Here is a 57,671-nt window from a genome sequence, read left to right on the forward strand (position 1 = left end):
TCCTTAAATGGGATATTATGATCTTTCAACCAAGCACGTGCTTTTCGACTTGATGCGCTGCTTGGTGCAACATATAAATTCAACATATAATAACCTCCTCATGTCTAACATTGAACATGATGCGTTTAAATAGGTACACGTGTACTTATTAAACAACTAAATTGTATCATATATCCCGACTTCGTCAACGGTCTTTTGAACTTAAATAAAGCCCGATTTCTAGGTTTTATTTACACTTTCGTTAATAAATATTATAATTTTATTATATAAAAGGGAGAGGCCAAACTATGAAACTCAAAATACTATGTACGAGCGATATTCACGGTTATTTAGCGCCAACAAATTACGTTAAACCAAATGAAAACATGCCCTTTGGTTTAGAAAAGGCAGCAACTACAATTAAGCAGGAACAAAAAGATTCCGACCACACTTTAATTTTAGATGATGGTGATTTTTTGGAGGGCTCGCCTCTTGCCTACTATTCGGCTGAAGTCGTTAAACATCCGAGTGCCAAACCCATTAATGCGGCATACGACACGATTAACTATGATTTTGGTTCCCTTGGAAATCACGAATTTAACTATGGTCAAGCCTACCTTAAAGACACCATTCAAAACACCAAGCGCCAGTTTGTGTGTGCCAATATTCTAAACGAAAATGGCGAGCCAGCGTTTGGCAAACCATATGCCATAAAGGACTTTGGTGATCTAAAAGTCGGCGTACTAGGACTGACCACCCAGGCCATTAATCAGTGGGAAAATAAGGCTAACGTCAAGGGACTTCAGTTCAAATCAGGACTTGGGACAGCACAAAAATACGTTCCCATTATGAAAAAAGAGGCTGACATTATTGTCGTTCTGTATCATGGCGGCTTTGAACGCGATAAAGCGGGCAAACTCAGTGAAAAGTTTACCGGTGAAAATGAAAGTTACCAAATCTTAGAACAAGTTCCTGGAATCGATGCGTTAGTAACTGGTCATCAACATCGCAAGTTAGCCAATCATCTCTTCGGCGTCCCATACGTTCAACCAGGTCATCGCGGAAATTACGTAGGTAAGATCACTCTTGATATTGATGACGATAAAAAAGTTACCAACAGTGACGCTAAACTCATCTCAACAGCGCAAAACAAACCCTATCAACCAACTAAGAGCATTGTCGATCCCATTGATCAACAAGTTGAACGGTGGCTCTCAAAGCCACTTTCCAAAATTAACGGCAGTCTTCGTTACAAGGACCCATTTAAAGTTCGGACCCAAGGTTCATCGTTCATCAACTTCATTCAAAGGGTGCAAATGGAAACCATGGGAGTCGACATTTCGGCCACTGCCCTTTTCACCGATGAGGCCCATGGATTCGAAAATCCCATCACCATGCGTAACATCATTACCAATTATGTTTACCCGAATACCCTCGCTGTGTTAAACATTAACGGTAAGGATCTAAAAGCCGCCCTTGAAAAGACGGCCGAATACTTCGCTTTAAAAGACAAACAGATCATTGTTAATCCAGCCTACAGTTATCCCAAACACAGAGATTACAACTATGACATGTACGCTGGCATTGACTACACCATCGACGTCTCCAAACCAGTTGGATCACGAATCACGAATCTGACCTATCACGGTCGTCCCGTAAAAGATCAGCAACCACTTAAAATCGTACTAAACGCGTATCGCGCTGTCGGTGGCGGCCACTACTCCATGTACGATGAAAGTAAGATTGTCTCTTACAACACCATTACCATGAGTAATCTCATTGCCAAGTACCTTCAAAGTCATCCAATCATCGATGCCAACAACCGCCAAAACTTTAAAGTTATTTCATAAAAAAATTCCTTATCACTTTAATTTACGTGATAAGGAATTTTTTTATCCAGCTTTTTTCTTTTTATTATTTTTAGGCTTACCGCCAACGTACTGAACCGCCTGAAGTTGTCTAATCGTCGTCACTTTAATCTTACCAGGATACGTTAACTCATCCTCGATTTGATCTTTAACCTCATTGGTTAATTCGTCGCTGCCAGCGTCGTCAACCTTTTTCGGATCGACCATGATTCGGATCTCTCGGCCAGCTTGAATGGCATAACTATCTTTAACTCCAGGATGTTCGTTCGCAATCTTTTCCAGACTCTTCAAACGATTAATGTACTCTTCCACGGATTCACTTCGGGCGCCCGGTCGAGCACCTGACATCCCATCAGCCACCGCAACTAAGACGGCGTACGGATTATCAGGTTCAACATCACCATGATGAGAAGCAATCGAATTAATCACAATGGGGTCTTCATCATAGGCTTCGGTCAACTTCACACCAAGCTCAACGTGGGTTCCAGCAACCTCGCGATCAATCGCTTTTCCAATATCATGAAACAATCCGGCCCGCTTGGCCATTCGGACGTCTAATCCTAGTTCCGCAGCCATGACAGCAGATAGTTCCGCTACTTCAATGGAATGTTCAAGAACATTTTGGCCATACGAGGTCCGAAATTTAAGGCGTCCGACCGTCTTCATCAGATCAGGATGGACCCAACCCAGGTGTAAGTGACTTACAGTCATCTCACCGGTCTTTCGAAGTTCATCTAAAACGTCCTGTTGCGTCTGATTAACTTCGTTTTCAATCACACCATTGTTCACCTGCTTGATAGCCAGTAAATCATTAATCGAATTCCTCGTAATTTCCCTTCGAACGGGATCATTAGTACTAATGATTAGGGTTTCTGGATTTTCAGGATCAAAGATTAAATCAACTCCAGTCAGAGTTTCAATCAAGCGTAATCGCTGATCATCTTTTCCAGCAATCTTGGCACGCATCCCCGCGTCTGGAATGATAACCGAGCGTTCAATATGATCTCTTGGAACATCGATAGGGCCACTTTGAACGGCCTCAATCATTAAATTCTGAGCCTGCTTGGCTGCATTTAACGTCACTAGGTCGTTATTTTCTTTCACAGTGGTATCAAAGTCTCGTTTTAAATCAGCTTCAAGGCTCGCCAAAACGAGTTGCTTAGCTTGATCCTCCGTCAGCTCACCACGTTCGTGGATAACCTGTCTTCGTTGTTCCTCAAGTTTAACAACATCATTGCGCGCTTTTTTTAAGTTTTCCACCAGCAAACCGTTATTATTCTTCTTGGTTGCTAACGCAGCTTCTGATTTATCTAATCGAGCGATGGAAGTTTCTAAGCTCTTTTCTCTGTGGTCAACTCGCACCGTCCGGCTCTGATTCTCTTTTACCTGAGCGTTGAGCTCGCCCTCTTCTTCTTTTCGATACTGTTCAGCAGATGCTTTACTCTTACTTTCGAGCTTTCTTTTGGTATCATCGATCTTAACTTGGTTATCATCTTTGATCTTATCAGCAGCATTTCTAGCCGTTGCAAGCCCCTTGTAAACGTGGTTTCTGCGGATATAATAACCGACTCCCGCACCGCCAAGGACTGCGATAATAACCACAATGGAAGTTATCAATTGGACACTTCCTTTCTTTTCAATTCATTTTCATCTAATTAAATAATAACATTTAAATCTTTATTTTAAAATAAGTCACTCGTGCTTTTTGATGATATCATGAAGTATAATGGTATTAAGGAGTGATTCTATGTTTCCTGAAAGACTCAGAGCTTTACGAACCGGTCAGAAAATCACGCTAACTGACCTTGCAACCGGATTAAACACCATGTTTCCCACTGACAAAGAGCACGAGAATACGGCTTCCCAGATTGGGAACTGGGAACGTGGGATTCGTAATCCTTCTTATATTGAAGTGAAAAAGTTAGCCGAATTTTTTGGTGTGTCAATGGACTATCTAAGTGGTCGCGTTGATCATGAGGAGTCGGATCTTTCCAAGTTATTTATCTCAGGAAAGCAACTCTTCTTTAACGGTGAAGCCATCAATAATAACGATCGCTACGAGATCTTTCAGTTGATTAACGGGTATCTTCACGGGAAACAAAACCGCGGCGATGATCATGAAAATCAACAGGAATCACTTGATTTACATTACTAAGGAAATTATATGGATAAACGCAAACTCATAAAAAAACTAAAAAAGAATCATCAATTAAAACGAGCCACACCGACTTACATCACTAACATGGAACACTATCGGGATGAATATCGGGAATATCCTGAGATTAAGTACCTGATTAACAACGTTCTGGCAGCTGACAAACTGCTCACCGCCGGTCGCTTGCCCCAGGATCTTCCCAAAATGATCCTACCGGATAACATTCAAGACCAGATTTACCAAAAGATTAACTCGAAGTATGAGATGGATGACCCCAAAGGCGATCAGGAATGGAATCAGCTATCGGCTGACCTTCCGGCACTTGACAAACAGCTTCGTGACTTCCGGGACTATCTTGAAAATCAGTTTGGCATGTGGGCCTACATTTCTTCATCGTTTACGTATCACTTGGCCCAATACCTGAACGGACACCCTACTTTAGAAGTAATGGCTGGCAACGGCTACATCTCGAAGGGACTCCGTGATAATCATGCTGATGTGATCGCAACAGATAGCTTGGAATGGAAAAATGAGAACGAGACTGGTCGCCATCCGGTTACTAACGTTGAGCAATTATCAGCACTTGATGCCTTTCATAAGTATCAGGATCAGATTGACTACGTTATTATGTCATGGTCTCCTGATGGGGTTCCCATTGATGATGAACTCTTACAGGCCATTCGTAAGGCTCCACGTGACATTAAACTAATCGTGATTGGCGAAAAAGACGGAGCAACGGATTCGAAAGCGTTCTGGCAAGATGTTCATCTCTATGATGACGAGGGAATTAAGAATCTCAATCAGCATTATTCAAACTTTGATTTAATTCAGGACCACGTTTATTTAGCAAAATAAAAGAGCCTCCAACAAAAGTTGGAAGCTCTTTTTGGCATCTGAACTAGTCAGACGGACTAGCGAAGTGTTCACATCACTTGCTAATCAAACCATCTGCAATCCGGCAGGTAAACATGGTTCCCACAAATCAGACTAAAAAGTCTGTTCGGCTCGTCGCACGAAGTTAGTGTGGCATACTTTGAAATTAATTACTAATCAGAACGCTTGCCATCCTGCTCATTTGCAGCAATCTGATCCAGTTTATCCTGGGTCCAGTCAACAAACTGGGCAAGGTAGGTTCCGTCGGGGTCTTTCACAAAGCTCGTTGAATCAGCTAACTCATCAATTCGCATTTTAGAACGGTTAACGTCTGGTGAAACGATAATCATGTAGACGTTAATGGGTTTCATCCCATCCCCAACCGTGATCTTAGCGATGTTTTTAGCGTAGTCTAACGGCAAGTTAATGACCGAAGTCTGCAGTTCCAACTGGATATCATGATCAGAAACCTTAATACTGGCACTGGCAATGCTGTCCTCTTTCAGATTTGTCGCGATAAAATCCGTCATTTTTTTCAAGTTACCCTTTAAATCAGCTTCGAGCGCCTTTAACGTCATTTCCGTTGCTTGCTTTTGAAAATCATCGTTTCCAGCTGCTTCCACAAACTCTTTTTCGTCAATTTCCATTTTGTTCACCTAACTTTATTTTCTAAATTTCATATAATGGGCCACCCGCTCCTTGGTCGTGGCCTTTCTAACCTGGTACGCAATCGTAAACCAGTAAACGTTCACCATAATCGCTACGATCACTAGCACGATCACCGCAATTTTTAGTGGCCAGCCCGTGTGACTGATTGTAATCATGGCGATGATTGCCGCAATCAGCCCAATGGTGTAGATCACCTGCACGGCTGCCAACAAATAGTATCCCAGTCGACTTCGAAACGCAACCAGAATCATAGGAATCAGGTACATAATCGCCGCAATGGCCGAAGTTCTGATCAGACCATTGACACTTACCCTGACCGTCAATCGCATTACTGGCAGGGTCATGATTACGTTTACTATCCAAAACAGGACCAATGAAATTAATGCCCACGTCAGCGTCTTTTTTCTTTTCATTTTTACCCATCCTTTTAGGTTAAGTATAACGAACTTCGCAATTTGATACCAACAATTTTTGATTTGGCTAAATCCGTTACGTAAAACCCTAAAACATGGTATAGTTAGTGTATAAGAAAACAAATGAGGTGAGCTAAATGGCCAAGAATTACAAGAGAATTTTAGCACCGGTCGATGGTGCTGAAGACACAATGCCTGTTATGAGTCGTGCGATTACAATGGCTAAACAAAATGACAGTCACTTAGATATTTTAAACGTAATTGAAGTTAACCAATTCAACCGTAGTTACGGGGATGCAATTACCGCCGACGCTGTTTACCAGTTAACTGACAAGACAAAGAAGATTCTTGAAACTTTGAAACAACAAGCAACTGATGCGGGTGTTTCCGACGTATCAATTCATATGCGTTTTGGAAATCCTAAAAAAGTCATTGCCAAGGAATTTCCAAGCGATCACCACGATGATTTAATTATCATTGGTGCTACTGGTCTCTCAGCCGTTGAACGATTGATGGTTGGCTCGGTCACTAGCTACGTTACACGTGCCGCAAAGCAAGACGTGTTAGTCGTTAAATAGTCATCATTAGTTTTGTCCACTTTTTTAGTGGGCTTTTTTATTTTGAGGAATTTTATGAAGAACTGGAAATATCAATTAATTGTACCTAACATAGCCGAAACCACCGTTCGTGAATATTTACACGAATATCTCCTTATTCCTAAGCATCTAATCTTTTCCCTTAGAAAAGCTCAGCGGGTTCTGGTCAACGGCAGTTATCGTCCCATGAACTTTCCGATCCACACTGGTGATCGGGTCATGCTCGATTTTATCCCTGCGGATTTCCAAACTCCCTTTCCGCATGTTATTCCCGATGCGACGAAGCCACTAAAAGTGGCGTACGAAAATGAGGATCTGCTGATCGTCAACAAAAATCGGGGTGACAAGACCCACGCTAACCAGCCTGGCGAAGTTGGCACCACGTTAAATCAGGCAGAAAATTACCTGCAACCAGCGGCCGATGCCCACATGGTTCATCGGCTGGATCAGCAAACCAGCGGAGCTCTCATCATTGGGAAGAATCCGGCGGTGGTTCCGATCCTCGTGCGCATGATTAAGGATAAAACCGTTAAACGGACCTATCTTGCTTGGGTTCATGGCAGGTTAAACCAGCCAACTGGAGTGATTAATGACCCGATTGGACGCGATCCTAATGATCGGCGTAAACGGAAAATTAATGGAGTTCACGCCCAGTCTGCCCTTACCAACTATCGTGTAGTTCAAAGTGGAACGACCTCTACCCTAGTTTCCCTCCAACTACAGACCGGACGAACGCACCAGATTCGGGTGCACCTGGCATCCATTGGACATCCAATCATTAACGATCCCCTGTACGATCCAAACGCTCAGCCTGGTCATCCAATGCTTCTTCATTCTTGGAAAATCAAAATGCTAACACCATTTTATTATCAGCCTTTAGCGGTTTCTGCCCCACTGCCACCTAAATTTAATATGTAAACAAAAAGAGCGAACTCATAAGAGTTCGCTCTTTCTAATTAATTAGTTCAATTAATTATTTTTTAGCTGGTTTTCTAAGTGGTTCCCATTTCCAGTTTTCAACTTCTGGCAAGTCAGTACCATACTCTCTGATGTAGTGGTCGTGCTTGTCCAGCATGTTGTTCATGTCTTGGATAAATCCAGTACCCTTAAGGGCATATTCTGGAATATCAGAAACAACTTCCTTAGACAGGTTGAATCTATCTAATTGGTTCAAGACACGCATGTCAAATGGTGTAGTAATGTCACCATTTTCACGGTATCCATGAACGTGAACGTTCTTGTTGTGACGATCGAAGAAGATAGTTCTGATAATGTCTTCGAAACCGTGGAATGCGAATACAACTGGTTTGTCTTTAGTAAAGAGTTGATCGAATTCCTTGTCGCTAATACCACGAGGGTCTAGTTCAGGGTTACGTAACTTAAGCAAATCAACAACGTTGATGTAACGAATCTTCATTTCAGGGAAACGCTTGTGCAAGATTGAAATTGCGGCAAGAGTTTCAAGAGTTGATTCAACACCAGCAGATGCCATAACAACATCAGGTTCTTCACCATTGTCAGTTGAAGCCCAGTCAATGTAACCGAGACCATTCTTAGCAAGGTTTGAAGCTTCGTCAATGTTAAACCATTGTGGACGTGGGTGCTTTGAAGTAGTGATCAAGTTAATTCTTTCATAACTATCAAATGCTTCGTTACCTACAGCCAATAATGTGTTTGCATCAGCTGGGAAGTATTCACGGATGAACTCAGGTTTCTTCTCAGACAAGTGGGTAATCATACCTGGATCTTGGTGAGTGTAACCATTGTGATCTTGTTGGAATACAGTTGAGGAATCGATGAAGTTCAATGCAGGGTACTTGTTTCTCCATTCGAGTTCAGAAGCTTTTCTCAACCACTTGAAGTATTGAGTAAGCATTGAATCTACAACTCGACCGAAGGCTTCGTAAGTTGCGAAGAATCCATGACGACCAGTAAGGGTGTATCCTTCAAGCCAACCTTCATCTTGGTGTTCTGATAATTGTGAATCAATCAAACGGCCATAGTGAGCCATGTACTCATCATATGGTGGGTTGATGTTTGGCATCCATTGACGACGAGTAACATCGAAGAGGTGCCATAATCTGTTAGACCATGTTTCATCAGGACCGAATCCACGGAAGTTATTAGGATTTCTCTTAGTAACATCACGTAGCCATTCTGACCAAACAACCATGTCTTCGTTTTCAGTAGCACCTGGAGTCTTGATGTCAAGAGCGTAATCACGGTAGTCAGGTAAGTCTAATGGCTTAGGGTCGATACCACCGTTAGTGATTGGGTTGGTTGACATCCGTTTGTCACCCTTAGGAGCTAACTCTCTAAGGTATGGCTTTAAAGTACCATTTTCATCAAATGATTCTTCAGGTTTGTAACTCTTCATCCATTCTACGAATTCATCAGCAGTACCCATGTCGTTTGCTGATAGTGGAATTGGAACTTGGTGAGCTCTGAATGATCCTTCAATTGGAAGGCCTTCAGCGTTCTTCTTAGGACCAGTCCAGCCCTTAGGTGAACGGAAGATGATCATTGGCCATTTTGGTTCTGTAGCAGTTTCTGCAGTTTGGTTCTCACGAGCGTTCTTTTGAATTGCTTTAATTTCTTCAATTGAAGCATCCATAACTTTAGCAAGCTTTTCGTGAGTTTCCATTTGGTCAGTACCGTAAGGCATGTTGGTTTCAACGAAACGAGGCTTCCAGCCCATACCTTCAAAGTACTTAGTAATGTCTTCGTCAGTCATACGAGCTAAGACAGTTGGGTTAGCAATTTTGTATCCGTTTAAGTTAATGATTGGTAAAACAGCACCATCAGTAACAGGGTTGATGAACTTACTTGACATCCATGAACCAGCCAAAGGACCAGTTTCTGATTCACCGTCACCGATTTCAACGGCAGCGATAACATCAGGATTATCAAAGATTGCACCAACACCATGTGAAAGTGAGTAACCTAATTCTCCACCTTCATGAATGGAACCTGGAGTTTCAGGTGCAGCATGTGATGCAATTCCACCAGGGAATGAGAATTGCTTGAATAGTCGAGCCATTCCGGCTTCATCTTGAGAAATTTTTGGATAGATTTCTGAGTAGCTTCCATCCATGTATGAATTAGAAACCATAACTTGGCCACCGTGACCGGAACCTTCAATATAGAACATATTGAGGTCGTACTTGTTAATGACACGGTTCAAATGGGTGTAAACAAAGTTTTGTGAGGCAATTGTTCCCCAATGTCCAATTGGCTTAACCTTTACATCTTTAGAAGTCAAAGGCTTCTTAAGCAAAGGATTAGCACGTAAAAATAGCTGACCTACTGACAAGTAATTTGCAGTATTCCAGTATTGTTGCATTTTTTCAAAATATGATTTGGAATCATAATCTACTGCCATGCTATAACACTCCTTTTAAATAATCGTCAGCTCGAAAACGAACTGAATCTAATCTGTTTTTGAAAGCGCCAAACTTATTGGCTTACCTACAACAACTATGATAAAGACTTTTGGTGAAATGTCAACCAATTCGACAATTGATACGAACCAATTTTGAGGCCCCTAAAACCCCCAATTTCAAGCCTTTTTTTGCAAGAAAAAAGCCCTCATTTTTGCAATTGAAGGCTGAAAATATTTTATTCAATTCCACGAAGTGCTTTATTAATTAATGCACTAATAACTGATGGTGAAAACAGCCCCATAATTTGGGCAACTTGAGGAGCTGAAGTATCACCTGTAAAGATGACATTTAATGGGAAGTAAAGTTTCTTACCCTTCATCCCAGTTTCTTTGCCAACTTCGTTTACAATCGGACCATAATCCAGTCCCTTATTTTGACCATTTTCACTGGCTTCATGAATCTTGTCTTCCAAAGCGTTAAATAATTTTTCCAAATCTTCGTGAGAAAAATCATTTAGTTTTGAGTAGTCAATGTCCTGGCCCAGGATGTTGTAATAGAAGTCTACGTATTCCATGATCTCAGTCAACTTGAACACACTGTGCTTATAAATATCAATGACATGTTCAGCGTAGTCATGGAGGTTCGGAATATCATCTTCCTGAATCTTTTTGGCAATTGGGGTCTGACCCTCTTCAACTAGTTCAACCACGCGATCAGCAATCTCACTTGACGACATGCTCTTAATGTATTGTGAGTTAATCCAGTCGAGCTTGTGCTGGTCAAAGAATGCTGGTGACTTTGACATCCGTTTAGGGTCATAGGCTTTGATCAGTTCATCCTTGGTGAAGATTTCTTTTTCACCAACTGGAGACCAACCCAAGAAGGCAATAAAGTTAAAGATGGCTTCGCGTAGATATCCTTCGCGCTTATATTCGCTAATAAACTGAAGGGTATCCTTATCTCGCTTACTTAGTTTCTTACCAGTCTTGGGATTGTAAATCAACGAGATGTGACCAAAGTTAGGGTGTTTCCAACCTAAAGCATCATAAACGGCCATTTGTTTTGGCGTGTTAGCAATGTGGTCGTCACCCCTTAAAACATCGGTAATGTCCATCAAATGATCATCGACAACTACGGCAAAGTTATAAGTTGGAAGTCCATCACTCTTTTGAATGATGAAATCGCCACCTAAATTATCAGAGTTAAATTCAACTTTGCCTCTTACAATGTCATCCCATTCGTAGGTGTGATCCTTTGGAAGGTGCAAACGAATTGTGTATGGTAACCCCTTGTCTTCAGCAGCCTTGATATCTGCTTCCGAAGCACCATACCAACGACCATCATAATGAGGAGCTTCCTTATTAGCGCGCTGCTTATCACGCATTTCTTTTAGTTCATCTTCGGTAGCAAAATCTTTGTATGCGAGGCCCTTATCCATGAGTTCAGTAATGTACTTATCATACAGGTCTCTTCGTTCGGTCTGATGATATGGGGCATACTTAGGGTTGGGCTTATCAGGACCTTCATCCCAATCAATTCCTAACCACCGTAAGTTGTCCATCTGACTCTTTTCACCACTGGCAACGTTTCGCTTTAAATCAGTATCTTCAATTCGAAGAACCATCGTTCCACCGAAGTGTTTTGCAAACAAATAATTAAATAAAGCCGATTGTGCATTTCCAATGTGTAAAAAACCAGTTGGGCTTGGTGCATATCTAACTCTAACGTCCTTTTTTGCCATCATAATACTTCCTTTTTTGCCAACATTGGCACTCTTTTAAATCTTTATGTACATTAAAATTCAACTAATGTACGTGACTACAACAACTTTATTATATCACTTTTGCGAATTTCAAAAAAATTAGGAATGACCATCATTTAATTGTTTAAATCCACAAACGTATTGTAATTAAAGTACTTGTAATGAATCCGCATGTTCGAAATCTCAAACGGTGTTCCATCATCAAGAAAGAAGATTCCACCCATGATCACCACTGGCTCAGTTGGTTTTAACCCTAAGAGTCTCTGGTCTTCTGTGGTCGAGGGTTGGGCCTCAATTGACATGTATGATTTCGTTCCCGTTTTGTTAAGTTTCTCCTCTAAATAGTTAAAAATCGAACCACTCACTACCCGCTCATTCATCTTCGGAGCTACCTTTACCGGGATGTAGCCAGACTCAATAATGATTGGTGTGGAGTCAACCGACCGCAGGCGCTTAATCTCATACACCTGATCTCCGGGATTTAAGAATAGGTCCTCCGCAATTTCAGCAGTTGGTGAAACGACTTTAAACTCTAAGAGATCAATCTTAGGGTCATAGCCCTCCGTCTTCAGGTTGTTGGTAATCCCCAGGTTCGAACCCTCATAACTAAAAATGGATTTATTCTTCAAATACAGAGGATTGATGAAAGTTCCCGACCCCCGTTTTTTAAAAATAATTCCCTGCTCGGCTAGAATGCTCAGAGCCTGTTTCACGGAACTCCGACTAACATGATACTTAGCACTTAAAGTTCGCTCGTCTGGCAAGCGGTTCTGATTGAAGTAATTGGATTCAATCTTCTTTTTTAAATCATCCATTACACGTTTATAAACTAGATCAGTAATTCAAATACTCCTTACCGGACGTTTCCTACTTAACATTCTACCATACTAAGATACTAGTTCATTTTGACAAAAAAATAGAGCCTCGACAACATCGAAGTTCTATTATTGAAATTAATTATTCGTACTGATCAATTTCCTTTTCGGCGTTTTCATGTTCTCTCATGAAACGCTTATTACTCTTGTAAAGATCCCACATTACCCAGGCAAGCAAGGCCAAAACAAGAACAATCAGAATGTATGCGATTCCGTTCCCCATATCAGTCTGAGCTGGAGTTGGATTATCGCCGAAGAAGCTGACAATCTGACTTGGTAAACCATAGAGGTTCAAGAAAGTCAGTGCGATAACGGATGCCCAACCAGCAACCTTAACCCAAAGTGAGTTTACGAATCGTTTCCCACGCATCTCAAACTTGCTGTCAGTGAAGATTAGAAGTGGCAGCATTGAGAATGGTAGGGCAAAGGCCAGAAAGACCTGCGAGTTATTCATCAGCGTATTGAGCGCCTCATGTTCCTGAACCGCTGGCTTTCCACTACTCAAAAGCACACAGATAACAACTGGGATAATTGAAATGACACGGGTTACCAAACGACGGGCCCATAAAGGCATTCTCATGTGAATAAAGCCTTCCATAACAACCTGACCAGTTAAGGTACCAGTAATGGTAGAGTTTTGACCAGAAGCAAGCAATGCAACGGCAAACAGAATTGATAGAACCCCAGTCTTAGCAACACTTGCTAACAACGGGTTCGTCATGAATTGAGGATTCTTTAAAGCATCGAACAAACCGAAGAATGATGGATCTTTAACGGCACCTGACTTGAAGACTGCAACCCCCATGATCAATAGCAAAGCGTTAACGAAGAATGCCATTGATAACTGGATGTTTGAATCCCAAGCCGAAAACTTAACTGAACGTGCAACTGAATCTTCATCATTATTGTCGGTGTCACGAGTCTGTGAAATTGCTGAATGCAAGTACAGATTATGTGGCATAACGGTCGCACCAATGATACCTAAGGCACCACTCAATGGCGTCTGACCTCCAACGTATGGATGAGTTTCAACCGTTTTAATGTTTGGTACCAAGTTCAAGAAGACCTGTGACCATCTTGGGTTTGATAGAGCAACTTCGTAGGCAAATACCAAGAAGATAACACAAATCAAACAGACAACAATGGCCTCAATCTTTCTAAAACCGATACTAGTTAGAAGTAATAGTACCAAAACATCCAACACGGTGATCAAAACGGCAATCAACAATGGAATATGGAACAACAGGTACAACGCAATCGCCGCACCAATAACTTCCGCAATATCGGTCGCCATGATCGCCAACTCAGTGGTGATCCAAAGGACGATTCCTAACGTCTTACTCGTTCTTGCTCGAATGGCTTGCGCTAAATCCATTTGTGTCACGATACCAAGTTTAGCCGCCATGTATTGAAGTAACATCGCGATCAAACTTGAAATCAAGATAATTGACATCAGCAAGTATCCGAAATTCTGACCACCAGTAATTGAAGTGGACCAATTTCCGGGATCCATGTACCCCACTGCAACTAACGCTCCGGGGCCTGAATACATGAATAATGTTTTCCAAAATCCCATTCCTTCTGGAACTTTAACGGTTCCGTTAATCTCTTGAAGGGATTTACCGTTCGCATACTCGATTAGAGCATGCTTTTTCTTTGGTTCTTGTTTCTCGTCTTTTTCACTCATTTTCCTTTGCATCTCCCTTCACGTTGATTATACATAAATAAGAATTAAAAGTAAATAAAATTTTTACTTAGATTTTAGTAATATGATAAAATATCTCCGAGAGGTGAGCAGTTTGGCAAAGAAAAAGAAGAACCAAGTTCATAAAACACTAGTCGAACAAATCCTAGAAAAGCACAACATTCCGTTTCAACAGATGATTTTTGCCACCCACGCAGAAGGTGACGTCCAGCAAATTACCACCGATGAGGCCGATGTGGACCAACACTTAATTTACAAAACCCTCGCCCTAACCGGCAAAACGACGGGTCCTGTGATCGGGGTCGTTCCACTCGATGAACGCTTAAGCTACAAAAAGTTGGCGAAAGCTTCAGGAAATAAAAAAGTCGGCATGGTTCCGTTAAAAAACCTCGTTAACACAACTGGATACGAACATGGAGCTAACACCCCAATTGGAATCTATGAACAAAAGGGTTATCCCATTTACATCGATCAAGAAGCCCAAAAACAGGGTGAGATCATTGTCTCTTCTGGTCAAATTGGTCGGTCAGTAAAGGTTAATGCAGAGGCCATGGCCCAATTAGTGCACGGTCACTTTGCCGATATAACTGAATAAACTAAAACGTCGATACGATCGTATCGACGTTTTTTTATTGATCCCATTCCTGCTTGAATTCCGTTACGAAATCCCGCATGTACTGGGTTCTTTTCTTTCCAATTTGTTTAGCGGCATCAGTATTCAGATCGGATGCAATCTTGAACAGTTTTTCGTAAAAATGATTGATGGTGGTGTCATCAACTGCGTTGCGATAGGCTGCTTTAGTGGTTAAATCACGGGGCTTGATGTTGGGATCGTAAATGGTCCGTCGATGAGCACCACCATACTGAAATGCCCGCGCAATCCCAATGGCACCGATGGCATCTAGTCGATCGGCGTCCTGAACAATTTGCCCTTCCTTTGATAAGGACTGCTTGTGTTCAATGTTGTCACTAAATGACATGTGATTGATGATATCCATCACCTGGTTAATTTCATCCTGATCAAAGCCAAACTCCGTCAGCTTCGCCTTCACCTCGTCACGCTTAGCATTCGGATCAGATACAATTTTATCGTCAAAAACATCGTGCAAGTACGCCGCCGTCAGTGCAATCTCACCGTTAGCAGATTCAGTTCCCATCAGTTGAAGCACCATATTAGCCACCCGCTGAATATGGTCAAAACCGTGGCCACTCCGATCCTTGCTCATGTTTTCTTTCGCATATGCTTTGACTTTCGCAATTTTATCGTTCAATTATCTCACTCCCACAAAATAACTTACCATATTACTTTCAAACAAAAAAGAAGCCATTTAAGCTTCTAACCAATTATACGATAAAATTAATGACTTCCATTAAGATTGGAACTACTACCACAAACAACACGGTACTGGTTACCACCAGATTGGTGGCGTAATCCACGTCGCCATGCGCCTGACTAACCAGAATTGGTAGAACAGCCAATTCAGGAGTAGCGGACTGAATAACCAAGGTTCCAAACTCTGGATACGTTACCGAAATTCCTGAATGCATAAAGACCAGTAACGTTCCGATCATAATGGCCGGCGCAATCACAAATCTTCCTACTAATCCAGCAATTGTATCTTTATCAAAATGAATTGAGGAAAGGCCCGCATCAGCTAGAATGATTCCAATGTAAATTAATGCCAAGGGCGTCACAAGTCCACCGATCATGTTACAGGTCTTATCGATCCACATCGGTAGTTTCACGTTAATAATTACGATCCAAGCCAATCCGAGGATAAATCCGATCAGTGGTGGTGGAAGAATTTGTTTCAAACTAAGTTTCTTCTTACTGTCACCCTTTTGTTTAGTTGGGTCATCTCCAGAAATGAAGAAGATCCCAATCGCCCAGGTTGAGACGGTATTCATCACATAGTAAACCAGAAAATAGGTCATCCCAGAATTACCAAACAAGGCAATGTTCAGTGGTAATCCCATGAAGATCGTGTTGGCGTTCACCGACATGTTAATAAAAGCTCCTCGACGACCCTTTTTGATTCTCAAAACAAACACTAACAAAATGGCGATAAGGTATCCCAAAGTAAAACTAATTAACGTGTACAGAAGTCCACCGGCTAATCCGACCAATTTTCCCCGGTTTAAATTATCTAAGACCGAGATAAAAATCGAGACTGGCAACGCGATGTTCATAATTAGAAACGAAACGTTCCCCTTAAAACCATCCGTCATCTTTCCAGAACGACGAATGAAATACCCTAAAGCAATAATAATAACAATCTCAGCGACACTCTCTAGTGAGGCAATAAATGCGGTCACTGTTTAACCCCTCCAATTAATTAATAAATTAAGTTGTACATAGTTCTACGTTAACACTTTCAAAACCAAGCCGCGTTTTTCCCTAAATAAAAAGAAGCCATAACTCATATGGCTTCTTAATTATAATCTATACAATGAAGTTGATGATTGCCATCAAGATTGGTACCACAATCACGAACAAGATCGTACTGGTTACAACCAAGTTGGTTGCGTAATCCACGTCGCCGTGGGACTGGCTAACCAAGATTGGAAGAACAGCAAGACCTGGAGTTGCGGATTGAATTACCAAGGTTCCAAATTCGATGTTAGGAATTCCAGCACCAGTGTGCATGAAGACCAACAAGGTTCCGATCATAATGGCCGGAGCAATTACGAAACGGGCAATCAAAGCGGCGATGGAGTCCTTATCAAAGTGAATTGATGAAAGACCAGCATCGGCTAAAATAATTCCAATGTAAATCAGTGACAATGGGGTTACTAGCCCACCAATCATGTTACAGGTCTTATCGATCCACATTGGTAACTTAACGTTCACAATTAGGATCCAAGCTAATGCGATCAAGAAACCAATGAGGGGTGCTGGAAGTAATTTCTTCCAGTTAAAGCTGCCCTTACTTGAACCCTTTTCCTTAGTTGGATCGTCTCCAGAAATGAAGAAGATTCCAATGGCCCAAGTTGAGATGGTGTTCATCACATAGTAAATCAGGAAGTAAGTCATTCCAGAAGTCCCAAACAGTGCCATGTTCAATGGTAAACCAATGAAGATGGTGTTGGCGTTTACCGCCATGTTAATGAAGGTCCCACGACGACCTTTTCTGATCTTTAAGATGTACACAAGGGCGATGGCGACAATATAACCTAAAGCAAAACTGATTAGGGTATAAAGCAATCCACCTGCCAGACCCACCAACTTTCCGCGGGTCAAATTATCTAATACTGATACGAAAATTGAAATTGGCAAAGCCACATTCATGATTAAGAATGAGATATTACCCTTGAAACTATCGGCAAACTTACCCGACTTTCTCAGGAAATAACCAAGCGCAATGACAATGACAATCTCAGCGACACTTTCTAGTGAAGTAATAAACGCTGCCAATGTAACATTCCTCCAATTATTTGTTTAAATTAGTTAAATCTGGGTATACTGGATACCATTTTTCGTCTTCAACCGCCGACTTAACGTCAGAAATCTTTTCTCTAGTAATGCCTTGATCAACCGCACTTTGAGCAACGGCAATGGCCACTGTCTCAGAGAATTCAGTTAATTGATCCACTGGAGGCAAGATTGCAGCACCGGGAACCCTTGAGTCCACAATGCCACCAAGTGAATGAGCAGCGGCACTAATCATGTCGTCATTCAACTTAGTTGCGGTAGCGGCGATGGCACCTAATCCAATTCCTGGATATACCAGAGCGTTATTGGCCTGTCCGATTTCGTACTTCACACCGTTGTATTCAACGGGAGCACTTGGGACACCAGTAGCAACTAAAGCACGACCATCGGTCCACTTGATTAGATCTGGGGCAGTTGCTTCAGCTAATTTAGTTGGGTTAGAGATTGGCATGATAATTGGACGTTCCGTGTGAGCGGCCATTTCTTTAATGACGTCTTCAGTGAAGGCCCCGTGTTGAGTAGAAGTTCCTACCATAATTGATGGATGAACGGCCCTTACGATTGAAAGTAAGTCAGTAAGGTCTTCTGAGTTATCAAATTCAGAACGACTCCGTGCAAATTCCTTTTGGCCAGGGGTTAAGTCGCTCATGTCATCAAACAAGAGACCCTGCTTATCAACCATGTAGAAATGTTTCTTAGCGTCTTCTTCGGATAAACCAGCTTGAACCATTTCTTCACAGACTCTTTGAGCAATTCCAACTCCAGCGGTTCCAGCTCCGAAGCACAGGTACTTCTGATCGGTCATCTTTTCACCGGAGATCTTGAGTCCACCAAGAACACCAGCAAGCACGATGATTCCAGTTCCCTGAATGTCATCATTAAAGACTAAGTAGTCATCCTTGTACTTATCCAGAATGTTAGAAGCGTTAGCTCGACCAAAGTCCTCAAAGTGGAGATACAAGTTTGGGAACAAGTCTTCTGCTTCCTTAACAAATTTGTCAACGAAGTCGTAGTACTTTTGACCGTAGTCACGGTCTTGGTGATTACCAAGGTAGAGTGGATTGTCTAACAAACTCTTGTTAGTAGTTCCAACGTCCATAACAACTGGGAGAACTTCTGATGGGTCAATACCAGCAGCGGCACTGTAAACCATTAACTTTCCAACGGGGATGTCAATTCCTTGAGTACCCCAATCACCGATTCCGAGGATCCCCTCACCATCGGTTACAACAATCAACTTGATGTTGCGTCCGGCAGCGGTGTTCTTCAAGCTTTCACGGATGGTCTCTGGATCATCGTGATCGATTGATAAGAAGGCTGCGTTTTGTGGATTAACATACAATCGTGAGTAGTTTTCGATTGAATCCGCAATCGTTGGATCATAGACAACGGGCATGAATTCCGTTACGTGTTTAGCAAACGTAGCGTAGAATAAAACCCGATTTTCATTAAAAATACTCATTAAGTAGACTCGTTTGTCGAGATTACTACTTTTGTGTTGGTATTCGTCATAAACATTTTCAACCTGTTCGTCTAGGGTTTGAACGTTTGGGGGAAGCATCCCCACTAGTCCTAATGTTTTTCGTTCGTCTTCAGTAAATGCGGTTCCCTTATTGATAAAGGGATTATTCAATATTTCTTCACCTTTAACCATATTTTAAGACTCCTTTTTGTAGTAAAATGATTCTTAATTGATTCTTTTAAATATTAAGTCATGCTTAAAAATATAGTCAAACGCCAATTATTCATAAATTTAATTTATATGAGGATAATATATGAAGCTAAAAGATTTAATGTACTTTAACAAGTTAGCAGAGCTCAAAAACTACACCGACGTTTCGCAATACTATGACGTGAAGCAGCCAACCGTTACCATGGCAATCAAGCGGCTCGAAAATAACTTTAACGTCGAACTGGTTAACCGTAACCAGTCCCACCACAACGTCAAGTTAACCAATGCCGGGCTAAGACTAGAGGAACACGTCAAGATCATTTCCGACCAGGTCAACGAAATCGAGCAGGAGATGGGCAGTGCCAACGACCATGTGATTCGCTTCGGATTACCACCAATCATTGGCAACTACTATTTCCCCAAATCGGCCAGCGAATTACTTTCCCTCGGCATCCTAAATGACATGGACAATTCTGAAAGTGGTTCTCAGAAACTATTAAGTGAGCTAAAAGACGGCCACATTGATTTGGCCCTGCTTGGTTCAAGTGCGCCCCTTGAAAGTAGTGAGATCAGCTCCAGAATCCTGACATCTGATACCTTTAAAATTGTAGTTAATCCCAAATCACACCTGGCCGGAATGAAGTCAGTTCGTTTTGCAGATTTAAAGAATGAAGAATTCGTCGGTTTATCCGACGATTTTGTTCATACCAAGGTTTTTTCTGACATGTGTGAACTTCACTCCATTCATCCCAACATCAAGTACCACACCTCGGATATTGAGTTGGCTAAGCAGTTAGTCTCCGAAAACGTGGGAATCACCTTTCTGGTCAGTAATGCCATTAAGTCAACCGATCCCCTCATCTCAATCCCGATTAACGATGACAGTTTACCCCCATTTTACGTTTCCATGGCGTATCGAAAGAGCCACGTCCTATCACCGAAAGAAAAAGAACTCATTAACGTCTTAACGAAATCGATCACACAAAAAAAGTAGGAATTCCATTTGGAATTCCTACTTTTTCTTTCTTTAATGTAACTTGAATGTAACTTGTTAGTTAAACTTCTTTGTCAGTTTGTGTCTCAACTCCAACCCCTTCGTATTCATCAAGAATCATCTTCTTGAGGTCTGCGATTAGTGGTTCCTTCGGGTTAGCAGTTGTACATTGATCAGAGTATGCCAGTTCAGCAAGGTGGTCAGCAGCGGCTTCAAGCTCTGCCTTACTTACCCCTTGGGACTTCAGATCTAACTCAACCCCAACGGAGTGAGCTAATTCGATGAAGCGATGAACCAAGGCTTCCTTTAATTCTTCATTGGAGTTACCTGGGAGACCCAAATATCTTGCGATGGTAGCGTAGTCGTCATCAGCTCTAAATGATTCGTACTTAGGCCATGTAGCGATCTTCTTAGGCTTCTTGAAGTTGTATCTGATAACATGTGGCAAAGTAATGGCGATGGCAAGTCCGTGGGTGATCCCGAATTGACCCCCAATTTTATGAGCAATTGAGTGGGTAATTCCCAGGAAGGCGTTCGCAAATGCCATTCCGGCAATAGTAGAAGCCGTGTGCATCTTGTCTCTGGCTTCCATGTTGCCATTGTATGAGTCAGTCAGGTTATCAAAAATCATCTTGATTGCTTGTAGTGACAATGGACGAGTGTAGTCAGAGGCCATGGTTGATACGTATGACTCAATGGCATGAGTCAAGGCATCAAGACCTGAAGCGGCAATGGTACCCTTTGGAACCGTCGTAACAAATTGTGGATCAACAATGGCAACATCTGGTGTCAAAGCGTAATCAGCAAGTGGGTATTTCACGTGCAACTTCGAATCAGTAATAACTGAGAATGGAGTTACTTCTGAACCAGTTCCAGAGGTACTTGGAATGGCAACCATTTGTGATTTTTCGGGTTTGTTGTAACGGTAAGCCCGCTTTCTGATATCCAAGAACTTCTGCTTTGCGCCGAAGAAATCAGTTTCAGGGTTTTCGTAAATCAACCACATCATCTTAGCGGCATCAAGTGGTGATCCCCCACCTAAGGCAATGATGGTATCAGGTTTGAAAGCGTTCATTTGAGTAACACCCGCATTTACCATGTCGGTCGTTGGTTCACCATGGATATCATCAAAGATGTAGTATTGAACGTCATCTTGTCTACGGTTCAATTCATCTAAGACCTTATCAACGTAATGATATTTAACCATGGAAGGACTGGTAACGATGAAGGCCTTCTTGATACCTGGCATATCGTGTAAGTAACGAACTGAGTTCTTTTCGAAGTAAATTCGAGGTAATTTAATCCATTGCATATTATTTCTTCTCTTTGCGATAGTTTTAATGTTCAACAAGTCATAATCAGTAACGTTATGGGAAATTGAGTTTTTACCCCATGATCCAGTTCCAAGAGTAAGCGATGGAGTCATGTTGTTGTACAAGTTACCAACTCCAGCAAGTCCAGCTGGGGAGTTAACGATGACACGAGAAGCCTTAACGGCTACCCCAAAGTCAACTGCCAGTTGGTCATCTGAAGTCTGAATGGCTGCAGTATGGCCTAAACCACCGTAGTTCAATAATTCAGCACAAATTCTGAAGGCATCTTTGTGGTCCTTTGATTTGTAAACTGAGAGCACTGGTGACAACTTTTCACCAGACATTGGGTACTTGGGACCAATCCCGGTCATTTCAACGGCTAAAACCTGAGTGTCCTTTGGAATCTTAATCTTGGCCATGTCAGCGATTTGTTGCGCGGTGGCACCAGCAATTGGACCCTTTACACTAAGACGTTTGCTATCAAACATGGCGTCTGTTAACTTTTGTTTTTCGTTTTCGGGAACAAAGTAAACACGGTTTAATTCAAGTTGTTCCTTTACATCCTTGTAGATGTCAGCGTCAATAACAGCACTGTTCTCAGTGGCACAGATCATCCCGTTATCAAAGGTTTTTGATAACACAATGTCATTAACGGCTCGGGGAATGTTAGCGGTCTTTTCAACGTAGACAGGACCATTACCAGGACCAACACCTAAAGCTGGCTTTCCGGCTGAGTAAGCGGCCTTAACAAGTCCAGGACCACCAGTAGCAAGGGTAATATCAACTCCAGGATTTTGGATTAAAGCGTTCGTAGCTTCACGACTTGGCTTTTCGATCCATTGAATGGCATCCTTAGGAGCACCAGCCTTAACGGCAGCATCTCTTACAATCCGTGCGGCTTCAATTGAGGATTGAAGGGCTTGGGGATGCAAACTAAAGATGATGGCGTTTCTAGTCTTCATTGAAATGATTGCTTTAAATAAAGTCGTTGAGGTTGGGTTGGTAACTGGTGTAATTCCAGCGATCACACCAAGGGGCTCAGCAACTTTAATCAAGTCATTTTCAGAATCTTCTGAGATGATTCCAACGGTCTTATCATTACGAATGTCGTGCCAAATTTCTTCAGTTGCGAACAAGTTCTTGATGGCCTTGTCTTCTTCAACTCCACGTCCAGTTTCTTCGTACGCCATTTTGGCAAGCTTTTGGTGGGCGTTTACACCTGCAAGAACCATAGCGTGAGTAATCTTATCAACCTTATCTTGGTCGAAGTTACTCATCTCGTCTACGGCAATGCGAGCTTTTTGAACTTTTGCATCAATATTCTTTTCGATCTCGTCAACATTGGGTTGTTGCTTTGCATCTGTCATATTTCCAGCCTCCAACATTTTCTTGTTATTTCTTTCACATTTAATATGTTATCATCATCTTTTTTAAAAAGCAATGGTTCGTTGTTATTTTTTTCACTTATTATTCTGGCGGTGGTCTAACTCTTAAAAAGTAAGTAATTGAGTTTAAAGATGCCATTGTTACGAAATACACTAGCAGGCGTTAAAAAACAGGTAATCCTCAGTAAGGATTACCTGTTTTAATAATTATTTATTGAAAAATTGGTGCCGAATGAGATTGACACATTTCTGAATTCCTACAAACGAAAAGTCCGTTGTAAGTGCCAAAAGGAGTCCAATTCCTCCCACTGACCAGGTAAAGATCGTGACCAGTGAAAAGATTTTACCCAAGAAGATGAAGACCGACAAGAACAACGTCATACTTAAAATCACGATGAGCAGTTTGTAACGGTTAAATGGCCGACAAACCATTATGAGTGCTAGCCAACAAATGACTCCCGTGATCAAAACACTTAAGGATGACGTAATCGAAGTATAGAGTCCGAGGATGTCGCCAATCACCCCGATCACCAGGATGTAAAACACAACACTCAATGCAGCTGGCAAAGAAATCTCATAAATGTTAGAAACAAATTTGTCCTTGAGAGCCCGATAGTTTGGTTCGAGCGCTAGTAAGAACGATGGAATTCCTACCATTAAATCGTTAATTGGTGTCAGTTGAATTGGCTGAAACGGATAGTTCCTGGCAAAAAACAGGAAAATCACGCTTAACATAACCGAGAACATGGTTTTGATCAGGTACAGGCAGGCAATGCTGTCAATGTTGTTGATGACCCTACGTCCCTCGTTTAGGACCTTAATGAGGGCATCAAAGTTGGAATCGATAATGACAAAGTCGGCAATACTTTTAACACTCTCAGAGCCAGAGGCCATCGCAATGCCACAGTCAGACTGTTTTAAGGCCAACAGATCGTTGACCCCATCACCAGTCATGGCAACCGTCCGTCCATTTTCCTGCAACGCCTTAATAAGACGCTGTTTTTGATCGGGCTTAACCCGACCAAAGACCACGTACTTCTTAACCAGATCCTGATAGTTGGCATCGTCACCAATGGTGGTCATGTCTACGTAGTCAGAATAGTTTCGAATTCCAACCCGTTTGGCAATACTTGAGACCGTCACCGGATCATCTCCGGAAATAACCTTCAAGTCCACCCCCTGATTGTAAAAGTACTGAAGCGTATCAGAAGCGTTGGGACGAATCACGTCCGTAATCAGAATCAGGGCAATTAGCTCACTTCCTGAGATCCTGTCTTCATCTAATTGATCAACCTTGGCCAAAGCAATCACCCGGAAGCCTTGTTCCGCGTAGTGTTGGACTTCTTTTTGTTGCTGATCGTTTAAATTAAGAATAAATTGAGGGGCACCAAAGACGTATTGACCCTTGTCATCTAACTCGGCCCCACTCCACTTTCGTGCGGAGGAGAACGGCACAATCTTGGTTGCTGAGTATGGATGATCCGGAAAGTGATCCTTTAAGGCGGACGCCGTTTCGTTATTATCATCAATCTCGTTTACAAGGGATCCCATAATGGCCGCGATCTGTTGATCATCATAATGAGGAGCTTCCTTAATTAACTTGTTGAACTTTAATTCACCACTGGTAATTGTCCCGGTCTTGTCCAAACAAATGGTGTTGACCCGGGCAAGCGTCTCAATGGAAGATAAATCCTGAACGAGCACCCGCTTCTTAGCTAGATGATAAGCGGAAATGGCCAGCGTCACTGAGGTTAAAAGAACGAGTCCCTCTGGGATCATCCCGATCATCGCAGCTACGGTTCCAAGAATGGCGTTATTAACGCTAACCCCGTGCATCAAACGAGAGACAAAGAGGGCAATTCCCAATGGAATAATAATAATCGTCAAAATTTTAATGATTTTTTTGATTAATGAAATCAGGACGCTGTTCTTACTTTTATCGGTTTTAGCCTGATTGGTAATCGTGTTGACGAAGGTCTCATCACCAACCTTGGTGGCCAGCATAAAGGCTTTCCCACTGACCAAAAAACTCCCGGAGGTGACCTGATTCCCGTCATTTTTCTCAATCGGACTGGATTCACCAGTAATCTGGGACTCGTCGACTTCGATTCCTTTGGTTTCTTTGATTACGCCATCGACGGGAACCTGGTCGCCGCGATCTAATTCAATGATGTCACCCAACACGATCTGATCGGGTTGAATTAATTCATTTTCACCATTTCGTCTAACTTTCACTTTGCTTTGAGACAGTAAAGCCATTTTGTCAACTTGACGCTTCGACCGAATCTCCTGAAAGATTCCGATGGCGGTGTTAGCTATGGCAATCACCAGGAACAGCATGTTGATATAGCTACCGGTGTAAAAGACCAGGATGCCTAGCACCACGTTAATTACGTTAAATAACGTAAACACGTTTTCAACTAAAATCTGTTTCACTGATTTGGTCAATGGCTTGGGTTCCGTGTTTTTATAACCGTCGTCAACCTGCTTTTTTACTTCAGCGGTCGTCAGTCCCTCACTGGGATTGACGTCATCGATATTAATCTGATCATCTGCCATAGTTCCACCTCCAATATTAATTAATTCATTTCTAATCTAATTAATATTGTATAAGAAGGCATTCGATTTTGCACCATTAATGAAAGAGTTTTAAAAAGAGTTAAAAAAGAGACGATCCAAATGGGTCGTCTCCTAAAATTCGATTTAAATTTGATTATTCAATTTCAACGTGATGATTTTGAGTCTCTTCATCTTGTGACTTTGGAAGTGTAATTGTTAATACACCGCCATCATAGTCAGCTGAGATTTTCTTTTCATCAACGCCAGGAATATAGAATGAACGATTAACGTCACTTGATGAACGTTCTCTGCTTAAGATACGTCCGTAGTCACCTTTGTTTTCTTTATCAATGTCATGAATTGCATGAACAGTTAAAGTGTCATTGTCGTAACTAATGTCGATATCGCTCTTCTTGAATCCGGGTAGTTCTGCTTTTACAATATAATCATTATCTTGGTCTAAAACATCGGTTTTCATTTTATTGTTTCCGGCAACTGAATTTAATAAACTTTTACCAAAGTCGCCAAAAAAGTCATCCATTGGATCGTAATTTGTTTTTCTTACATCGTTTGCCATAACTAAAACCTCTTTTATTTTTTATTTGCTAATCTCTTAGCACCTTCTATACTACGGATGAGACCCCGTTTATACAAGAAATTAGCTCATGTTTGGGTGAAAAAAGTGCGATTAAGAAACGTTTGGACCATTTATTTAAAAATCTTCATTAATGGCGGCAAGAAGGGACCCAAACTAATTAATCAGAATAATTTTTCCATTTGTCCCTCTTTGTGATAAAATCAATTGATTATGCTATTCATCTTAAATACTTAAAAAAATGAATAAATACGTTATAATATAATTACTGTTTAAAATTTTGAAATGAGGAATGAACTTTGGATACCGGTCAGATAATACTTGATCTAATAATAATTTTAATAACGTTCTTCTTTGCCGCGTTCTTTGTCGCGTGTGAGTTTTCATTGGTTCAATCAAGGCCAAGTGCATTACAAGAACGACTCGATGACGAGGACATCAGTGCTAGCAAGAAGAAGAAAATCAACCGTGAAATGAAGATGGTTACCAATCTGAACGAATACCTTTCTACCACTCAGGTAGGGGTATCGCTTGCTGGAATCATCCTTGGTTGGATTGGTGAATCATTTGTCGTTGGAATCTTAGTTTCCGTTATGGAATTAAAAGATTTCAACGTTAACCCCGCTACTGCCCACAGTGTTGGTGCGATTATCGGGGTCTTACTACTTACCTACTTAGAAGTGGTCTTCACTGAGATTGTGCCAAAGAACATTAGTATTGACATGCCCTTGAAAGTGTTGAACGTGATTTCTGGTCCACTCCACTTCTTTCACATCTTGTTCTACCCGTTCGTTTGGTTACTGAACGTCTCAGCTACGGGTGTGGTTAAGTTACTTGGAATTCCAGTGGCAAACGAAAACGATGAGGCATTCTCGCAGTCAGAAATTCTGAGCCTTTCCAAGGATGCCGTGAAAAACGGAGACTTGGAACGAAATGACTACCTCTACATGCAACGTTCGTTTGAACTAAACGATAAGGTTGCTCGAGACATCATGATTGACCGAACGCAACTAGTTACCATTGACATCAACGATACCGTTCAAGATGCCATTAACGTCTACATCCAGAAGAAATTCAGTCGAATTCCGGTAGTTAAGGATAACGACAAAGATAATATTCTGGGTTACGTATATAGTTACGATCTGGTTCGTCAGTCACAGGTCGATTCCAACGTTAAGGTTGGAAAACTGCTGCGAAAGATCAGCACGACCCCCGAAACCACACCCATTACGATGGTGCTTCAACAAATGATCAAAATGCATCAACCAATCGTAGTGGTAATTGATGAATATGGTGGAACTTCCGGCTTGATTACCGACAAGGATATCTACGAAGAGTTATTTGGCACCGTCCGTGATGAGATTGATCCACAGGTCAATGAATACATCTTCAAACAGCCTAATGGAACTTTCCAAGTCAACGGGAAATTAAACACGTACGACTTCGAAAAGTACTTTGACGTTGAAATGCCCGCCTTTGACGACTCTGATATTGTCACCATCGCTGGCTTTATCATCGAACAAAATCCCCACATTAAGGTGGGCGACGTGGTAACGATCGATGGCTTTAAGTTTAAGGTGCTTGATTACAAGAACTCCTTCATTAACTGGCTTGAAGTCAACAAGATCGAACCCAGCGAAGAAGACGATGATTCGGACGCTGAGGACGATTCAAAAGATAAATAACTAATCTATCACCAATAAAGCCGAGGTAACCCCTCGGCTTTAATAATACATAGGGGAAATTTGCATCATGAACAAAGTAATAAAGAAATGCCCAGCATGGCTCTTTTATAGTCTTATCTTTTTTGTAATTACCATGGCATACGTTTGGACTTTTTACCTGACTGGCAATTCATTGATCTGGGGAATGGACGGAATTGCCCAACATTATCCCATCCTCATCAACTTCAAGCACATGCTGAGCGAATTCTTAGCTCATCCCAGCCATGGCTTTACGAACTGGTCGTTTAACATTGGACTGGGGGCCGATCAGCTAACCAGCTTCTCATACTACGTAGTTGGAGACTTTTTTAACTATCTCATTGTCCTCTTTCCCGATCACTTACTGGAGCTGGGATATGGACTACTGGTGATCTTGCGTCTCTACGTAGCCGGGCTAGCCTTTTTACTATTTGCTCACCAATTTAACTTTAAAAAGATTAGTCTGGTTTTGGGCACCCTCACCTATACGTTTGCTGGCTATTCGTTATATGCAGGGATGCACCATCCTTTTTTTATTCTCCCGATGATTTTCTTTCCATTGATCTGTTACGGCGTGGAACGGATCATTCGCAATCACTCAATGCTTCCCTTAATGTTGGCGGTAGCCCTTACCTTTCTCAGTAACTTCTACTTTGCCTACATCATTGGACTCGGCAGCATTATTTACGTCATTATCAGGTATTTAAGCATCCGGAAAGATCCTGACTTTCACTTTGTCAAATCAGTCGTCAAGATGGGAGCTGCCATTCTGTCTGGAATCTTGATCAGTGCGGTCATCTTTGTTCCAACCCTACTCTTTGCCATGAAATCGACCAGAATCACCTCAAACTTCGCGAACGGCTATCTCTTTTATCCCCTCTACTACTATCTCTCGATCCCAAGTAAAATTCTCGGCAACGGATATTTAACCATTAGTTTCTGGCTCATCATCAGCATTAGCGGTCTCAGCTTTTTGGGAATTGTTTACACGCTCTCTCATTTCAAAAAGTATCGCTATCTAAACTATGGCCTCATTGTCGTATTCATTGGAGCGTTAATTCCCGCTTTTGGAGCGGTTTTTAATGCCATTTCCACCCCATCAAATCGATGGGTCTGCCTTGGACTATTGCCAATCGGACTGGCGGCTACCATTTTTGCCGAGCACATTTCTACCCTCTCAAAACGGGACCTTGAAATTATGATTGGTGCTACCATCGGATTGATCATAATCATCTGGGCTTCTCGTGGATTTATTATGAAATTAAGTGCGCATGACTACGGCGAAATTATTTTACTGTTAGTACTAGTCGGCATAATTCTGTGCAGTCAGCTCTTTCACTGGAATCAACGCTTGACCATGGGAAGTGTAACCGGGCTTTTAGTCGTCAATTTGATCTCCCTTGGCGTTGGGTACTACAGTCCCAACGTCTCCGGCTTTTCAAAGGGGATGCTTAACAAGCAGGTTGCCACTAATTTCGTTAACAACTTCTACAATGGTGCCAACAAGTACGTCGAACCCCGCCTCAAGGGTGAGCGAACCGCACTTGGCAATCGCTACCACTATGCTGGTCGGAACGACGTTAATTTATCAAACTACTCCAACATCAACACCAACATCCCCATGTTATTTGGAACACATGACATTTCATCATACTTAACGGTGGAAAATGGGGCTATCGGTCAACTAGAAAGTTCCGTTCAAAACAACCAAAGGACCTTCAACGCACCGGTTGCCCAAAACGACTATCGGACAACGTTAGATAACCTCATGGGCGTTAAGTACCTCTTCATTCGAAACGGTCAGCAAGATAAGTCGCAACCATTTGGTTTCAAGACGGTTAAGGGTAAAGACCGTAAACCACTGTTGTTTACGGCCAATAATCCTCTCGTTGACGACAAAGAACCAGATGGAACGCTTGTCCTCCAAAATAAGAACGCCCTTCCCCTGGTTTACACGCAGGAACAAACGGTATCAGACAAGCAGTATCAAGCTCTCTCACCAACGGAACGCGAACAGTCAATGATTAGTGGAGCTCACGTTACTAAGCCCGTAAGGGGGATTCCTGCAGCTAAACTGAACGATAAGCAAAAGCAGCTTGATTACGAAGTAAAACCCGATTACGAAAAAACGTTAGATAATTTTGATAAATTAACCACCTTTACCAACAATTCCAAACGGGTCGAGTACAGCGAACCAAGTATTAACCACACGTCACCGGATACGGCACAAAAAATTCTTGATGAAAACGTCGAACTAGAAACTGAGACTCAGAAGCAAAACGCAGACGGACTACACGTCATGACCAAGGATGTGCTTGGTAAACCCATTCCATACTTCCTTAAGCTTAAACAGCCTAATCGCACTAAGAACGCGGAACTTTATTTACAGCTAGATGGGATCAAAAGCCATGATTACACCACCGACGCCAAAAACGCGATGGTCGAAAGGCAACACGCCATTAAGAACGAACCCTACACCCGGATGATGAAACTAAACCAGATGAGGAAAAATCTTCATACTCCATTTATCAATCAATACTCGTTTAACGCCGCTACCAAGGGAATGAAGAATGGATATTCTCAATATGGACGGGATAATCTTTCTAACTATGCTCAGAAAAAGAACGTTCTCATTAACTTGGGTTATTCTCCAAAACGACGGGGTCAGATCAAACTGACCTTTGACGGTGTCTCACGACTAAACTTCAAACACGCCCGCTTGATCGCCGTTCCGTTCGGCAATTCATACGAGCAGCGGATCCACAAGTTACAACGCAATCGCCTTCAGAAGCTACGGGTTAAAAGGGATGAAGTCAAGGGAATCAGTACCAATCCGAAAAAATCCGTTCTGACTACATCCATCCCCTATTCACCAGGATGGAAACTCACTGTGGACGGAAAACCAGCCCCAACTCAAAGGGTCAATACCGGTTTTGTCGGTGCGATCCTACCAGCTGGCAAACATCAGATTCGGCTAAGGTATCAGACTCCGGGATTAATCCTGGGCTCAGTTGCTAGTATCATTGGAATCCTCATTCTCATAATTAGTTCAATCGTAATTTGGATCTTCAAAAAAAGAAAATAAATTAAAAGCGTCCGGATGATCAATTCCAGACGCTTTTTGATTCCAATCAACTCCGAAAATTTTGTGCATTTAAACCTGTTAAAGGTTACACTAATAGTGATTATTTTTCGTATTTAGGAGGTTATTATCATTAAAACAATTCGCATTTTATACATCTCAATTGCTGGAAACACCCGAAACTTTGTCGAAAATCTAGAAGACTACGCTGAAGACCAGCACCAAAAAAATTCTGATCAACCACTCATTGAACTCACCGAAATCTCAGATCAAAGTGACTTTGCCGACGAAAAGTCACCTTATTTCGTTTTTGTCCCAACTTATCTAGACGGAGGAAACGGGATTGACAATGGAGTCAAAGAACTCATGACCAATACCATGGGCGAGTACGTAGCATACGATCACAACGCTGATTACTGCATGGGAATTGTCGGCAGTGGCAACCGGAATTTTAACATTCAATTTTGCCTCACCGCCAGAAGATACGCCGAACGTTTTGACGTTCCCGAAATCGCCGAGTACGAACTGCGGGGAACCGACCGGGATGTATCGCGGGTCTATCAAACCATGATCAAAAGAGCGCGGGAATACGAGGACGAGCAGGCTACCGCTAAGAAATAATTAAAAATAAATAATAAACGGCAATTGATTAGCATTTCACAATACTATCTGGTAGGATTATCCCTAATTGATACATTAAGTTTTGGATTTAGGAGGTCATACCATGAAAATTATTGTTGTTGGTTGTACTCATGCGGGAACTTTTGCTGTTAAGCAGATTTTAAAAGAACATCCCGATTATGATTTAACGGTTTATGAAAAAAATGACAACATCTCATTTCTCTCATGTGGAATTGCACTTTATCTCGGTGGTGAAGTCAAGGATCCTAAGGGTCTCTTCTACTCTGATCCAAAAGAATTAAAGGGTTTAGGTGCTAACGTTCAAATGAAACACGAAGTAACTAACGTTGACTCCGACAAAAAAGAAATCACCGTAAAGGATCTTGACTCCGGTGAAAATAAAACTGAGAGTTACGATAAACTGGTCATGACCAGTGGTTCTTTGCCAATTGTTCCTCCAATTGAAGGAATCCATAATGATCACGTTCGCCTCTGCAAGAACTGGACAGACGCTCAGGTTTTATTTGATGATGCCAAGGACGCTAAGCATATTGCGGTCATCGGAGCTGGATACATTGGGGCCGAACTAGCCGAAGCATACTCTAAGACTGGTCATGAAGTCACCTTAATCGATGGTGTGGATCGAGTTTTAAGTAAATACTATGATCCCAAATTCACCGACATTGTTGAAAAAGACTATCAAGATCACGGCGTTAAATTCGAAGGTGGCCAAATGGTCCAAAAGTTCACCGACAATGGTGACACAGTTTCAATCAAAACCACTAGTGACGAATTCACCGCTGATCTTGCCATTCTGTGCATCGGCTTCAAGCCCAACACCAGCTTACTAAAGGGGCAAGTTGAAATGCTGCCAAATGGTGCAATCATCGTCGACGACTACATGCACTCATCAAATAAGGACATCTACGCTGCGGGTGACAGTGCTGCCGTCCACTACAATCCGACCCACAAGAACGCCTACATTCCACTCGCTACCAATGCCGTCCGTCAGGGAATTTTAGTCGGAAAGAACATTGAAAAAGATACCGAGAAGTACATGGGCACTCAATCTTCATCTGGTTTAAAGTTGTACGACCGGAATTTGGCTTCAACTGGTTTGACCATGAGTGCTGCCAAAGCTCAGGGCATTAATGCACACCAGGTTATTCTCGAGGATAATTATCGTCCTGAGTTCATGCCAACGACGACACCCGTCCTGATGTCACTGGTTTATGATCCTGATACCCGTAGAATTTTGGGTGGGGCCTTAACCAGTTTGTATGACATTTCGCAGTCAGCCAACGTCCTTTCGGTTGCCATTCAAAACGAAAACACCATCGATGATTTAGCTATGGTTGATATGCTGTTTCAACCAAACTTTGATCGTCCGTTCAACTACCTCAACCTTTTGGGTCAGGCAGCTCAGGAAAAAGAAGCTCAAAGTAAATAGTCATCCGTAATAGTTATAATATCGAATACAAAAAAAGAGCTCTACACTAACATGTAGAGCTCTTTTTAATGCTATTATTGTTCGTTAAATTGTAAGTCCAAGCTAATGTGCTTACCATCTTTACTATCAATAACACGTGAATCAACAAAGACACTGTTCTTCTTTGTCTTAGTAATGTTGTCGGTTGGGTCAACATCAACTAAAGTTTTAAAAGCGGCATCAGTTAATTTTGATAGTGGAACATATGGGATGAACGGAACACCCAAGTATGAGTGTAAGGTTTCATCATATTGGTCACGCAAAACGTTCATTTGGTCCAAAACGTCTTGGAGATCTTTACCAAAATCGGAAACGTCCAAGAAGTAAACGTTTCTAACTTCGTCAGTTTGTTCCCAAGGTTGGTCGGTCAAAATTGCTGATACTAAATCAGCCATCTTGTCTTCGTAATCTTTAATGTCATCGAGTTTTTTAATCATCTTTTTTTCGCTCATGTCATTCTTCCTCTCAATATTCAGTCTGATAGTTAATAACTATCACTTACATTAAATATAGTATCACATTTCGGAGAACTAATCGACAGTTGATCTTCCCCGTCCCTCTGGTTAACAAAGTTGGATTCTTTTTGCCAGATTAACGAATCATGGTAAGATAATTAGTATAAACTACTAAAGGAGTACTTAACTAATGAATAATGAAACTGTTGGTAGTCGGATGGATCGAAACGTTGGTAATGTAATCATTAACGTCGTCGATAAGAACGATCAAATCCTTACCAACCCCTTGAAATACTCGGGAGCACCGGGAAAGGGATTTTCCATCGAAATCCCCGATTTAAACGGTTACGTTGTCCAAGGACTTAGCGGAGATCAAAATGCCGTGAGCTACCTCACTAACGTTACCTTTAAGCGCAACGTCGACTATCCAGCCAACGTTGGTCGGGTCGTGGCAGTTAATCCAGCCGAAAAGATCAATGGGACGTTTGCCAGGGGAACGCTTAACTATAATCTGGTTTACGCTCCTAGTGCTCAGGTCGTTTCACCAAACGCCGATCGTGTTACTTCTAACCAGGCAGCTCCCTCCAAAAAGAAGCACCATTGGTTTCGCTGGATTGTCATCATCTTTCTCATTATCATTCTGCTAGGGATCTTTGGCCTGTATCATTCCGGTAAAAGTGCTCAACAACAAGTTAAACAAAATCCACCCGTGGTGGTCAAAAATTACAATAACAAACCCGCCAATAATGCGGATAATAGTACCCCAGCAAACAATTCTGATAACAGCAAACCACAAAATAACGCCGATAATGGTGGAAATACTGGTAGTAATGATGCTAACCAAAAAGCTCAAAATGCTATCGATAACGCCAAAAAAGAAATTGAAAGTCATATTGATAACAATAACCGAAATGACATCCAACAAGTCATCACGACAATTCAAGATGGTTTCAACATGCTGGCTGCTAAAATCCAGTCTTACATCGGATTCTAACGTTAAAACTTAAAAAGAGCGTTTCTCATTATGAGAAGCGCTCTTTTGGTTTATCTTTCTTTATAAGGTAACATGTATTTCTTCAAGGCACGACCAGTAAAGGATTGCGGAACCTTTTCCGATCCTTCTGGAATGCCGCTATAGAGAACGTTTCCACCGTAAATTCCGGCTCCTGGTCCCATGTCAATCAACCAGTCTGCTTGACTAATTACGTCTAGGTTATGTTCCACGATGATTAAACTATCACCATCTGCCACCATCCGTTTAAATAACTTCAAAAGGCGCTGGGTGTCGTTCATGTGAAGACCAGCCGTTGGTTCATCAAGAAAGTAAATTTTCCCCTTCTCTTCCAACATCTGAGCTAACCGTAGTCGTTGTAATTCACCACCAGATAACGTCGTCAGGGCCTGATTCAAGGCCAAATAGTCTAGACCAACTTCGTTCATCTGTTTCAATGGATTAGCAATTTCAGGAACATCCTTGAAAAAGGTGGCTGCTTGGGCAACGGACATCGACAAAACATCGGCAATGTCTTTTCCGTGATACTTGTAACTAAGTGCTTCCTGGCTGTAACGCTTGCCGTGACACAGCTCACAGGTCTGAACCACCGGATCCATAAATGCCATGTTGGTGATGGTAACACCCTTCCCCTTACAACGAGGACAAGCGCCCTTGCCATTGTAACTGAAGAGTTGCGTAGAAACGTTATTAGCCTTAGCAAACAACTTTCGAATTGGATTTAAAATGTTGAGGTACGTCACCGGCGTGGATCGAATGCTGATCCCAGCTTGTTTCTGAGTCAGATCCACGTAATCACCGTTTAGACGGTCTTTCATGGCCTCAGCCAGTGAACTCTTTCCAGAACCAGCTACCCCCGATAGGACGGTCATAATGCCCGTTGGTACCTTAACACTTACGTCATCAATGTTGTGCATGTGGACGTGTTCTAGGTCGACAAAGCCCTTTGGTTTAAGGGGCTTGGCAAAATGATGTGGAGCCCGCAACCATTTTCCGGTAAGCGTGTCAGAATCCAAGACTTCAGGATAAGTGCCAGAGAAGGTAATTTTTCCACCGTCAGCTCCTGATTTAGGTCCCACTTCAACAACGTGATCCGCAATCGACATAATTTCTGGATTGTGATCAACGATGAAGATGGTGTTACCTTTCTTTTTTAGGTTAATCATCGCCTTTTTAATCAACGCAATGTCATGGGGATGCAACCCGACACTGGGTTCGTCAAAGACATACAAAATGTCCGACAACGAGTTCGTCAGATGATTAGCAATCTTGATCCGTTGAACTTCACCACCAGACAACGTGCTGGTCGTTCGATCTAAGGTCAGATAGCCCAGTCCAATGTCCACCAAGGGTTGAATCTTGGACTCGAGACCCCGGATGATTTCATCCCCCAGATTATCTTTAATTGAATCGAGAAAGTCCAGAAACTGAACCAAATCCATCTGCGAAACATCATTAATGTTAAATCCATTAATTTTAACGCTCAAAGAGCGGGGATTGAGTCGGGCTCCCTTACATACCGGGCAAACCTCACGGGTAACGATCTCGCTGATGGCTTCCTTATGATGCTTCCCCTCTCGACTGTTGATAATGGAACGTTTGATCCGCGGAACGACCCCTTCATACTGACTCGTTTTGTAGTAAGCCGGAGCATTATACAACTTTTGTTGGGGTGCATGCATCAACAAGTCGTACTCTTCTGGAGTGTAATCCTTAATCGGCTTATCGTTATCAAACAACCCACTGTAGCCATAACCACGCCAACGCCAGGTTCCTGGTCCAAAACTAACGAAAGTAATGGCACCATTATTGAGAGACTTTTCTGGGTCAATTAATTTGGATTCATCCACCTCGTCAACGTAACCCAATCCCTGACAGTATGGACACATCCCCTGCGGCAGGTTGAACGAGAAGACCTCCGAATAACCCACAAACGGTTTTCCTACTCGTGAAAAAAGTAACCGCAGTAACGAATAAATCCCCGTGTAAGTGGCAAGGGTTGAACGGGCATTCCCTGTCAGTTGCTTCTGTTCAATCGCGATTGCGACGGGTAGATTCTTAATGTCACCAACATGGGGTTGTCCGTATTTAGGCAAATACTGCTGCGAAAAACTGGGAAACGTTTCGTTTAATTCACGACGCGACATGGCCGCAATCGTGTCAAATACTAACGATGATTTACCCGAACCGGATTCACCAACGAAAACGGTGATCTCATGCTTCGGTAGTTTTACGTTAACGTGTTTTAAATTATTTTGATGTGCATCAGAGACATTAATTGTATCTTGATAATAAGTGTCAACCATAGTTCACCTCACTAATCCTTCTGTGTTCTACTCAACTTTCTTGCTTCGCTCATTACACAGAACAACGCCAACAAGATCAGTCCGCCGGATACAATGAATAGTGCGGGATAGTTAAAGAACTCCACCATTAAACCGCCAAAAAGAGGTCCAACGGCTCTTCCAAGGGACATAAAAATGTTAAAGAGTCCCTGAAACTTCCCTTTTTGTCTGGAATCCGCCAACGTATCGATCCAAGCCGGAATTCCCGGTAACCCATTCATTTCACCAAAGGTCAAAATGACCATGATGATTACGAATACGGCGTATTGTTTAGCAAATATTAACATAAAGAAGCTGAGACCGAAAATGATTACCCCAAAGGCAATTTGACGACTCATCTTGAAGCGGGATCCGATCTTATTAATAATGGGCTGAATGAAGACAATCAGGAGTCCATTAATCGTCCACAGAAAACTGTAATTTTCAAATGAAATTCCCAGTTGGGTCATGTGAACTGACATAACACTTTCCCATAAGGTATAACTCATATAAATACAGAAAACCATGATACAAATTAGCCAGATGAGTTTTAGTCCACGATTCTTCTTTTGTTGAACGACATCATCGTCCTCAGAACGTTTTACCGCAGTTGGTACGGGACGATGTAACTTAATGTTAAATTCAAAAATGGTCATCAATAATAAAACAATGTAAAAGCCAGTGGCAACGATGAAGACAACCGAAATTCCGTACTTCATTAAAAATCCTACCAGTGCGGTCCCAACTACGACACCTAGGTTTAATCCGACGTATAATGAGTTAAAGACGTAGCGGGTACTCTTGGACGTAATCATCGAAGCGTACGAGTTCAATAACGTCATGCTCGATCCATTTCCCAGACCGTACAGTAAGAGCATGATTCCGAAAATTGGCCAACCATGGAAGAAGATCAGGGTGACAATTGAAGCCATTGTGATCAAAACACTGATGATGGCTGTCTTATAAGGTGACCAATGATCAAAGAGATACCCACCAAGATAATTACCGATAATCATGAACATTGACATGGCAAACAGAACAATCCCCGCGGTTGTCAGTGACTCATGAAGATAATTGTGCATGTAGACCGTCGTTAGTGGCCACATAAATGATGACCCAGTATTCAGTAATAACGAATAAATTAAAACCGTACTAAGCCTTAATTCTTTTTGTTTTCCTTTTACCATTTATTTGCCTCACTTTCCCATTTTCTGATCTTTACTAACTTTTTCACGCTATAGCGACCATAATAAAAAGGGATGCTCAACCGTAGTTGAAATCCCTTGATAATCAGCAATGCCTACTTTTTAGAAGCACGCTTCTTTTCACTATCTCGTTTTTTGGCAACTATTCCAGCTACCATTGAACCCGCTACCAGCACTGAAGCAACACTGGTCAACAAAATTTTCATTTTATTTTTCATAATGTAACTCCTCTGCTTTTAATCCCTACTTATAGTTATATCTTGTTTATAACAAAAAAGCTACTTATTTTTTTAATTTATAATTTTTATAATGTAAGTGGCACTGGTTACACCTTACATACTGTGTAACCGCACTTAGTTAGCCCTGATTAGCAACACACTGCGGCGTTGAGACTTCCAGTGGAATTAAATTTAATTTTAACTGGGAAAAATTTAGTCCTTCTACTATAATTAAAATCTATAAGGCAAATTAACGAAACGTTAATTGGAGGGAGAAACACATGATTCACATTGTTACCGATTCAACTGCTCAATTAACACCAGATGAAATCAAAAAAAATAATCTTACGGTGGTACCACTTCAGGTTACCATCGACGGTAAAACTTATAAGGATGGCGTTGACATTACCCGTCAGGAATTTTCCGATCACCTTGCAAACGATAAAGAATTTCCTAAGACCAGTCAACCGTCTTTGGGTCAGTTCATTGAGGCATACGAAAAAATCCAAAAGGCAGATCCCGACGCTTCGATCATTTCCATTCATCTCACTAAAGTCTTAAGTGGAACGGTGGAAACCGCTCGAACCGCTGCTAAACAGGTTGGTGGTGAAATCGCCGTCCTTGACAGTGATTCAACTGATAGCGGCCTCACCTTTGCCGTCATGCGCGCTAAAAAATTAGCCAATGAAGGGAAATCCGTTGCCGAAATCATGGATAATTTAAAATCGTTTGTACCCACCATCATGACCTACGTCTTTATCAATAGTTTTGACTACATGGTTAAAGGTGGTCGTGCCAGCCGAGCCGTTGGTTTTATTTCATCACTGATCCAACTTAAACCAGTGATTCAATTAACCAAGGGAACCTTGAAGCTTAAGTATAAATGCCGGGGTCTGAAGAAGATGACCAAGATCGCTAATCAAGTGACCGATGAAATCATTAATAACAAGGATATTTCCGAAGTTGGACTATCCTACGTTGATGATGGGACCGCACCCAAGAAGATCGCAGCTAAGATCAAGGAAGCTCGACCAGATATTGACGTGACCTGTCGTTTAACCAGCCCCATCGTCATGACCCACGTTGGTCCCGGTGGATTTGGTTACATCTTTGCCTAACTAAACGTAATTATGGGAGATCGAACGGAAACGTCCGGTCTTTTTATTTAAAAACGATCCATTCCTTTCCTACTAAAACTTCTCATTATCTATTTATGGTAAATTAGCAGTTAACACCGTGTCAACATGTGGGTATAATTAAGTTATTACATTGAACGGAGGACTTTTTTATGCCATCATCAACCTTTTTAAACCTACCGCAGGCCAAAAAAGAGCGCATCAATGCTGCCCTTCTCAATGAATTCTCCGCCCATCCGTTAGCCGACGCTCAAGTGGCTCGAATCATCAAGGATGCCAAGATATCGCGGGGAGCTTACTACAAGTACTTCATTACCCTCAAAGGTGGTTACGACTACACGAGAAGAATGGTCCTATCAACGATCCATCGGCCGTTTGCTGGGAAAAGGCTTAACCAGTTAAAACCCGCCGACTACGTCAATGCCGCCCGTTCGTTTCTAGAAGACAGCTCCGAAAGTGAATACTTTGAGTTTATTCAGATGGACATTCTTCACAATCAGAAAAACCTCGATGATTCAACGATCATTCAATTGCCATCCAAACGATGGGCCATTACCATTCTGTGTCACGAAACCATTAAGGAAGCCATGGAAATTCCCGATGATTCCGAAAAACTGCTTCAACGGCTTCAAATTTCGTTAGAAGCTCTCAGTTAAATTCAATCCATAAAAAAAGAGACTCAATCATGAGTCTCTTTTAATTTGCATTAATTAAAATTCTTCGTAAGTTGCTGGATCCTGGTTATGGGTTCGGCCATCAGGCTTCGTCAAAGAAGCAATGGTCTTCATGTCTTCTGGCGTAATCTCGAAGTCAAAGACGTCAAGGTTCCCACTTTGTCTACCAGGGTTGGCTGACTTAGGAATTGGAAGTGTCCCTAACTGAATCTCCCAACGTAAGATCAATTGACCAACGTTCTTGTGGTACTTAGCAGCCATGTCAACTAGAACTGGATTCTTCAACATTTCACTAGCACGACCAAGTGGACTCCAGTCTTCGGTCAAGATGCCATGTTCGTCGTCATAGTGACGCATGTCGGCTTGGTTGAAGTATGGATGGAGTTCAATTTGGTTAATGGCTGGCATAACGCCCGTTTCATCAACCAATTTATCAAGGTAATCAGGTAAGAAGTTGCAGACACCGATCGTCCGGATTAAACCGTATTGTTGAGCATCAATTAGTGCTTGCCAAGCTTCGACGTAGTTGCCTTCTTTAGGATTAGGCCAGTGCAACAAGTAGATATCAAAGTAGTCTAAATTAGCCCGGTAAAGGGACTCTTGGATGGCATCAATCGCACTCTTACGATCGTAGTAACGACCAGGTAACTTGGAAGTTACCAGTAAATCAGAACGACGAACGTTTGAATTTTCAATTCCACGTCCAACCGCTCCTTCGTTTTCGTAGTTATAGGCAGTGTCAATTAAACGGTAACCCTTATGAATGGCAGAAGTGATTGCCGTGGCACCTTCAAAGCCCTTTAACAGGTATGTTCCAAAGCCAATCTTTGGAACTTGCATCCCGTTACTTAAAGTATAATATTCATATTCCATGATGAGAACTCCTCTCAATATGTTTCTACAGTAAGGATAAGCGGAATGTATATTCGTTTCAAGTAAGTCGATTTGTGATATGATAGTAGTTACGATTTAAGAGGTGATAACGTGAAGAAACAAGCAAAAAATAATGGATCATTTAACTTTCGGGGGTTCTTTCACCTAATTCGTGAAACCAAACCCCGCTACTGGCAATTGGTCGTTGGTCTTCTTCTGGGGCTCATCGCAACGGGAGCCCAACTAACGGTGCCAAAGATTGCTCAGGTCATGGTTAACGACTTTGCTAAGGGAGTTAGTCTACTACTAGTCTCTGCCATGATCGTATTATTCATTTTAAGTGCATTAATTAACGCTGGATCAGGGACCCTACTGGGTTTCTTCGGTGAAAACGTGGTGGCCAACCTTCGAGAACTACTGTGGGAGAAAATGGTCAAATTAAACGTCCACTACTTCGATAGTGTAAAAACCGGGAAGATGATTTCGCGGTTAGTCAGTGATTCTGACCAGATTAAAGACCTGTTATCAGTGTCATTTCCCAATACCATTACGTCCATTTTCCAATTAATTGGAGCTCTGATTATCATGCTGATCATGGACTGGCGAATGGCTTTAATCATGTTCATTGCCATTCCAATTGTCATGGTCGTCATGCGTCCGATCATTAGAAAATCCAGTCAGATTGGAAAATCCAGACAGGACCAAATGGCTGATTTTAGTGGGAAAGCTCAAGAAACATTAAATGAGATTCGTCTGGTAAAGTCATCAAACGCCGAACCATATGAAACCAAGGCTGGTTCCAGCTTAATTCACAACCTATATCGGGTTGGTTTAAAAGAATCCGTCTATGATTCAATCGCTGGTCCCATCTTGAATACGGTCATGATGGCCATGATCGTTGGAATCCTAGCCTACGGTGCTCATCGAGTCGCAATCGGGGCCATGACAATTGGAACAATGTTTGCCTTTCTAATGTACCTGTTCCAAATCATTGGACCAGTTAGTATGCTAGGTCGATTCATTACCGACCTTTCCAAGGCCAACGGTTCCACCGAACACGTCAGAGAGTTACTCACCGAACCGGAAGAGGACTTTGCCTCCGGCTTTTCAGACGACATTGGTGGAAAAACACTTCGTTTAAACGATGTAAGTTTTGCATATGACCTTGACGAGCCAGTGCTAAAGAACGTCAACGTTGTCGCTAAACCCAACCAGACCACGGCGTTTGTGGGACCATCTGGAGGTGGAAAATCTACCATTTTCAGTTTGATTGAACGCTACTATCAGCCAACGTCTGGGACACTCACGATTGGAAACGAAAACATCGATGACATTAACCTTTCCAATTGGCGCCACCAGATCGGCCTAGTTAGTCAGGATTCAGCCATTATGGCCGGAACCATTCGCCATAACCTGACCTATGGACTAAACGAAAAGTTTACAGATGACCAACTTTGGCACGTATTGAGCCTTGCTTATGCTGAAGGATTTGTCAAAGAGATGCCTGAAGGACTTTCAACTCAAGTTGGTGAACGTGGTATTAAGGTTAGTGGCGGTCAAAGACAACGTTTGGCAATTGCTCGTGCCTTTCTCAGAGACCCTAAGATCCTGATGTTAGACGAAGCAACCGCTAGTCTAGATTCCCAGTCAGAAGCCATGGTTCAAAAGGCGCTTGGTCAACTAATGAAGGGTCGTACGACCCTCATCATTGCCCATCGCTTAAGTACCATTGTCGATTCAGATGACATTTACTTCGTTGATCATGGTGAAATTAGTGGTCACGGAACGCATGAAGAGCTGATTAAGAAGCTACCAAAATACCGTGAATACGTTAAAATTCAATTCAAAAAATAAGAAATTCAGAAATGAATTTCTTTTTTTGTCCCACAAATGAGCTTAATCCTGTTATACTTATACTATTAAGAATTCTTTAAGAAATTGGAGGTTACATTTGATGGATAATAAAAAATTATCATTATTTGCGTTAGTTCTAATGATATTTACATCCGTCTTCGGATCAGCGAACATTTCCAGAGCGTTCTACTTAATGGGGTATGCCTCAATCATCTGGTATATCTTGGCAGCGCTCTGTTTCTTCATCCCGTTCGCGTTTATGATTGCGGAATTTGGCGCGGCTTTTTCCAAAAAGCATGGTGGCATCTACACTTGGATGAGTGAATCAGTCAATCCCAAGTTTGCTTTTACAGGCATTTCAATGTGGTATGCTTCTGCCATTATTTGGATGGTTAACACCAGTTCAGCAATCTGGGTCCCACTCTCAAATGCAATCATCGGGGTTGATAAGACCTCCGACGGTCACTTGTTTGGCCTCTCAAGTGTTGAAACAATTGGAATTCTGGCTGTGATTTTAATGATTGTAATCACTTTTATTGCCACCCGTGGAATCAATCAGATTCAAAAAGTTACTTCCATTGGTGGCTTTGCGGCCATGTTGACCAACGTTATCCTGATTGTCGGTGGTGCCATTATTCTCTTAATTAATGGTCATACCTTCCAACCACTGTCTTGGAAAGCCATCCTAGTTTCCCCTAATCCCCAGTACGATTCACTAATTAATGTTTTAGGATTCGTCGTTTACGCCATCTTTGCGTACGGTGGCCTTGAAACCATCGGCGGACTAGTTGACCAGACCAAGACGCCCGAAAAGACCTTTCCAAGAGGAATCACGATCTCAGCTTTAACCATCTCGGTGGTTTACTCCATCGGAATCTTCATGGTTGGTGCTTTCACTAATTGGGGCCAAGTTCTAGGATCACACCACAACATTAACCTGGTTAACGTACCTTTCATCATTATGAACAACTTTGGTTACCAACTGGGAACGGCACTCAACTTCTCTCACGGCGTTTCAGTTGAGATTGGAATGTGGGTCAGTCGTTACGTTGGAATTTCCATTTTTCTTGCCTTAAGTGGGGCTTTCATTACCCTCATCATTTCACCAATCAAGACGATTGTGGAGGGAACCCCCAAAGAGATTTGGCCGAAATTCTTTACCAAGATCAACAAGCACGACGTTCCTGGAAACGCTATGATGATCCAAGGACTACTTGTAATTGCGTTCATCTTGATCATTTCTTTTGGGGGACAAAGTGCTAAAGCTTTCTTCAATATTTTGGTTCAGATGACCAACGTGGCGATGGTCATTCCGTACCTATTCATCGCATTTGCCTTCATCGGGTTTAAAGCTAATTCCAAAATCAAAAAGCCATTTGTATTCTATAAGAATCCATTGATTGCTAAAATCGCAGTGTGTGTGGTCATGCTGACGGTTGGCTTTGCCATCATCTTTACGATCATCGCTCCCGCTTTGAGTGGGAATTACGTAAGTAGCATTTGGATGGTAGTTGGACCCGTCATCTTCGGGGTAATTGGTTATCTGTTGTATCATCACTACGAAAAGAAATACCTAAAAAATGATTAATCAGAATAGGGCGTCCCTTAAGTAAGGGACACCCTATTTTTCTAATATTCTAATTTTAGCTGACATAATATGTTTTTTAATTGATCATAATCTTTTCTGGCAACACAGTCGGACAATTCATTCAAAAATACATTTTCTTTATCCGAACTCATATGCATAAAAGCAATACAAATGTTGTAATTATTTAATAATCTATTAGCCCACTCTACTAGAGGATGAGCAGTATCGTCCTTCATGGACACAATCTCATGACATTTATTTAATATAGCTTTGACCTCATTGAAATTCCTATTATAAAGCGCTTCATACAACTGCTTACGAAATGGTAAAAATTTAGCTGGTAACGATAACTCATAAAACATTCTATCTAGTCTACACAATAATTGTGTTCCCTCACCTAGTGGACTTTCTGCTGCTTTCTTATCTAACTTTAATATTTTTAAGATATTTTCTTCTTTAAATGGACCTTGATTACCATTTCGTTTATCCATAAACCTTAATATTTGAGCCCCACCTAAACCAATTCCGTCTGTTCCAGACAAGACAATTTCATTTAAATGTCTAAATCTAAATCCAGCGGAAAAATAAGTGAGTAAGCCTTTTTGATGAGCTAAGTGAACTAATTTCAGACAATTTTTATATCCTAATTGTTCCATAATGGGATCACTCGGGTACCAATTTGCCGTTCCATCAAAAGTTACTTTTTCAAAATTACCTAATTCAGTAATTTTAATTCCTAATTTAGCAATCTTCATTGGGTCAGTAACTTTTTGTGGTTTTCCATTATTTTTTTTAATGGTTTCAGGCCGATCATCAATGATTGGATAATTAATACAAAAAGCAGCGGCTAAGACTTGCAAAGTACTATCCCTAATTACATTTGCTGCAACTGCCTTCATAAACTTTACAGCCTGCATAAAAGTCATTTTTTCAATTGCAATTTTACACTCAGATAATCCATCAATAAAAATTGACGAACATGCAGCAATCATTGTATGCACAGACTTAATAAACGAATTATCAAAAGTATCTTCAAACATTGGTCTCCCAACATAACTAGAAACAGAGGTATCTCTTCCAATTAGCATTTTTACCTCGCCAATGGTCCTTAAATCTGGCAGTCTGTACGGTTCAACCCGTTCTCGATTCGTTACTTTTCCACGCTCCAAAAATTCAATATGAACATTGGTCCCTTTTATATATGCTAAATCACTTGCGGTCCCAGTAATGTGCCCCAGACCAGGATCCGTAATTGATGCCTGCGTTTGAACTTTTCTAAATCCCGAATTACCCCATGGAACAATTGGTGCCTCAGCATATCCACGTAAATTTATCATTTGAAATGCAATTTGAAATGATAAATATTCATCAATTGTTGGTTTTCTATTTTGATGACGTATTTTTTGAGCAAGGAGACTAACTAAATTAATGAATTGATTATTCGTAAGCTTCTGATAATGTAATTCACCATCCCTACTGTCTGGTTTAGACAAGTCAATAGTCCAAACCTGTCTATCATTATTATTATCATACGAAACATATTCATCCTTACGTTCACAAAGAAAATGAATATATGAATTTAATAATCGCAGTAATGATTTAGTTGAATTAATTAATTTATAAGTGTCATGAGTATTAGTTATAAATTGTAATAAATCTATACTTCGCTTTATGATAATTTGAGTATTTTGATCTCCAAACCGAGACTGAAGATCCATAAATCGATTAATCAATATTTTTGATAACTCTTCATTGTTTCTAGTAAAAATTGGCTGATACGGTTTAGGATTAACATAATTATTATCCTCGACATGATGTCTTTTAATTAATTCTCCTAAAAGTCTATATTGAATTTCAATTACCATATTATAAATAGAATCCTTAAAGAATCCCATTGAAATACAAGTATAACCATTTAATTGATCTGGAACACACAGTTGATAGTATCTATCATTTACTTCCATAAAAAAATCTCCTCTACAGTTTTTATAAATTTTTAAATCCATAAATAACTGTAAAAGTAATTAATTAATTTACAATCGTGAAAATTTTGTATCCTAGTAACATTAAATAACTTGGTTACATTTTTTTCACTTAAAAGAATTCAAGTAATTTGACGTATACTAAGTAATGTGAGTAAGGAATGAAAAGTAACCCTTTCAAAACCAAAGAGAGAAGTAAATTTAATGAATAATAAACATTCATGTAAGTTTCCAGATAGATGTCCAGTTGAAAGTACCGTTCAAATAATTTCCGGAAAATGGAAAAGTGTCATTCTATACCATTTATTTAAAAATAAGGTGGTTAGGTTTAGTTATCTAAATAAACAAATTAATGGATGCTCCAAGCGCATGCTGGCATTACAATTAAAAGAATTAGAACGAGATCATATTATTAAGAAAAAAATATACCCAGTTATGCCACCAAAAACTGAGTATCGAATTACCAAATTTGGTAAATCGCTTCATCCCGTAATTATAGAAATGGAAAAATGGGGGGTGAATTGTATGATGCCGCAAGTAATGAGCAATATGAAAAATAATATTCTTATTGTAGTAAAGTGAAAATTTTGTTCCCTAGTAACAAAAATTACATTATTGTAAAGCATAATTTTCTCCTTAAAATTAATAGTAAATGTAAATAAGGAGATTATATTATGGAAAAAGATATGAAAGCAATTGGTTTTACTAAATACTTATCAATTAAAAATCCAGACAGTTTGTTTGAATTTACTACTAAGGTACCCACCCCAAATTCACATGACTTATTAGTAAAGGTTGAAGCTGTCTCAGTTAATCCAGTCGACGTTTTTACTAGACGCTCTCAAAGAAAGCAACTTGCTAGTCCTAAAATAATGGGATGGGATGCATATGGAACGGTGGTTTCAACAGGATCAGAGGTAAGTTTTTTTAAGCCTGGAGATAAGGTCTTCTATGCTGGATCATATAAGCGACCCGGAAGTGATAGTGAGTACCAACTAGTTGACGAAAGAATTGTGGGTCATGCACCTAAGAATATAAGTATTGAAGAAAGTGCTGCCATGCCCTTAACGAGTTTAACCGCATGGGAATCACTGTTTGAACAAATGGATATCGACATTGATGACAAAGAGAACAACAAATCTAAATCTATTTTAATCATTAATGGATCTGGCGGCGTAGGATCTGTTGCAACCCAGTTGGCACATCTCGCAAACTTAACTGTCATCGCTACTGCTGGAAATGAAACTACAAAGCAGTGGGAATTGCATCACGGCAATGACCACGTAGTTGACTACCATGACAGTATCGTTGATCAAGTCCATGACCTGGGTTTTCAACATGTTAATTATATTCTTGAACTAGTAAATTTAGATGCATATTGGTCAACTATTACAAGATTAATTGGACCAAACGGAAGCATTGTGTCTACAACTGGATCAGGTAGAAACCTTAATTTTAGTTCATTAAAGTCGCGGATGGTAAGATTTGGATGGGAATGGATGTACGAAAAATCTTGGTATGAAACTCCAGCGATGATTACGCAACATGAAATTCTAGATAAAATAGGAAAGTTACTGGATCAAGGTGTTTTAAAGAGTACCCTCACTAAAACAATTACTCCGATTTCAGCAAAAAATCTTCGTAAAGCAACTAGTATGGTGGAATCACATCATATGATGGGTAAAGTTGTTGTAAAACGATAACGAAATAATATAGAAAACTAATCTTTGTTGATTAGTTTTTGTTTTCTCAGCCTTTATTTCATAGCTACTTAGCCTGAAAACGTTGACTCATGTATAATAGTTACAAGACATCGTTTACCGCAAAACACTAAGAGGAGAAAACATTTATGGAATTATTAGTTTCAATGTTTCCGATACTAATTCCAATTATTCTGCTGGGATTTTTAAACATGCCAGCACTAAAAGGAATGAGTGTAACGGCAATACTTGTTATTTTAGCTAGTCTATTCATCTGGAAAATGCCATTGAAGGCTCTTGCAGCTTCAGCCATTCAAGGCTTTCACAAGAGTTTAACAATTGCGTGGATTTTACTCGGAGCTCTCTTACTACTCCGAGCCCTTGAGTATACTGGATCAGTCGACCGCATCAATGCTGGTTTTACCAAGTTAACCACTGACATGCGCCTCCAGACAATCCTAATTGTCTTCTTATTTGGCTCATTAATCGAGGGTGTTTCTGGCTTTGGTGCTCCAGCAATGGTCACAGCTCCCCTATTAATCGCTTTAGGCTTCAAGCCCCTTTCGTCAATCGTCTTAGCACTGGTGGCCGATTCCACCGCTGCTTCATTTGGGGCCGTGGGAACGCCGCTAACGGTTGGATTAAGTAACACGGTTGGCACCGCTGAAACGGGCAAAGTAGGATTAAAAATCGCTAACCTAGAACTAATCAGCGGAACTCTGGTACCACTGATTTTAATTGTCATGTTAGTGTTTCTTCTTCCTAATCAACACACTCAAAATCGTCTTAAGTCAGTCTTACAGGTAACCCCATGGTGCATAGCCATTGGTCTTGTCTATTCCATTTCTAATATTGGTAGTCAATTACTCTTGGGATACGAATTAACCTCCGTTATCAGTCCCATCATCGCCCTGGTGATCGCAATTCTGAGTATCAAATTCAACATTCTATTACCCAAGGACGTTAAGAAAAATCCGTGGAAACAATCACCGAAAATTACTATCAAAGAACCCAAAACTAACATTTCACTTGTGCGCGCATGGATGCCATACGTTCTCGTGGTTGTCTTGTTGGTCATCCCCAAACTAATCCGTCCAATTCACGACTGGTTAAATACTCATGTTAACTTGTCACTCACGAACATTCTGGGTTTTAAAGCCATCGATTCAAGCTGGCTTCTCCTAGCGTCACCCGGAACCGTACTGTTGATCGTGGCGTTATTAACGGTCTTATTACGAGAAGAGTCATTTCGCTCCTTTTCTAGAGAGGCATGGGGTGTCGTTAAATCCATGAAGACGACCATTTTGACGCTAATTGTCACTCTAATCATGGTCCAAGTTTTTACGAACACGAGTTTCAACGGAGCTAACCTTGACAGTATGCCAGGATATCTCGCGTCATTCATGGCAACTCATCTCCATGGGGTTTGGCTAGCAATCGCTCCAATCTTAGGAGCTGTTGGTTCGTTTGTGACAGGTAGTACGACCGTTTCAACACTAACCTTCTCGTCGATTCAGGCCGATGTAGCCATCGATGCTGGACTAGACAAGTATCTTATTTTAGCCGGACAAGTGATTGGAGCCGCCGTTGGTAACATGATTTGTGTTTATAACATCGTTTCAGTCAGTGGCGTAGTTGGGCTGAAGGGCGAAGAAGGTAAGGTCATGCGAAAAACAGCCATCCCGGCTGTTGCCTACCTTTTCTTCCTTATTATTTCAATTTTTGTTTTTAAATAGAGTCAAAATAAAAGATCCGTTCCAACTAAGATTTGGAATGGATCTTTTTTCGAATTTACTTTTTAAACGTCCACACTTCGTTAAGCAGAAAACCAATAAAGCCTAGAATCAGGATCAAATCAGTCCACATCACGGAGAGGTGGGAGATTCCAATGATAACTAACAAGAACACGATGAGGGTTACAACTCCACCCCAAACTCGTTGTTTCTGAGTAATTTCACCAGCAATGGCCATCGTTGGATTCTTGATAAATAGGGAAACTGCCCAAACCACGATACAAATCGCGCTCAAAATGATCAGGACCCAATCAATCCAACCAATGGGAAAGCCATAAATAATTTCTTGAATTCCCTCAACAACACTGGTTCCAAACAGAATCATTGCCATTGCGGTCCAAAGTAAACTGATACGACTAGTAAATGCATTTTTATTCATTTTTAACACCTACCTTTAGTTAAATTCTACCATACAATGTGAGTTGAAAGAAAAATGTTGGAATTTACAATTTGTACTATTTAACAAATTTCATCCTTCTCAGACACAAAATGAGCACCTTAGATTGATATCTAAGGTGCTCATTTTTTATTATTTATCTTTGATCCGCAGCCCATTCGGCAAATTGAGACCAAATTTCACGTTTTTGACTTTCATCCTTAGCACCCCTTGAAGCTTTAATGGTGGATGCCAGTTTTGCTCGTAAAGCTTTTCTCTGGTCAGGAGATAGATTCTTAACTGATTCGGGAACTTGAATTCGACCTTCCTCCATTCCTCGCGTAGCTAAGCTTAATGTTCCATGTTCATGGCTGTTTTCAACAAACGACCAGATTGGAATAATGATAAAGAGAACCAACGCAATTCTGGGGAAGAAGAAAGCAAGCACAATCAAAATTACGTATGCAGCAATCGAATAGTTGAAATTCCGTGCAAAAATATAATTGAAAACTTCATGCTGTTTAGAATGTTTACTGTACTTAACCTCAGCAATCTGTGAAACAATGATCCGAAAGACTACTAATAAGATTAACGAAAGGGTTCCGTAAAGCATCACCGTAATTTTGACGTATCATCCGTCATCAACTTGGTAAAAGTAGGAACCAACGACATGAAGAATAAAAAGATCAAGTCCATTACGACCGTCTTATTCGCCACCCGTTCGGTGTCATTAAAGACCTGAGCGTGTTGATACCACAAGTTGCCAACAAAACAAAAGCTGACCGCATAGATTCCAATGGCCCGAAAGAGCACTAGATAATCAACGCTTCCACCAATCTTCTCGATTGGTAATTCCAATACCATCACCGTAATGATAATGGCAATAATGGCGTCACTGAAGGCGTCCAAACGGTCTTTCATTCTCTTCTTTATCTCACCCATGACCTCACCTGCTTTATTAAATTAACATAATTATAGCACGCCCCATGAGAGAGTTTAAGCACTACATTAAAGTAACCTGATTATATTCGGCATAGCCAACATTAGCGTCAGCACCACCCACGGGCATCTTCTTCATGCTAATCCCAACTTGACTGACATTCGGATCAAGCAAAATGTTGTGATGACCCCATGGACGGTGATCGAAAGTTTGCGCATCGTTATAAACATAGAGGTTCAGCATGGTATAAGCACTATCTTCGGCACTAGTATTCCTTAAGGCATTTACTTGCCCAATGCATTCAGCGTATGGCCTACTATCATTATTATCATGTCCATAACTACTTGGTAAGTTTGAAACAACTTGATCAATGCGCTGGTTGGAAATATCCTGAGCCTCCTTAGTTTGATGAACAGATTTAAGACCACGTGCATTTCGCTCACGATTAAGTAGTGCGATAAATTTGGTTTGATACTCAGTATCAAAAGCTGACTGGTGCGCGGTACTATATGCTACCGGAGTTGCTTCTTGTTTAATCACTTGTCTATCCGCCTTCTTATGTATTATTTGCTTCGCTGAAACGGTCATTGGACTTTTGACTTCAAATGGAACACTAACGCCAACCGTTATCATTACTACCATTAACAAAACGATTACCAATTTTTTCTTGGCATTTTTCATACATTGACCACCTCTCCTTAGATTTAAATACGATACTTAATCATATTTGAGCTAATCAATTTAATTATTTCGTAAAAGCTAGCAAACTTAATAAATAAAAAAGACTATCATCTAAATGATAGTCTTTAATTAAACAAATTATATAATAATTATTATCAAAAGACAAACGAATGCAGTAATTAATTGATTAGATGCATCACGCTGCCTTCACTTTTAAGGTGTTCCATCTGCCTTGGATCCGTACTTAATGTTCCAATTCAACGTTGCATCATAATTCCCCGTTTTTCCGGTTGCACTTCCAGCATAATTCATTCTGAGATCAAGTCCCTGATGTAATCCCCATTTAATGGGGTTAGTGATCTTACCTTCTTCTTTCTTCCCAGGATAATTATAGACCTGTGTGTTTCCAGTTCCGGGCTGCAGGATGGTCGGTTGATTACTCTTTAAATCAAAGTAAGCAAGTGAAAACGGTGAGTTCGGTCTTCCAATCTCGTGGTTATTTTCCGGAGTATTCTCCTGTGATAGCCATACGCTGTACGGACTCTTAACTCGTCTATCATCAGTTAAACTAGCTACTTCATAACCCTTGCTCATGTCAATGGGGGCCTTGTTCTTCCCCATCGTTCGCGGTTGTAAATACTGATCCTTAAAGAAGTAATCATTTTGAACACCGTAATCCAAGTCCTGTGGCTGGTTCAAAACTACTGAACCGTTCCAGAAATTGTAGGTTTCCTTTTTACCCTTAAACTTAAGATCATCCTGATTACGATCCGTTCCAATAAGTTCAGGAATTGAACTCATATTATCCGGATTATTGTCCCCTAACTGTAAATCAGCGGTGATATCAGTTACCATTCGTCCATTCATGTCAGGTAAGTTATGAATCGTAATCTTTTTGGCATTCTTAAAGTCAGTGTTGGAGTTCTTCCCACTAATCTGGTAGTCCTTCGTATCACTAACCATATAATCACTTTTACTAATTGGACTTCCATTAACATTAATATTATTAATGTTCTTAATGCTTGGAACGACAAAAGAATACGAACCATCCTTGAATTCGGTTCCTTCAATCATGTTATGCAGTGAAATCTTATATTGAACCTCACTGTTATTCTTCACGTCAGTCAAATTATTAGTCCAAGTGTTGCCACCATCATTTGACATCTGGTTTTGTAAACTCACTCGTGGTTTGACGTTGTCGTAAGGATTACTTGACATCTCAACGGTAGCTTGACTTGATTTGACCACCCCGTCATCTGGCGTAGTAAAGTTACTCCCTTTCGCCGTAACGGTATTTTGCTTCGTATTCGGATTTGGATCAGTAATAATGGTTCGAAATCCAACTGAATCTGGCTTCCCATCATCATCAATTGGTTCAATTCCGTTAGGATACTCCGCCACAATCTGATCGTTATCATCAAGACCACGCATCCCTAAGTTAGCGATGTTATCGGTCACCTTAACGTTATCCCATGAATTTCCTAAACCATTGTCCTTGTAATTATAGGTGTCAACTTTATAAAGGATTACATCTCCAACTTTCGCGTTGGTAACGCGATCCTTAAAATCATTGGGGTCAATCTGCTTGATCATGTCGTTAGCTGCGTTTTGATCACCATCGTAGGGATCAATATTCTTGTATTTTCCGTCACGTTGTAAGGCACTCAAATCACAAGCTAACTTCTTAACTCCTGGAATTTGCGGGATCTCGGTGTTTGCGATAGCACTGATCATGTTCAATGCCCCAGTGGCACCAGTGAATCCCCACCAAGCATAATCACCCTTAAACTGATCAAGGTTAACGTTCTCGGTGGTAGTGTGTTGGTCCACACCACTTACTGGATGACCAGACTTCGGATCGTTATAGGTTACCGTTGCGGTTGCATGATCAGACTTAGTGTTTCCATTAGGAGTCCAACTGTTGGGCATCCACTTGTACGTAACTGGGATCCATGTTCCCTGTCGACTAGTTAATGAGGGAGTTTCACTGTAGTCGTGATGATTAATCCCGATATGATCTTCCCATCTCCGTGAATCAAAGGGACCGGTATATTCATTAGGATAAATGAAGGCCGTATGCGGAATTCCCTTGGGTAACTTATGATCACTGAAGTCTCCATTATAGTAAGGGTCAAATTCAAACGATAAGGCATTGTGAATAAACTGAGTTCCCAGATAAGCCTTGGTTGGATCCTTTCCATGATGGATCTCTTCGGAAGCCTGACGCACGTTTCCGTAAGACCCTAACGATTCACCAGACGACCCGATCGCGTCTGGTTTGTCATTTTGGAGGGTAAAAGTTAATCCATCGGCTAACTTCTTCGTGTTCTTCGGGTTCTTCATGTAAATATAAAACTTGATGGTAAATGGCTTTTGTAAATCTACTTGATTTCTCCACCACATGGTTTGTGCCGAATGATCTTCACCGTTGTTATCGGTAACCACCTGAACGTTTGGATACTTCTTCTGAATATCCTCGTTGGGCTCAACCCCTGCAAACATGAACTTATCCATGGCAGGTCCCGATTCTGGTGGTTCAGGAATGTCATACGGATTATTAGGATCCGCACTGGCATTCATCATCATGCCACAAATCATGAATAAAGCAGTACACACCACTCCTACTAATAGCTTATAAAGTACTTCTTTTTTTATTTTCATTTTTTCTCAATTCTTTTTATTTTTCTTTTTGTGATATATCATTCGACAAATCCAAAAAATAATCCAAATTTCGACGGTCATCAGAACCGCAATCATTAGCGGTTCATGCGACCTTGCTTGGTTTGATAATTTCAGTGGGGTAAATGTTTGGTGTAATCGGACTTTTTGTTGACCTGATTGGATGTTTACGTCCATTCGGTACTTACCAGTCTGCAAATTTTTATGCGGAATTACACATGCCAAAGGAGTATTCGGCGCGACGTTAATGTCCGGATACTCTTTACTTTGGTATAATCGTCCGCCATGAAAGATTTTCACTCGCATTTTGGCATGTTGAATCAACTGTGGGTAATTATTACTAATCGTAACTTTAAAAGCGTTCGAACAATTATAATTTCCACTCTCAATTTTTGAAATTTTTAAGCGATCTAATTTCAATGCATCCTGCTCACTTAATGAAACCCCAATGACATAACTAGCCAGACTATTGACCTGCTTGTTATTTTCCGCTGGATCAATCCCTGTCGCAGTTATGCCTGCAAGTTCAGTTCCAACGATCTTAGTATTCGTCTTGAGGTGATAACGAACCACTTGATTAGAACTAGGTTGAAGTGTCACTTCTTTTTTAAGTTTCCCAACTACTTGTTTAGAAACGGCACTCCTACGATTTACTAATGCCTTCGGATCATCATATGAAATGTTTCCCGTAGGTGTCGTGGTTGCGTTATTTAACGTCAAGCGAACCTTCATTGGATACGCCCCATAATTCTTTAACAGAATGGGTAATTGATACTCATGATTCGGTTTGGCCCGAATGGCAAAGTATTCTTTTCCCTTCTGAAGCGGCAGCCCTCCAAAGATCGGAGTGGCAGAAAATGACGTGTAGTCCTTTGAACTTGCTTGAGAAGTCATTGGTGCAAAGAGACCAATTAACAAAGCTCCAACTAAAATTACACATTTAATTAGTTTTCGCATTTGAATTTTTTATTTCGAATTTTTAGATTCCAACTTTTTGATGAAATGACGGTTTAGCACAATGAGAAAAGCAATGAACAAGAGAATTGCTCCTGCGACCATTGTTCCCCACTGTAGCATCTGACCGGTCTGAGGCAACTTACCTTGTTGCTGTCCACTAACAGCGACTGTTGGCGGAATCTTAGTGCCCTGCTTGGCAGCTGCTGGAGCCGGAGTTTCATTAGCCATATTTTGTGGCTTGGGTTGTGGTGCCGACTCTGGTTGCGGCTTCTGAGGATTTGCCCCAGGTTTAACTGGGCCAACCGGTTTTACATTTTTACCAATCCGAACGGTTGCGTTCGAATTATCCTGACTTTTGGCAAATGAAGTAACGCTTAAACCTAATCCAATTGCGACTAAAACAGTCATTCCAACTAACAATATTGACTTGAAAACTTTAGAATATCGTTTTCTCATTTAAACATCTCCCAACCTACTTTACTTTGGTTGATCGTTTCTTTTATCAAGTTCTGCTTGTTGTTGTGCAATCAAATTCTTTTGTTTTCTGTGTTGACGATATAAGACGTAGCACAAAATTAAGATCAAGATCAACAGGATAATCAAGAGGATGATCCACCACCAGTTCTTGTTGGCGTTATTAATGGCAGCCTGCGTAATGGTAATGTGGAAATCTTTTTCAATTGTCCACTTATTTCCATTATTATCGGAAGCCTTCAAACTTAAGTGGTAATTACCCGGTAATAAAGCATTTTTGCCAAATTGATTGGTAAAGTTAAAGTTTGAATTTGGAGCCATGCTCAATCCATTTTGATTGGACTTACTCAAAGTCTTGCTGGGATCACTCTTACGATAAATCTTGTCTTTAATCTGCATTTGGTTAATCGTAGTGGGTTTTTCGTTTGCTAGCTTAGTGTAAATCACTGGTTGGTTAGCAACCTTACCCGGTTTGATCGTTTGTGCTGTCAATTTCGGCTTGATCGGCTGATTATTGTTATCACGCAGATAAACCGGCATTGCCAACGCAAATTTGTTGTTAACACTGACTCCCTTTAACTTTGCAGCCTCTGGTGGTAATTGTGGCTTAATATAATCCACCCAAGATAACTCCGTTATAAGTTTTATCAGGTGCTTTCACATTAAAGTTAACGTTAGTACTCTTATTTGGTCCCAAATTAATGGTCTGTTTCTTCCCATCTTGAACCAAATCTTTAAACTTATACTTTAAAGTCTTATCAACTGGCAAATTCTTAGTGGGATTTAGTGCAATTGCACCTCCACCAGAAGTAAATGCCGTCGTTGGTTCGATACTAAATGATTGGGATGACTTTGATAAGTTAACAATATTCAAACTGATTTGCTGGGTTTGACCCGGCTTGGTTTGAACAAAAATCACACCATCCTGTTTAATTTGATTCTTAGTGTAGTTCGGTTTAACCGCAATTGATGGACCTTGTGAAGCATTCGTTTTCCCGATCCCCATCATTGGAATCATCAAAAAGATTGTTGCAACAGCAAGTAAAAACGGCACCCAGACTTTTTTCAATCTTGATAAAATTACAATCACGTCCTAATTACTTAATTAATTCCCCTATTTACTAAAAAGAAGACAAACCTTACTTGGAATGTCTTCTTCACCGTACAATGCATTATTAAAAATAACTATTAAGCAGTTGGGTTTTGTGGACCAGCAGCATTAAGAGTCCAAGTGATTGGTGCATTGTAGTCAGCAGGATTTACATTAGCTGGCATGTTTAAGCTAGCATCAGTGCTCTTTGAGTAATCAACACTAGTTGTGCCTAAACCTTGACCAGGTTGTACAGAAAGCACTTGTGAAGCGTTGTTGGCTCCAGCAGTTAATAGTGGCGTATTAACAGGAACGTTATTGTCATTATTTAAACCACTACCTTGCTTCAATTGAATTCCCCAACCATTGCCTTGAGTGTTTTTGCCATCACTAAAGTTACTTAATGCAGCTGTAACGTTGTAACCAGCACCATTTGGTTGATCTTTAACAGCACGACCATCGGTAACAACCAATTGTGGTTTTCCAAGACCAGTTTGGTTATCGTGCAAAGGAATGTTAGTTTGTGGAGTTGATGT

Annotated in this window: 50 protein-coding genes (2 of these 50 running past the window's edge); 19 read left to right on the plus strand and 31 right to left on the minus strand. The window is 41.1% G+C overall.

Translation table 11 applies throughout. The features are described 5' to 3' along the window. On the minus strand, positions 1-86 hold the beginning of the coding sequence (gene spx / locus FC73_RS05130) for a transcriptional regulator Spx (protein WP_010022968.1). Its footprint begins 313 nt before the window's first position; 86 of the gene's 399 nt are visible here — the first part of the coding sequence; its start codon is at positions 84-86; the stop codon falls past the left edge of the window. Between the two features lie 201 nt (positions 87-287). On the opposite strand from spx, the gene FC73_RS05135 reads away from it, so the two are divergent. Next, entirely contained in the window at positions 288-1,829 is a 1,542-nt protein-coding gene (locus FC73_RS05135; RefSeq protein WP_010022969.1) for a bifunctional metallophosphatase/5'-nucleotidase, read from the plus strand. Between the two features lie 42 nt (positions 1,830-1,871). Here the strand turns inward: FC73_RS05135 and rny are convergent, their stop codons facing one another. Then, on the minus strand, positions 1,872-3,464 hold the full coding sequence (rny, locus tag FC73_RS05140; protein ID WP_056936299.1) for a ribonuclease Y: 1,593 nt from the start codon (positions 3,462-3,464) through the stop codon (positions 1,872-1,874). A gap of 130 nt (positions 3,465-3,594) precedes the next feature. Between rny and FC73_RS05145 the strand changes: the two genes are divergently transcribed. Beyond that, complete coding sequence (locus tag FC73_RS05145) at positions 3,595-4,002, plus strand: helix-turn-helix domain-containing protein (protein ID WP_010022974.1); 408 nt, start codon at positions 3,595-3,597, stop codon at positions 4,000-4,002. 9 nt (positions 4,003-4,011) lie between these two features. Then, a complete protein-coding gene (locus tag FC73_RS05150; RefSeq protein WP_056936300.1) occupies positions 4,012-4,857 on the plus strand; it encodes a hypothetical protein in 846 nt (281 codons plus the stop codon). A gap of 191 nt (positions 4,858-5,048) precedes the next feature. Here FC73_RS05150 and FC73_RS05155 read toward each other — a convergent pair whose 3' ends face one another. Both FC73_RS05155 and FC73_RS05160 read right to left on the minus strand, forming a co-directional pair. Next, positions 5,049-5,522 carry a hypothetical protein gene (locus FC73_RS05155; protein ID WP_010022977.1) on the minus strand — a complete coding sequence of 158 codons (474 nt, stop codon included), beginning with the start codon at positions 5,520-5,522 and terminating at the stop codon, positions 5,049-5,051. A 15-nt stretch (positions 5,523-5,537) separates the two neighbouring features. Then, positions 5,538-5,957 (minus strand): hypothetical protein, encoded by a 420-nt coding sequence (locus FC73_RS05160; RefSeq protein ID WP_010022978.1) that lies wholly within the window; start codon positions 5,955-5,957, stop codon positions 5,538-5,540. Between the two features lie 137 nt (positions 5,958-6,094). Here FC73_RS05160 and FC73_RS05165 point away from each other — a divergent pair, with 137 nt between their 5' ends. Both FC73_RS05165 and FC73_RS05170 read left to right on the plus strand, forming a co-directional pair. Continuing rightward, a complete protein-coding gene (locus FC73_RS05165; protein WP_010022979.1) occupies positions 6,095-6,535 on the plus strand; it encodes a universal stress protein in 441 nt (146 codons plus the stop codon). A 54-nt stretch (positions 6,536-6,589) separates the two neighbouring features. Beyond that, entirely contained in the window at positions 6,590-7,471 is an 882-nt protein-coding gene (locus FC73_RS05170; protein ID WP_010022980.1) for an RluA family pseudouridine synthase, read from the plus strand. A 55-nt stretch (positions 7,472-7,526) separates the two neighbouring features. Here the strand turns inward: FC73_RS05170 and FC73_RS05175 are convergent, their stop codons facing one another. The 4 genes from FC73_RS05175 to FC73_RS05190 all read right to left on the minus strand — a co-directional run bounded on the left by FC73_RS05175 (position 7,527) and on the right by FC73_RS05190 (position 14,260). After that, on the minus strand, positions 7,527-9,935 hold the full coding sequence (locus tag FC73_RS05175; protein ID WP_010022981.1) for a phosphoketolase family protein: 2,409 nt from the start codon (positions 9,933-9,935) through the stop codon (positions 7,527-7,529). 236 nt (positions 9,936-10,171) lie between these two features. Beyond that, a complete protein-coding gene (gene gltX / locus FC73_RS05180; RefSeq protein WP_010022982.1) occupies positions 10,172-11,677 on the minus strand; it encodes a glutamate--tRNA ligase in 1,506 nt (501 codons plus the stop codon). A 137-nt stretch (positions 11,678-11,814) separates the two neighbouring features. Then, positions 11,815-12,540, minus strand: coding sequence for a GntR family transcriptional regulator (locus FC73_RS05185; protein ID WP_029327210.1), 726 nt, complete (start codon positions 12,538-12,540; stop codon positions 11,815-11,817). Positions 12,541-12,655: 115 nt separating this feature from the next. Beyond that, entirely contained in the window at positions 12,656-14,260 is a 1,605-nt protein-coding gene (locus FC73_RS05190; RefSeq protein WP_010022986.1) for an Nramp family divalent metal transporter, read from the minus strand. A gap of 112 nt (positions 14,261-14,372) precedes the next feature. On the opposite strand from FC73_RS05190, the gene FC73_RS05195 reads away from it, so the two are divergent. Then, on the plus strand, positions 14,373-14,873 hold the full coding sequence (locus FC73_RS05195) for an aminoacyl-tRNA deacylase (RefSeq protein WP_010022987.1): 501 nt from the start codon (positions 14,373-14,375) through the stop codon (positions 14,871-14,873). Between the two features lie 34 nt (positions 14,874-14,907). Here FC73_RS05195 and FC73_RS05200 read toward each other — a convergent pair whose 3' ends face one another. From FC73_RS05200 to FC73_RS05215, 4 genes are all read right to left on the minus strand, one after another. Then, on the minus strand, positions 14,908-15,549 hold the full coding sequence (locus FC73_RS05200) for an HD domain-containing protein (RefSeq protein ID WP_010022988.1): 642 nt from the start codon (positions 15,547-15,549) through the stop codon (positions 14,908-14,910). A gap of 73 nt (positions 15,550-15,622) precedes the next feature. After that, the gene (locus FC73_RS05205; RefSeq protein ID WP_010022989.1) at positions 15,623-16,594 is read right to left on the minus strand and encodes an AEC family transporter; all 972 of its coding nucleotides are present in this window, start codon (positions 16,592-16,594) and stop codon (positions 15,623-15,625) included. A gap of 127 nt (positions 16,595-16,721) precedes the next feature. Then, positions 16,722-17,693 (minus strand): AEC family transporter, encoded by a 972-nt coding sequence (locus FC73_RS05210; RefSeq protein ID WP_010022990.1) that lies wholly within the window; start codon positions 17,691-17,693, stop codon positions 16,722-16,724. 16 nt (positions 17,694-17,709) lie between these two features. Continuing rightward, on the minus strand, positions 17,710-19,365 hold the full coding sequence (locus tag FC73_RS05215; protein WP_010022991.1) for a malolactic enzyme: 1,656 nt from the start codon (positions 19,363-19,365) through the stop codon (positions 17,710-17,712). Positions 19,366-19,486: 121 nt separating this feature from the next. Here FC73_RS05215 and FC73_RS05220 point away from each other — a divergent pair, with 121 nt between their 5' ends. Next, a complete protein-coding gene (locus FC73_RS05220) occupies positions 19,487-20,377 on the plus strand; it encodes a LysR family transcriptional regulator (protein ID WP_010022992.1) in 891 nt (296 codons plus the stop codon). 61 nt (positions 20,378-20,438) lie between these two features. Here FC73_RS05220 and adhE read toward each other — a convergent pair whose 3' ends face one another. The 3 genes from adhE to FC73_RS05235 form a co-directional block, all read right to left on the minus strand. Next, positions 20,439-23,057, minus strand: coding sequence for a bifunctional acetaldehyde-CoA/alcohol dehydrogenase (gene adhE / locus FC73_RS05225; RefSeq protein ID WP_010022994.1), 2,619 nt, complete (start codon positions 23,055-23,057; stop codon positions 20,439-20,441). Between the two features lie 225 nt (positions 23,058-23,282). Continuing rightward, positions 23,283-25,634, minus strand: a complete 2,352-nt coding sequence (locus FC73_RS05230; RefSeq protein WP_010022995.1) for an HAD-IC family P-type ATPase — start codon at positions 25,632-25,634, stop codon at positions 23,283-23,285. 154 nt (positions 25,635-25,788) lie between these two features. Beyond that, entirely contained in the window at positions 25,789-26,211 is a 423-nt protein-coding gene (locus tag FC73_RS05235; protein WP_010022996.1) for an Hsp20/alpha crystallin family protein, read from the minus strand. Between the two features lie 317 nt (positions 26,212-26,528). Between FC73_RS05235 and FC73_RS05240 the strand changes: the two genes are divergently transcribed. From FC73_RS05240 to FC73_RS05255, 4 genes are all read left to right on the plus strand, one after another. Continuing rightward, on the plus strand, positions 26,529-27,914 hold the full coding sequence (locus tag FC73_RS05240) for a hemolysin family protein (RefSeq protein ID WP_029327211.1): 1,386 nt from the start codon (positions 26,529-26,531) through the stop codon (positions 27,912-27,914). Between the two features lie 67 nt (positions 27,915-27,981). Then, positions 27,982-31,017 (plus strand): YfhO family protein, encoded by a 3,036-nt coding sequence (locus tag FC73_RS05245; RefSeq protein ID WP_010022998.1) that lies wholly within the window; start codon positions 27,982-27,984, stop codon positions 31,015-31,017. Positions 31,018-31,143: 126 nt separating this feature from the next. Then, positions 31,144-31,635, plus strand: a complete 492-nt coding sequence (gene nrdI / locus FC73_RS05250; RefSeq protein ID WP_081454171.1) for a class Ib ribonucleoside-diphosphate reductase assembly flavoprotein NrdI — start codon at positions 31,144-31,146, stop codon at positions 31,633-31,635. A 103-nt stretch (positions 31,636-31,738) separates the two neighbouring features. Continuing rightward, entirely contained in the window at positions 31,739-33,085 is a 1,347-nt protein-coding gene (locus tag FC73_RS05255) for an FAD-dependent oxidoreductase (RefSeq protein ID WP_010023000.1), read from the plus strand. Between the two features lie 74 nt (positions 33,086-33,159). On the opposite strand, the gene FC73_RS05260 is transcribed toward FC73_RS05255, so the two are convergent. Beyond that, positions 33,160-33,576 (minus strand): hypothetical protein, encoded by a 417-nt coding sequence (locus FC73_RS05260; protein ID WP_010023001.1) that lies wholly within the window; start codon positions 33,574-33,576, stop codon positions 33,160-33,162. 193 nt (positions 33,577-33,769) lie between these two features. Here FC73_RS05260 and FC73_RS05265 point away from each other — a divergent pair, with 193 nt between their 5' ends. Then, a complete protein-coding gene (locus FC73_RS05265; RefSeq protein WP_010023002.1) occupies positions 33,770-34,573 on the plus strand; it encodes a hypothetical protein in 804 nt (267 codons plus the stop codon). Positions 34,574-34,623: 50 nt separating this feature from the next. Here the strand turns inward: FC73_RS05265 and FC73_RS05270 are convergent, their stop codons facing one another. The 3 genes from FC73_RS05270 to FC73_RS07120 all read right to left on the minus strand — a co-directional run bounded on the left by FC73_RS05270 (position 34,624) and on the right by FC73_RS07120 (position 38,338). Then, the gene (locus FC73_RS05270) at positions 34,624-36,897 is read right to left on the minus strand and encodes an ATP-binding cassette domain-containing protein (RefSeq protein WP_010023004.1); all 2,274 of its coding nucleotides are present in this window, start codon (positions 36,895-36,897) and stop codon (positions 34,624-34,626) included. Positions 36,898-36,908: 11 nt separating this feature from the next. Then, complete coding sequence (locus tag FC73_RS05275; protein ID WP_010023006.1) at positions 36,909-38,102, minus strand: MDR family MFS transporter; 1,194 nt, start codon at positions 38,100-38,102, stop codon at positions 36,909-36,911. 113 nt (positions 38,103-38,215) lie between these two features. After that, positions 38,216-38,338, minus strand: coding sequence for a hypothetical protein (locus FC73_RS07120; protein WP_010023007.1), 123 nt, complete (start codon positions 38,336-38,338; stop codon positions 38,216-38,218). A 281-nt stretch (positions 38,339-38,619) separates the two neighbouring features. On the opposite strand from FC73_RS07120, the gene FC73_RS05280 reads away from it, so the two are divergent. Then, positions 38,620-39,456 carry a DegV family protein gene (locus FC73_RS05280; RefSeq protein WP_010023008.1) on the plus strand — a complete coding sequence of 279 codons (837 nt, stop codon included), beginning with the start codon at positions 38,620-38,622 and terminating at the stop codon, positions 39,454-39,456. Between the two features lie 170 nt (positions 39,457-39,626). Then, positions 39,627-40,130: a TetR/AcrR family transcriptional regulator gene (locus FC73_RS05285; RefSeq protein WP_010023009.1), complete on the plus strand. Its 504-nt coding sequence runs from the start codon at positions 39,627-39,629 to the stop codon at positions 40,128-40,130. 54 nt (positions 40,131-40,184) lie between these two features. Here the strand turns inward: FC73_RS05285 and FC73_RS05290 are convergent, their stop codons facing one another. Next, the gene (locus FC73_RS05290) at positions 40,185-41,021 is read right to left on the minus strand and encodes an aldo/keto reductase (protein WP_010023010.1); all 837 of its coding nucleotides are present in this window, start codon (positions 41,019-41,021) and stop codon (positions 40,185-40,187) included. A gap of 111 nt (positions 41,022-41,132) precedes the next feature. On the opposite strand from FC73_RS05290, the gene FC73_RS05295 reads away from it, so the two are divergent. Both FC73_RS05295 and yjeM read left to right on the plus strand, forming a co-directional pair. Then, positions 41,133-42,875 carry an ABC transporter ATP-binding protein gene (locus FC73_RS05295; protein ID WP_010023012.1) on the plus strand — a complete coding sequence of 581 codons (1,743 nt, stop codon included), beginning with the start codon at positions 41,133-41,135 and terminating at the stop codon, positions 42,873-42,875. A gap of 100 nt (positions 42,876-42,975) precedes the next feature. Then, positions 42,976-44,463, plus strand: coding sequence for a glutamate/gamma-aminobutyrate family transporter YjeM (yjeM, locus tag FC73_RS05300; protein ID WP_010023013.1), 1,488 nt, complete (start codon positions 42,976-42,978; stop codon positions 44,461-44,463). Positions 44,464-44,504: 41 nt separating this feature from the next. On the opposite strand, the gene FC73_RS05305 is transcribed toward yjeM, so the two are convergent. Beyond that, complete coding sequence (locus FC73_RS05305) at positions 44,505-46,427, minus strand: hypothetical protein (protein WP_010023014.1); 1,923 nt, start codon at positions 46,425-46,427, stop codon at positions 44,505-44,507. A 222-nt stretch (positions 46,428-46,649) separates the two neighbouring features. On the opposite strand from FC73_RS05305, the gene FC73_RS05310 reads away from it, so the two are divergent. From FC73_RS05310 to FC73_RS05320, 3 genes are all read left to right on the plus strand, one after another. After that, a complete protein-coding gene (locus FC73_RS05310; protein ID WP_010023015.1) occupies positions 46,650-47,027 on the plus strand; it encodes a winged helix-turn-helix transcriptional regulator in 378 nt (125 codons plus the stop codon). 92 nt (positions 47,028-47,119) lie between these two features. Continuing rightward, a complete protein-coding gene (locus FC73_RS05315; RefSeq protein ID WP_010023017.1) occupies positions 47,120-48,148 on the plus strand; it encodes a zinc-binding alcohol dehydrogenase family protein in 1,029 nt (342 codons plus the stop codon). Between the two features lie 146 nt (positions 48,149-48,294). Then, positions 48,295-49,881, plus strand: coding sequence for an L-lactate permease (locus FC73_RS05320; RefSeq protein ID WP_010023018.1), 1,587 nt, complete (start codon positions 48,295-48,297; stop codon positions 49,879-49,881). A gap of 55 nt (positions 49,882-49,936) precedes the next feature. On the opposite strand, the gene FC73_RS05325 is transcribed toward FC73_RS05320, so the two are convergent. The 10 genes from FC73_RS05325 to FC73_RS05370 form a co-directional block, all read right to left on the minus strand. After that, on the minus strand, positions 49,937-50,317 hold the full coding sequence (locus FC73_RS05325) for a hypothetical protein (RefSeq protein ID WP_010023019.1): 381 nt from the start codon (positions 50,315-50,317) through the stop codon (positions 49,937-49,939). Between the two features lie 154 nt (positions 50,318-50,471). Beyond that, positions 50,472-50,930, minus strand: coding sequence for a hypothetical protein (locus tag FC73_RS05330; protein ID WP_147299374.1), 459 nt, complete (start codon positions 50,928-50,930; stop codon positions 50,472-50,474). Next, on the minus strand, positions 50,927-51,256 hold the full coding sequence (locus FC73_RS05335; protein ID WP_050780932.1) for a TMEM175 family protein: 330 nt from the start codon (positions 51,254-51,256) through the stop codon (positions 50,927-50,929). The genes FC73_RS05330 and FC73_RS05335 overlap by 4 nt, the downstream gene beginning before the upstream one ends. A 61-nt stretch (positions 51,257-51,317) precedes the next feature. Next, positions 51,318-51,935 carry a CAP domain-containing protein gene (locus tag FC73_RS05340; RefSeq protein ID WP_010023020.1) on the minus strand — a complete coding sequence of 206 codons (618 nt, stop codon included), beginning with the start codon at positions 51,933-51,935 and terminating at the stop codon, positions 51,318-51,320. A gap of 213 nt (positions 51,936-52,148) precedes the next feature. Then, a complete protein-coding gene (locus FC73_RS05345; RefSeq protein ID WP_147299375.1) occupies positions 52,149-54,596 on the minus strand; it encodes a lectin-like domain-containing protein in 2,448 nt (815 codons plus the stop codon). Between the two features lie 6 nt (positions 54,597-54,602). Continuing rightward, positions 54,603-55,571 carry a WxL protein host-binding domain-containing protein gene (locus tag FC73_RS05350; protein WP_010023023.1) on the minus strand — a complete coding sequence of 323 codons (969 nt, stop codon included), beginning with the start codon at positions 55,569-55,571 and terminating at the stop codon, positions 54,603-54,605. 9 nt (positions 55,572-55,580) lie between these two features. Then, entirely contained in the window at positions 55,581-56,027 is a 447-nt protein-coding gene (locus FC73_RS05355; RefSeq protein WP_010023024.1) for an LPXTG cell wall anchor domain-containing protein, read from the minus strand. A 21-nt stretch (positions 56,028-56,048) separates the two neighbouring features. Beyond that, positions 56,049-56,666, minus strand: coding sequence for a DUF3324 domain-containing protein (locus FC73_RS05360; protein WP_010023025.1), 618 nt, complete (start codon positions 56,664-56,666; stop codon positions 56,049-56,051). Continuing rightward, on the minus strand, positions 56,653-57,114 hold the full coding sequence (locus FC73_RS05365) for a WxL protein peptidoglycan domain-containing protein (protein WP_057877320.1): 462 nt from the start codon (positions 57,112-57,114) through the stop codon (positions 56,653-56,655). Before FC73_RS05365 ends, FC73_RS05360 begins: the two co-directional genes overlap by 14 nt. Before the next feature lie 119 nt (positions 57,115-57,233). Beyond that, on the minus strand, positions 57,234-57,671 hold the 3' portion of the coding sequence (locus tag FC73_RS05370; RefSeq protein WP_010023027.1) for a WxL domain-containing protein. Its footprint extends 243 nt past the window's final position; the window shows 438 of its 681 coding nt (coding positions 244-681); its start codon lies beyond the right edge, outside the window; it ends in the stop codon at positions 57,234-57,236.

It is taken from the genome of Fructilactobacillus fructivorans (assembly GCF_001434095.1).
Lineage (GTDB): Bacteria > Bacillota > Bacilli > Lactobacillales > Lactobacillaceae > Fructilactobacillus > Fructilactobacillus fructivorans.

Excerpts from the sequence above, each read along its gene's own strand:
- FC73_RS05245 (WP_010022998.1), top strand. The coding sequence starts at position 27,982 with ATGAACAAAGTAATAAAGAAATGCCCAGCATGGCTCTTTTATAGTCTT.
- FC73_RS05135 (WP_010022969.1), top strand. The coding sequence starts at position 288 with ATGAAACTCAAAATACTATGTACGAGCGATATTCACGGTTATTTAGCG.
- yjeM (WP_010023013.1), top strand. The coding sequence starts at position 42,976 with ATGGATAATAAAAAATTATCATTATTTGCGTTAGTTCTAATGATATTT.
- FC73_RS05265 (WP_010023002.1), top strand. The coding sequence starts at position 33,770 with ATGAATAATGAAACTGTTGGTAGTCGGATGGATCGAAACGTTGGTAAT.
- FC73_RS05215 (WP_010022991.1), bottom strand. The coding sequence starts at position 19,365 with ATGGTTAAAGGTGAAGAAATATTGAATAATCCCTTTATCAATAAGGGA.
- FC73_RS05305 (WP_010023014.1), bottom strand. The coding sequence starts at position 46,427 with ATGGAAGTAAATGATAGATACTATCAACTGTGTGTTCCAGATCAATTA.
- FC73_RS05150 (WP_056936300.1), top strand. The coding sequence starts at position 4,012 with ATGGATAAACGCAAACTCATAAAAAAACTAAAAAAGAATCATCAATTA.
- FC73_RS05310 (WP_010023015.1), top strand. The coding sequence starts at position 46,650 with ATGAATAATAAACATTCATGTAAGTTTCCAGATAGATGTCCAGTTGAA.
- FC73_RS05275 (WP_010023006.1), bottom strand. The coding sequence starts at position 38,102 with ATGGTAAAAGGAAAACAAAAAGAATTAAGGCTTAGTACGGTTTTAATT.
- FC73_RS05345 (WP_147299375.1), bottom strand. The coding sequence starts at position 54,596 with ATGAAAATAAAAAAAGAAGTACTTTATAAGCTATTAGTAGGAGTGGTG.
- FC73_RS05170 (WP_010022980.1), top strand. The coding sequence starts at position 6,590 with ATGAAGAACTGGAAATATCAATTAATTGTACCTAACATAGCCGAAACC.
- gltX (WP_010022982.1), bottom strand. The coding sequence starts at position 11,677 with ATGGCAAAAAAGGACGTTAGAGTTAGATATGCACCAAGCCCAACTGGT.
- FC73_RS05190 (WP_010022986.1), bottom strand. The coding sequence starts at position 14,260 with ATGAGTGAAAAAGACGAGAAACAAGAACCAAAGAAAAAGCATGCTCTA.
- FC73_RS05175 (WP_010022981.1), bottom strand. The coding sequence starts at position 9,935 with ATGGCAGTAGATTATGATTCCAAATCATATTTTGAAAAAATGCAACAA.
- FC73_RS05285 (WP_010023009.1), top strand. The coding sequence starts at position 39,627 with ATGCCATCATCAACCTTTTTAAACCTACCGCAGGCCAAAAAAGAGCGC.
- FC73_RS05220 (WP_010022992.1), top strand. The coding sequence starts at position 19,487 with ATGAAGCTAAAAGATTTAATGTACTTTAACAAGTTAGCAGAGCTCAAA.
- FC73_RS05340 (WP_010023020.1), bottom strand. The coding sequence starts at position 51,935 with ATGAAAAATGCCAAGAAAAAATTGGTAATCGTTTTGTTAATGGTAGTA.
- FC73_RS05350 (WP_010023023.1), bottom strand. The coding sequence starts at position 55,571 with ATGCGAAAACTAATTAAATGTGTAATTTTAGTTGGAGCTTTGTTAATT.
- FC73_RS05255 (WP_010023000.1), top strand. The coding sequence starts at position 31,739 with ATGAAAATTATTGTTGTTGGTTGTACTCATGCGGGAACTTTTGCTGTT.
- FC73_RS05280 (WP_010023008.1), top strand. The coding sequence starts at position 38,620 with ATGATTCACATTGTTACCGATTCAACTGCTCAATTAACACCAGATGAA.
- FC73_RS05165 (WP_010022979.1), top strand. The coding sequence starts at position 6,095 with ATGGCCAAGAATTACAAGAGAATTTTAGCACCGGTCGATGGTGCTGAA.
- FC73_RS05355 (WP_010023024.1), bottom strand. The coding sequence starts at position 56,027 with ATGAGAAAACGATATTCTAAAGTTTTCAAGTCAATATTGTTAGTTGGA.
- FC73_RS05230 (WP_010022995.1), bottom strand. The coding sequence starts at position 25,634 with ATGGCAGATGATCAGATTAATATCGATGACGTCAATCCCAGTGAGGGA.
- FC73_RS05270 (WP_010023004.1), bottom strand. The coding sequence starts at position 36,897 with ATGGTTGACACTTATTATCAAGATACAATTAATGTCTCTGATGCACAT.
- FC73_RS07120 (WP_010023007.1), bottom strand. The coding sequence starts at position 38,338 with ATGAAAAATAAAATGAAAATTTTGTTGACCAGTGTTGCTTCAGTGCTG.
- FC73_RS05235 (WP_010022996.1), bottom strand. The coding sequence starts at position 26,211 with ATGGCAAACGATGTAAGAAAAACAAATTACGATCCAATGGATGACTTT.
- FC73_RS05325 (WP_010023019.1), bottom strand. The coding sequence starts at position 50,317 with ATGAATAAAAATGCATTTACTAGTCGTATCAGTTTACTTTGGACCGCA.
- adhE (WP_010022994.1), bottom strand. The coding sequence starts at position 23,057 with ATGACAGATGCAAAGCAACAACCCAATGTTGACGAGATCGAAAAGAAT.
- FC73_RS05155 (WP_010022977.1), bottom strand. The coding sequence starts at position 5,522 with ATGGAAATTGACGAAAAAGAGTTTGTGGAAGCAGCTGGAAACGATGAT.
- FC73_RS05260 (WP_010023001.1), bottom strand. The coding sequence starts at position 33,576 with ATGAGCGAAAAAAAGATGATTAAAAAACTCGATGACATTAAAGATTAC.
- FC73_RS05315 (WP_010023017.1), top strand. The coding sequence starts at position 47,120 with ATGGAAAAAGATATGAAAGCAATTGGTTTTACTAAATACTTATCAATT.
- FC73_RS05145 (WP_010022974.1), top strand. The coding sequence starts at position 3,595 with ATGTTTCCTGAAAGACTCAGAGCTTTACGAACCGGTCAGAAAATCACG.
- FC73_RS05335 (WP_050780932.1), bottom strand. The coding sequence starts at position 51,256 with ATGGGTGAGATAAAGAAGAGAATGAAAGACCGTTTGGACGCCTTCAGT.
- FC73_RS05290 (WP_010023010.1), bottom strand. The coding sequence starts at position 41,021 with ATGGAATATGAATATTATACTTTAAGTAACGGGATGCAAGTTCCAAAG.
- FC73_RS05320 (WP_010023018.1), top strand. The coding sequence starts at position 48,295 with ATGGAATTATTAGTTTCAATGTTTCCGATACTAATTCCAATTATTCTG.
- FC73_RS05160 (WP_010022978.1), bottom strand. The coding sequence starts at position 5,957 with ATGAAAAGAAAAAAGACGCTGACGTGGGCATTAATTTCATTGGTCCTG.